The organism is Streptomyces sp. NPDC052496, from assembly GCF_040679095.1.
In the GTDB taxonomy this organism is placed as follows: domain Bacteria; phylum Actinomycetota; class Actinomycetes; order Streptomycetales; family Streptomycetaceae; genus Streptomyces.
In genome coordinates, this window is record NZ_JBFAUH010000003.1 from 115,343 (window position 1) to 171,067 (window position 55,725).

53 protein-coding genes, 1 tRNA gene and 1 pseudogene (2 of these 55 only partly in view) are annotated in these 55,725 nt (G+C 72.1%); 21 read left to right on the plus strand and 34 right to left on the minus strand.

The window, feature by feature from the left end:
* Positions 1-363: the end of an MFS transporter gene (locus tag AB0L45_RS05900; protein WP_365836559.1), read on the plus strand. 1,203 nt of this gene lie to the left of the window's left edge; the window shows 363 of its 1,566 coding nt (coding positions 1,204-1,566); its start codon lies beyond the left edge, outside the window; the stop codon is at positions 361-363.
* 105 nt (positions 364-468) lie between these two features.
* Here AB0L45_RS05900 and AB0L45_RS05905 read toward each other — a convergent pair whose 3' ends face one another.
* The gene (locus AB0L45_RS05905; RefSeq protein ID WP_365836561.1) at positions 469-1,440 is read right to left on the minus strand and encodes an NAD-dependent epimerase/dehydratase family protein; all 972 of its coding nucleotides are present in this window, start codon (positions 1,438-1,440) and stop codon (positions 469-471) included.
* A 211-nt stretch (positions 1,441-1,651) separates the two neighbouring features.
* Here AB0L45_RS05905 and AB0L45_RS05910 point away from each other — a divergent pair, with 211 nt between their 5' ends.
* Positions 1,652-2,380, plus strand: coding sequence for a TetR/AcrR family transcriptional regulator (locus tag AB0L45_RS05910; protein WP_365836563.1), 729 nt, complete (start codon positions 1,652-1,654; stop codon positions 2,378-2,380).
* A gap of 58 nt (positions 2,381-2,438) precedes the next feature.
* Here the strand turns inward: AB0L45_RS05910 and AB0L45_RS05915 are convergent, their stop codons facing one another.
* From AB0L45_RS05915 to AB0L45_RS05930, 4 genes are all read right to left on the minus strand, one after another.
* Positions 2,439-2,735 carry a hypothetical protein gene (locus AB0L45_RS05915; protein WP_365836565.1) on the minus strand — a complete coding sequence of 99 codons (297 nt, stop codon included), beginning with the start codon at positions 2,733-2,735 and terminating at the stop codon, positions 2,439-2,441.
* A 223-nt stretch (positions 2,736-2,958) separates the two neighbouring features.
* Positions 2,959-3,171, minus strand: a complete 213-nt coding sequence (locus tag AB0L45_RS05920; protein ID WP_365837040.1) for a DUF397 domain-containing protein — start codon at positions 3,169-3,171, stop codon at positions 2,959-2,961.
* Between the two features lie 45 nt (positions 3,172-3,216).
* The gene (locus tag AB0L45_RS05925) at positions 3,217-3,408 is read right to left on the minus strand and encodes a DUF397 domain-containing protein (protein ID WP_365836567.1); all 192 of its coding nucleotides are present in this window, start codon (positions 3,406-3,408) and stop codon (positions 3,217-3,219) included.
* 3 nt (positions 3,409-3,411) lie between these two features.
* Positions 3,412-4,293 carry a helix-turn-helix transcriptional regulator gene (locus AB0L45_RS05930; RefSeq protein WP_365836569.1) on the minus strand — a complete coding sequence of 294 codons (882 nt, stop codon included), beginning with the start codon at positions 4,291-4,293 and terminating at the stop codon, positions 3,412-3,414.
* 247 nt (positions 4,294-4,540) lie between these two features.
* On the opposite strand from AB0L45_RS05930, the gene AB0L45_RS05935 reads away from it, so the two are divergent.
* Entirely contained in the window at positions 4,541-4,894 is a 354-nt protein-coding gene (locus AB0L45_RS05935; RefSeq protein ID WP_365837042.1) for an ATP-binding protein, read from the plus strand.
* On the opposite strand, the gene AB0L45_RS05940 is transcribed toward AB0L45_RS05935, so the two are convergent.
* On the minus strand, positions 4,857-5,738 hold the full coding sequence (locus AB0L45_RS05940; RefSeq protein WP_365836571.1) for a GNAT family N-acetyltransferase: 882 nt from the start codon (positions 5,736-5,738) through the stop codon (positions 4,857-4,859). The genes AB0L45_RS05935 and AB0L45_RS05940 overlap by 38 nt on opposite strands.
* A 180-nt stretch (positions 5,739-5,918) precedes the next feature.
* Here AB0L45_RS05940 and AB0L45_RS05945 point away from each other — a divergent pair, with 180 nt between their 5' ends.
* Entirely contained in the window at positions 5,919-6,329 is a 411-nt protein-coding gene (locus tag AB0L45_RS05945) for a GNAT family N-acetyltransferase (protein WP_365836573.1), read from the plus strand.
* Between the two features lie 215 nt (positions 6,330-6,544).
* The gene (locus tag AB0L45_RS05950) at positions 6,545-6,721 is read left to right on the plus strand and encodes a hypothetical protein (RefSeq protein WP_365836575.1); all 177 of its coding nucleotides are present in this window, start codon (positions 6,545-6,547) and stop codon (positions 6,719-6,721) included.
* Between the two features lie 150 nt (positions 6,722-6,871).
* Here the strand turns inward: AB0L45_RS05950 and AB0L45_RS05955 are convergent, their stop codons facing one another.
* The 3 genes from AB0L45_RS05955 to pdhA (AB0L45_RS05965) are packed head-to-tail and all read right to left on the minus strand — an operon-like array spanning position 6,872 to position 10,511.
* Positions 6,872-8,311 (minus strand): dihydrolipoamide acetyltransferase family protein, encoded by a 1,440-nt coding sequence (locus AB0L45_RS05955; protein WP_365836577.1) that lies wholly within the window; start codon positions 8,309-8,311, stop codon positions 6,872-6,874.
* A gap of 21 nt (positions 8,312-8,332) precedes the next feature.
* Positions 8,333-9,316 (minus strand): alpha-ketoacid dehydrogenase subunit beta, encoded by a 984-nt coding sequence (locus AB0L45_RS05960; RefSeq protein WP_365836579.1) that lies wholly within the window; start codon positions 9,314-9,316, stop codon positions 8,333-8,335.
* Position 9,317: 1 nt separating this feature from the next.
* Positions 9,318-10,511 (minus strand): pyruvate dehydrogenase (acetyl-transferring) E1 component subunit alpha, encoded by a 1,194-nt coding sequence (gene pdhA, locus AB0L45_RS05965; protein WP_365836580.1) that lies wholly within the window; start codon positions 10,509-10,511, stop codon positions 9,318-9,320.
* A gap of 351 nt (positions 10,512-10,862) precedes the next feature.
* On the opposite strand from pdhA (AB0L45_RS05965), the gene AB0L45_RS05970 reads away from it, so the two are divergent.
* The 3 genes from AB0L45_RS05970 (at position 10,863) to AB0L45_RS05980 (ending at position 13,397) form a co-directional block, all read left to right on the plus strand.
* On the plus strand, positions 10,863-11,522 hold the full coding sequence (locus AB0L45_RS05970) for a response regulator transcription factor (protein WP_365836582.1): 660 nt from the start codon (positions 10,863-10,865) through the stop codon (positions 11,520-11,522).
* Positions 11,523-11,916: 394 nt separating this feature from the next.
* The gene (locus AB0L45_RS05975) at positions 11,917-12,333 is read left to right on the plus strand and encodes a pyridoxamine 5'-phosphate oxidase family protein (protein WP_365836584.1); all 417 of its coding nucleotides are present in this window, start codon (positions 11,917-11,919) and stop codon (positions 12,331-12,333) included.
* 23 nt (positions 12,334-12,356) lie between these two features.
* Positions 12,357-13,397: a phosphotransferase gene (locus AB0L45_RS05980; protein ID WP_365836585.1), complete on the plus strand. Its 1,041-nt coding sequence runs from the start codon at positions 12,357-12,359 to the stop codon at positions 13,395-13,397.
* Positions 13,398-13,574: 177 nt separating this feature from the next.
* On the opposite strand, the gene AB0L45_RS05985 is transcribed toward AB0L45_RS05980, so the two are convergent.
* Positions 13,575-15,221 (minus strand): protein kinase, encoded by a 1,647-nt coding sequence (locus AB0L45_RS05985; protein WP_365836587.1) that lies wholly within the window; start codon positions 15,219-15,221, stop codon positions 13,575-13,577.
* 493 nt (positions 15,222-15,714) lie between these two features.
* Between AB0L45_RS05985 and AB0L45_RS05990 the strand changes: the two genes are divergently transcribed.
* Positions 15,715-17,445 carry a protein kinase gene (locus AB0L45_RS05990; RefSeq protein ID WP_365836589.1) on the plus strand — a complete coding sequence of 577 codons (1,731 nt, stop codon included), beginning with the start codon at positions 15,715-15,717 and terminating at the stop codon, positions 17,443-17,445.
* A 301-nt stretch (positions 17,446-17,746) separates the two neighbouring features.
* Here the strand turns inward: AB0L45_RS05990 and AB0L45_RS05995 are convergent, their stop codons facing one another.
* The 10 genes from AB0L45_RS05995 to pdhA (AB0L45_RS06040) all read right to left on the minus strand — a co-directional run bounded on the left by AB0L45_RS05995 (position 17,747) and on the right by pdhA (AB0L45_RS06040) (position 29,041).
* Positions 17,747-18,313, minus strand: coding sequence for a bacterial proteasome activator family protein (locus tag AB0L45_RS05995; RefSeq protein WP_365836591.1), 567 nt, complete (start codon positions 18,311-18,313; stop codon positions 17,747-17,749).
* Between the two features lie 118 nt (positions 18,314-18,431).
* Positions 18,432-18,665, minus strand: a complete 234-nt coding sequence (locus AB0L45_RS06000; protein ID WP_365836593.1) for a hypothetical protein — start codon at positions 18,663-18,665, stop codon at positions 18,432-18,434.
* A gap of 536 nt (positions 18,666-19,201) precedes the next feature.
* Positions 19,202-19,357: a hypothetical protein gene (locus AB0L45_RS06005; protein ID WP_365836595.1), complete on the minus strand. Its 156-nt coding sequence runs from the start codon at positions 19,355-19,357 to the stop codon at positions 19,202-19,204.
* Between the two features lie 346 nt (positions 19,358-19,703).
* Positions 19,704-20,681 carry an NAD(P)H-quinone oxidoreductase gene (locus AB0L45_RS06010; RefSeq protein ID WP_365836597.1) on the minus strand — a complete coding sequence of 326 codons (978 nt, stop codon included), beginning with the start codon at positions 20,679-20,681 and terminating at the stop codon, positions 19,704-19,706.
* Positions 20,682-20,716: 35 nt separating this feature from the next.
* Positions 20,717-21,862 (minus strand): potassium channel family protein, encoded by a 1,146-nt coding sequence (locus AB0L45_RS06015; RefSeq protein ID WP_365836599.1) that lies wholly within the window; start codon positions 21,860-21,862, stop codon positions 20,717-20,719.
* The gene (locus tag AB0L45_RS06020) at positions 21,859-24,123 is read right to left on the minus strand and encodes a molybdopterin molybdotransferase MoeA (RefSeq protein ID WP_365836601.1); all 2,265 of its coding nucleotides are present in this window, start codon (positions 24,121-24,123) and stop codon (positions 21,859-21,861) included. Before AB0L45_RS06020 ends, AB0L45_RS06015 begins: the two co-directional genes overlap by 4 nt.
* Positions 24,120-25,001: an NTP transferase domain-containing protein gene (locus AB0L45_RS06025; RefSeq protein ID WP_365837043.1), complete on the minus strand. Its 882-nt coding sequence runs from the start codon at positions 24,999-25,001 to the stop codon at positions 24,120-24,122. Before AB0L45_RS06025 ends, AB0L45_RS06020 begins: the two co-directional genes overlap by 4 nt.
* Positions 25,002-25,314: 313 nt before the next feature.
* The gene (locus tag AB0L45_RS06030; RefSeq protein WP_365836603.1) at positions 25,315-26,799 is read right to left on the minus strand and encodes a dihydrolipoamide acetyltransferase family protein; all 1,485 of its coding nucleotides are present in this window, start codon (positions 26,797-26,799) and stop codon (positions 25,315-25,317) included.
* Complete coding sequence (locus AB0L45_RS06035; RefSeq protein ID WP_365836605.1) at positions 26,799-27,833, minus strand: alpha-ketoacid dehydrogenase subunit beta; 1,035 nt, start codon at positions 27,831-27,833, stop codon at positions 26,799-26,801. The genes AB0L45_RS06030 and AB0L45_RS06035 overlap by 1 nt, the downstream gene beginning before the upstream one ends.
* Positions 27,830-29,041, minus strand: a complete 1,212-nt coding sequence (gene pdhA / locus AB0L45_RS06040; RefSeq protein ID WP_365836607.1) for a pyruvate dehydrogenase (acetyl-transferring) E1 component subunit alpha — start codon at positions 29,039-29,041, stop codon at positions 27,830-27,832. Before pdhA (AB0L45_RS06040) ends, AB0L45_RS06035 begins: the two co-directional genes overlap by 4 nt.
* 224 nt (positions 29,042-29,265) lie before the next feature.
* On the opposite strand from pdhA (AB0L45_RS06040), the gene AB0L45_RS06045 reads away from it, so the two are divergent.
* The gene (locus AB0L45_RS06045; protein WP_365836609.1) at positions 29,266-29,757 is read left to right on the plus strand and encodes an Lrp/AsnC family transcriptional regulator; all 492 of its coding nucleotides are present in this window, start codon (positions 29,266-29,268) and stop codon (positions 29,755-29,757) included.
* A gap of 26 nt (positions 29,758-29,783) precedes the next feature.
* On the opposite strand, the gene AB0L45_RS06050 is transcribed toward AB0L45_RS06045, so the two are convergent.
* Entirely contained in the window at positions 29,784-30,371 is a 588-nt protein-coding gene (locus AB0L45_RS06050) for a TetR/AcrR family transcriptional regulator (RefSeq protein ID WP_365836611.1), read from the minus strand.
* A gap of 2 nt (positions 30,372-30,373) precedes the next feature.
* A complete protein-coding gene (locus AB0L45_RS06055) occupies positions 30,374-31,894 on the minus strand; it encodes a 3-hydroxyacyl-CoA dehydrogenase (protein ID WP_365836613.1) in 1,521 nt (506 codons plus the stop codon).
* A gap of 221 nt (positions 31,895-32,115) precedes the next feature.
* On the opposite strand from AB0L45_RS06055, the gene paaN reads away from it, so the two are divergent.
* Entirely contained in the window at positions 32,116-33,822 is a 1,707-nt protein-coding gene (gene paaN / locus AB0L45_RS06060) for a phenylacetic acid degradation protein PaaN (protein ID WP_365836615.1), read from the plus strand.
* On the opposite strand, the gene AB0L45_RS06065 is transcribed toward paaN, so the two are convergent.
* The 3 genes from AB0L45_RS06065 to AB0L45_RS06075 all read right to left on the minus strand — a co-directional run bounded on the left by AB0L45_RS06065 (position 33,819) and on the right by AB0L45_RS06075 (position 37,027).
* A complete protein-coding gene (locus AB0L45_RS06065) occupies positions 33,819-34,637 on the minus strand; it encodes a TrmH family RNA methyltransferase (RefSeq protein WP_365836617.1) in 819 nt (272 codons plus the stop codon). The two genes, paaN and AB0L45_RS06065, sit on opposite strands and share 4 nt — an antisense overlap.
* Positions 34,638-34,766: 129 nt before the next feature.
* Positions 34,767-36,362 (minus strand): HTTM domain-containing protein, encoded by a 1,596-nt coding sequence (locus AB0L45_RS06070; RefSeq protein ID WP_365836619.1) that lies wholly within the window; start codon positions 36,360-36,362, stop codon positions 34,767-34,769.
* Positions 36,359-37,027: a DUF5819 family protein gene (locus AB0L45_RS06075; protein WP_365836621.1), complete on the minus strand. Its 669-nt coding sequence runs from the start codon at positions 37,025-37,027 to the stop codon at positions 36,359-36,361. The genes AB0L45_RS06070 and AB0L45_RS06075 overlap by 4 nt, the downstream gene beginning before the upstream one ends.
* Before the next feature lie 168 nt (positions 37,028-37,195).
* Between AB0L45_RS06075 and paaA the strand changes: the two genes are divergently transcribed.
* The 6 genes from paaA to AB0L45_RS06105 all read left to right on the plus strand — a co-directional run bounded on the left by paaA (position 37,196) and on the right by AB0L45_RS06105 (position 42,187).
* Entirely contained in the window at positions 37,196-38,155 is a 960-nt protein-coding gene (gene paaA / locus AB0L45_RS06080; protein ID WP_365836623.1) for a 1,2-phenylacetyl-CoA epoxidase subunit PaaA, read from the plus strand.
* A gap of 182 nt (positions 38,156-38,337) precedes the next feature.
* Positions 38,338-38,604: a 1,2-phenylacetyl-CoA epoxidase subunit PaaB gene (gene paaB / locus AB0L45_RS06085; protein ID WP_030017804.1), complete on the plus strand. Its 267-nt coding sequence runs from the start codon at positions 38,338-38,340 to the stop codon at positions 38,602-38,604.
* 62 nt (positions 38,605-38,666) lie between these two features.
* Positions 38,667-39,395, plus strand: coding sequence for a 1,2-phenylacetyl-CoA epoxidase subunit PaaC (gene paaC / locus AB0L45_RS06090; protein WP_365837045.1), 729 nt, complete (start codon positions 38,667-38,669; stop codon positions 39,393-39,395).
* Positions 39,389-39,883: a 1,2-phenylacetyl-CoA epoxidase subunit PaaD gene (gene paaD, locus AB0L45_RS06095; protein ID WP_365836625.1), complete on the plus strand. Its 495-nt coding sequence runs from the start codon at positions 39,389-39,391 to the stop codon at positions 39,881-39,883. Before paaC ends, paaD begins: the two co-directional genes overlap by 7 nt.
* Positions 39,883-40,971, plus strand: coding sequence for a 2Fe-2S iron-sulfur cluster-binding protein (locus tag AB0L45_RS06100; protein WP_365836627.1), 1,089 nt, complete (start codon positions 39,883-39,885; stop codon positions 40,969-40,971). Before paaD ends, AB0L45_RS06100 begins: the two co-directional genes overlap by 1 nt.
* An 82-nt stretch (positions 40,972-41,053) precedes the next feature.
* Positions 41,054-42,187: an acyl-CoA dehydrogenase family protein gene (locus tag AB0L45_RS06105; protein WP_365836629.1), complete on the plus strand. Its 1,134-nt coding sequence runs from the start codon at positions 41,054-41,056 to the stop codon at positions 42,185-42,187.
* A gap of 197 nt (positions 42,188-42,384) precedes the next feature.
* On the opposite strand, the gene AB0L45_RS06110 is transcribed toward AB0L45_RS06105, so the two are convergent.
* From AB0L45_RS06110 to AB0L45_RS06125, 4 genes and pseudogenes are all read right to left on the minus strand, one after another.
* Entirely contained in the window at positions 42,385-42,729 is a 345-nt protein-coding gene (locus AB0L45_RS06110; RefSeq protein ID WP_365836631.1) for a rhodanese-like domain-containing protein, read from the minus strand.
* Positions 42,730-42,739: 10 nt separating this feature from the next.
* Positions 42,740-43,501: pseudogene (locus AB0L45_RS06115) on the minus strand (hypothetical protein); the annotation flags it as partial.
* Positions 43,502-44,036: 535 nt separating this feature from the next.
* Positions 44,037-45,587, minus strand: coding sequence for a DUF2252 domain-containing protein (locus AB0L45_RS06120; protein ID WP_365836633.1), 1,551 nt, complete (start codon positions 45,585-45,587; stop codon positions 44,037-44,039).
* Positions 45,588-45,835: 248 nt separating this feature from the next.
* Positions 45,836-47,068, minus strand: coding sequence for an ABC transporter permease (locus AB0L45_RS06125; RefSeq protein ID WP_365836635.1), 1,233 nt, complete (start codon positions 47,066-47,068; stop codon positions 45,836-45,838).
* A gap of 104 nt (positions 47,069-47,172) precedes the next feature.
* Between AB0L45_RS06125 and AB0L45_RS06130 the strand changes: the two genes are divergently transcribed.
* Positions 47,173-47,607, plus strand: coding sequence for a MarR family winged helix-turn-helix transcriptional regulator (locus AB0L45_RS06130; RefSeq protein WP_365836637.1), 435 nt, complete (start codon positions 47,173-47,175; stop codon positions 47,605-47,607).
* Positions 47,608-47,836: 229 nt separating this feature from the next.
* Here AB0L45_RS06130 and AB0L45_RS06135 read toward each other — a convergent pair whose 3' ends face one another.
* Positions 47,837-48,199, minus strand: a complete 363-nt coding sequence (locus AB0L45_RS06135) for a helix-turn-helix domain-containing protein (RefSeq protein ID WP_365836639.1) — start codon at positions 48,197-48,199, stop codon at positions 47,837-47,839.
* 119 nt (positions 48,200-48,318) lie between these two features.
* On the opposite strand from AB0L45_RS06135, the gene AB0L45_RS06140 reads away from it, so the two are divergent.
* Positions 48,319-48,969: an NAD(P)H-dependent oxidoreductase gene (locus AB0L45_RS06140; protein ID WP_365836641.1), complete on the plus strand. Its 651-nt coding sequence runs from the start codon at positions 48,319-48,321 to the stop codon at positions 48,967-48,969.
* A gap of 191 nt (positions 48,970-49,160) precedes the next feature.
* Here the strand turns inward: AB0L45_RS06140 and AB0L45_RS06145 are convergent, their stop codons facing one another.
* The 3 genes from AB0L45_RS06145 to AB0L45_RS06155 all read right to left on the minus strand — a co-directional run bounded on the left by AB0L45_RS06145 (position 49,161) and on the right by AB0L45_RS06155 (position 53,102).
* The gene (locus AB0L45_RS06145; RefSeq protein ID WP_365836643.1) at positions 49,161-49,844 is read right to left on the minus strand and encodes a response regulator transcription factor; all 684 of its coding nucleotides are present in this window, start codon (positions 49,842-49,844) and stop codon (positions 49,161-49,163) included.
* Positions 49,845-49,929: 85 nt separating this feature from the next.
* Positions 49,930-51,786 (minus strand): histidine kinase, encoded by a 1,857-nt coding sequence (locus tag AB0L45_RS06150; RefSeq protein WP_365836645.1) that lies wholly within the window; start codon positions 51,784-51,786, stop codon positions 49,930-49,932.
* 119 nt (positions 51,787-51,905) lie between these two features.
* Complete coding sequence (locus AB0L45_RS06155; RefSeq protein ID WP_365836647.1) at positions 51,906-53,102, minus strand: MFS transporter; 1,197 nt, start codon at positions 53,100-53,102, stop codon at positions 51,906-51,908.
* 57 nt (positions 53,103-53,159) lie between these two features.
* On the opposite strand from AB0L45_RS06155, the gene AB0L45_RS06160 reads away from it, so the two are divergent.
* Positions 53,160-54,110, plus strand: coding sequence for a LysR family transcriptional regulator (locus tag AB0L45_RS06160; RefSeq protein WP_365836649.1), 951 nt, complete (start codon positions 53,160-53,162; stop codon positions 54,108-54,110).
* A gap of 203 nt (positions 54,111-54,313) precedes the next feature.
* Here AB0L45_RS06160 and AB0L45_RS06165 read toward each other — a convergent pair.
* A tRNA-Leu gene (locus AB0L45_RS06165) sits at positions 54,314-54,397 on the minus strand.
* A 726-nt stretch (positions 54,398-55,123) separates the two neighbouring features.
* On the opposite strand from AB0L45_RS06165, the gene AB0L45_RS06170 reads away from it, so the two are divergent.
* On the plus strand, positions 55,124-55,725 hold the 5' portion of the coding sequence (locus tag AB0L45_RS06170) for a DUF3662 and FHA domain-containing protein (protein ID WP_365836651.1). It continues 280 nt past the right edge of the window; the window shows 602 of its 882 coding nt (coding positions 1-602); its start codon is at positions 55,124-55,126; its stop codon lies off the right edge, out of view.

The following is a 55,725-nucleotide window of genomic DNA, read 5'->3' on the forward strand; positions in this document are numbered from 1 at the left end:
GGAGTGGCCGGCGGCCTCCAGCAGACGGCCATGAACATCGGCCCGACGCTGGGGGTGGCCGCGGCGACGATGCTGATGACGGTGTTCGCCGGACGGGACGGGCGAGCCGAGCGGAACGGGAGGGACGGGCGAGTACCGGGGCACGGGCCCTCTGGGGGCGGGTCGTACGAGAACGGTCCCTACGGAGGCGGTGACGGCCACGCCTTCCTCTCCGCCATGAGCCCCACACTGACCGTCCTCGCGGTCGTGGCGGCCGTCGGCGTGATCCTGGCGCTCCGGCTGCCGGGGCGCCCGGAGGCCGCGACGGCGACAGCGAGCCCACGGGCCCCCGCGCCTCCACCCGTCGTGGACCCCAGCCCCTGACGTCAGCCCGAACCGTCCACCGCAGCGCCCCTCCCGTTCCCCCCTCCCGTCCGCCCTCCCGCCACCGCTCTCAGCACCCTCCTCAGCATTCCGCCACTCACTCCCCTAGGCCCCCTCCACCCCCTGCTGCGCCAGCCAGCCCCGATACCAGTCGACGGTCGCGCCGACCCCGCCCCGCAGCGGCGTGGCCGCCATGCCGAAGCGGCGCTCGAACGCGTCCGAGACCATCACCTGCGCCTCGGTGTGCTGGTAGAACAGCTCGGCGTACTCCGCCATGAAGGCCTCGTCGAACCCTCCCCAGGGGCGCGGCTCCGTCAGCACCTCCGTCGCGAACGGGACTCCGGTGTGTTCGCGGATCAGCTCCAGCACCTCGCGCACGGTGGGGGCCGGGGCCGTCGGCAGGTGCCAGGCCCGTCCGTACGCGTCCGGCTCCTGCCCGAGCCGGGCGAGCCCGCGGGCGACGTCCCAGATGTACGTGAAGCTGTGCGGCAGGTCCAGGCAGCCGAGGGCCATGACCGTGCCGCCGGTCAGGGCCGCCGGGAACGTCGCCGCGCCGAGCGACGAGTTGACGACGCGCGGCCCGTAGAAGTCGGCGGCGCGGGCCAGTACGACCGGCAGCCGGCCCGCGTGGTGGGCCGCCAGGTACACCTCGTCCAACTGCGCCCGCATGCGGCCCTTACGGGAGGTGGCCCGCCACGGGGTGTCCTCGGTCAGCGGCTCGCCGCCGGACGAGCCGTACGGGTAGAGGGTGTCCATCACGACCAGCCGGGCGCCGACCGCCGCCACGGCGTCCACGATCACCTTCTGGAGGGCGGGCATCACCTCCACCTGGAGCTCGTACGCCACGTTGACGCAGTGGTAGACCACCGCGGCCCCGGCCATCGCCTCCCGCGCGGCGGCCGGTGAGCCCAGGTCGGCGGCGACGGCTTCGGCCCCGGGCAGCCCGCCCCGGCCGGAACGGTCGACGGTCCGTACGCGGTAGCCCTGCCGCAGCAGTTCCTCGGCGAGTGTGGTCCCGGCCGGGCCGGTGCCGAGGACGACGTGCAGCGGAGCGGGCGACGACGTGACAGCAGACATGCGAAACCCCTGACTTCGAAGGAACAAGGAACACGGCAGAACGCGGCCACGGCAGCGCCACACCCACCGACGCCGCCCACTCCGCCCTACGCCACTCACTATAGCTACAACCTCTAACCAAATCTACAGCCGACCTCGCACCCGATAGCCTCTCCCTGGAGAACCGAACCGACCTGAGAACCGCCCGTCACTGCCCCGCTGGAGCCGCCCCATGCCGCCGCCCGCCGTCCCCGACACCGCGCGCACGCCCCGCCAGCGTTACCGCGCCCAGGTCCAGCAGGAGATCAAGCAGGCCGCGCTGGCCCAGATCGCGGCCGACGGCATCGAGGCGCTGAGCATCAACGCCATCGCCAAGACCCTCGGCATGTCGGGCCCCGCCCTCTACAAGTACTTCCGCAACCGCGACGACCTGCTCACGGCGCTCATCAGCGACGGGTACGAGGACGTCGCCGAGGCCACCCGCACGGCGGCGCACCGGGCCGCCGACGCGTCCCCCCGCGAGCGGCTGCTGGCCCTGGCCCACGCGTACCGCGACTGGGCCCTCGCCCAGCCGCACCGCTACCTGCTCCTCGCGGGCACGCCCGCCGCCGCGTACGAGGCGCCCGCCCACACCGCGGAGAGCGCCCGCAAGGCGCTCGGCCCGTTCCTGGCCGTACTGGCGGAAGGGAGGCCGTGGCCGGCCGCCGAGCCGCTGTACGACGAGGTACGCGCCTGGGTCGCGGGCACTCCCGAAGTCGCCGACTGGGTGGCCGCGTTCACCCCAGTCGACGACCCGGTCCCCACACTCGCCGCCACCGTCCTCGCCTGGACGCGCACGCACGGCATCGTCAGCCTCGAAGTCCAGGGCCTGTACAACAACATGGGCCACGACCCCGCCACCCTCATCAACCTCGAAATCGGCGCCCTGGCCGACGCGGTGGGGCTGCCCGCCGGCACCTGACACCCCACGAAGAGGGGCCTTGGCGGCATCCGCCACCAAGGCCCCGCAATCGCCGCCGCTACCGCGCGGCGCCCTTCTTGCAGGCCGGCTTCACGTACCTGCCCTTGACGTGCAGGGCCTCCAGCCGCTGCCGGCAGATGTCGAGCGAGTACGCCGACCCCTCACCGTCCTCCGCGATCGAGCACGCCTTGGCGGCTTCGCCGCCGACGGGCACGTTGTAGCCCTTGTGCCGCAGATACTGCTGGCAGTCCCACGACCACGCCTGCGCCGGACCCGCCACCACCAACGGCAACGCCCCCACCACAAAAACCCCACTCGCCGCCACAGCCGCCCGCTGGATCCACTTCTTCCGCATCACACGTTCCTCTCGGCGCTCACTGGTGCCGGGGGCGCATGCCCGAGATCGCGGACGCTATGCCGCCCAATCCTCCGGCGGCCTCCCCCGCCCTGCGCGGCGCCCCAATGTGGGCTCGGCACGAAAGGGGCAGCAGAATGAGCGCCCAGCCCGACAGCCCTTTCTTCCCCGCCCTGCATGTCGCGCCGGTTCAGATCGAACCCGGCCGGGCGGTCGGCATCGGTCAGGGGCTGAGGGCTGCCGACCGTATCTGCCCATCGATCACGGCGGCCCGAAAGGCCAGCCACTCGCGGCCCCCGAAGATCAAGGTACGCCCCGACGGGTTCTTGGAGTCGCGGACGGCGACGACGGCGGGCACGTTGGTCGCCACCTCGACACAATCCTGCCCCGCGTTGCCACCGCTGTAACTGGAGGTGAGAAATCGGAAGACACCCAGTGCCATACCGTCTCCAGGAGTGAGGTCACGGTTCCAGATGCCGGGTCATATCGTCCCGTCGACCACGGCCGACCGGAAGGCCAGCCACTCGCGGCCCCCGAAAAGCAAGGTACGCCCCGACGGGTTCTTGGAGTCGCGGACGGCGACGACGGCGGGAACGTTGGTCGCTACTTCGACACACTCCTGGCCGGCGTTACCACCGCTGTAACTGGACTTCGTGAAAGCGAAATCGGGCACGGGCTACATCTCCTTGCGGATGCTGACGATCAGGTCTGCCGAAGCACGTTGAGCAAGCCCAAGGCGTGTGATGCGGTCAAAGATCGACCGGTGGTGCGTCGCGTCGGCCTGGCTCTCCAGCCAGACCGTAGCTGAGGTCGTGTCCATGTGCACTACGTCCAGAGCCCCAGACAGGTCGAGCGAGACGATGGTGAAAGCGCAGTTCATGCCGGGATTGGCACCAGCTGAGCTCGGCAACACCTGGAGCCGCACATTCGGCCGCTCCGCCTGCTCCAACATGTGACCGAGCTGTGCCCGCATCACCGAGCGGCCACCTACGAGTTGGCGAAGCGCGCTCTCGTGGATCACCGCGCGCAATTGCAACGGCGCCTCACCAGCAAGCCGGGACTGTCGTGCCACCCGTGACTCGACGAACGGTTCCACCTCGGCAGGGTCGTCCCATTTGCCATTACCCATGGCGAGGGCCCGGGCGTAGTCAGCCGTCTGCAAGAGTCCGGGCACGATGGCCTGCTGCCAAGTACGTACGCCACTGGCCACGTCTTCCAGGGCCACGTACTCCACCATGTCCCGGAGCGCGGGGTACCCGTTCCACCACCCCTTCGCCTTCCGCCTCTCGCGGTCGAGCTTTGCCAAGCTGAGCAGCCGCTCCACCGTCGCGGCGTCGTCCGCCCCGTAGAGATGACACAGCGCACGAATGTCCGGATCCCGCATCGGGACCAGTCCGCGTTCCATCTTCGCGACCTTCGGGACCGAGGCGGTCAGCGCCTCGGCCGCGTGGGTCTGGCGCAGCCCGCGCGTCTCGCGCATGCGCAGCAGTTCGCCGCCCAGTCTGCGGCCCAGCACCGTCGAAACCGAACTGCCCCGTTCGGGTCGGTCACCCGCCATCTCCCGCCCCTTCCCGTCGAGTTGACCAAGCTTCTGGCAATAAAAATTTCTGCGCAAGTAACTTGCTCCATTACACAGAGCAACACTACCGTCTGTGTCCACTCGCTCGCACAGCGAGCACGTTGGCACTCCGACGGAGGCGATCAGCCATGCCCGTTCCCTTCCCCCACTTCTCCACGAGGACAAGCTCGACTACACCCCCACCGCGCGCAGCGTCTCCCTCGCTCGGCGGCGGGCGGCGCGGCTGGTGGCGGAGTGGGGGCGGGGGGAGCGGGCCGGGGATGTGGGGTTGATCGTTTCGGAGTTGGCGACCAATGCGTTGGTGCACGGGTCGCTGCGGGGGCGGTTGTTCCGGGTGCGGCTGGTGATGAGTGCGACGGTGGTACGGGTCGAGGTGAGTGATCCGCGGGGGGAGCGCGTGCCGCGCAGGAGGCGGGGGGTGGTCTCCACGTCGGGGCACGGGCTCGTGCTCGTCAGCGGCCTCGCCGACCGGTGGGGGACCGAGCCCCGTACGGTCGGCAAGACGGTGTGGGCGGAGGTGGAGCTGCGGGTGGGCGCCGCCGTTACGCGGCCATCCGCCCCTGGGCGATCAGGCGGTTGACGACCTTCATGTGGGCGGGGGCGCAGCGTTCGCGCGCCTCGTGGCGGTCGAACCAGGCGTACTCGGCGATCTCACGGCCGGGAACGGGCGCGATGTCCTGCGGGCCGCCGGTGAAGCACGTCATGTGCAGGCGGCGGCCGGCGTTGGCGCCATGGGCGGTCGCGTGGACGACGAAGGCCTCGGTGAGGTCGGCGGCCGGGACCGTCAGGCCCAGTTCTTCGGAGAGTTCGCGGGAGAGGGCTTCGGGGGCGGTCTCCCCCGGTTCGTACTTGCCGCCGGGCAGGTAGAACGTGTCGTTGCCGCGTGTACGCACACTGAGCAGGCGGCCGTCCCGTACGTGCAGCCAGCCCACGGAGCGCAGGGGCGCCGGGCGGTCGAGGGCGAGCAGGGTTTCCCCCGTCGCCTCATCCGTACGGCGGGCGCGCTCCGTGAAGCCGAGGTGGGCGTAGAACGCGCGGGCCGCCGTGTTGCGTGCGAAGACTTCGAGGGTGAGGGCTCCGTGGAGCGACGCGGCGTGTTCGAGGAGCTGGGCGCCTATGCCGCGGCCCTGCGCCTCGGGGGCGACGAAGAGGCCGCCGATCTCGGAACCGAGCAGGCCCAGGAGGCCGAGGACCGTGCCGTCGCCGTCGCGACGGCCCTCGCCCCCGCCCTCGCCTTCGTCCTCGGCGACCGCGACCCAGTTGTCCGCCTGGGCCAGGTAGACCTCGCGGACCGTGCGGGCGCGCTCGCCCGTGCCCTCCCCCTCGATGAACGGGTGGGCCCGGCGTACGGCGCGGGACCACAGGTCCATGACGGCCGGCGCGTCCGCCGGGCGGTAGGGGCGGATGATCGTCGGGCTGCTCATCCGGCCGACGGTAGGCAGGAAGAGCGGGGTCGGCAAATCGACAAGGGCTTCGGGTTCCGGTGCTCATCGGGCGATGGTTGATCATGCCGGTACGGCAGGCCACGCTGGCGTCTCCGGCCGGGGGCGGGGGTCATCCGCTCCGATGAGGCCCCGAGGACGTTCCGAAGGAGTCGCACCCGCATGTGGAAGTGTGAGCAGATTGCCGGCACCAGCCTGGATGTCGAGGAGGCCGCGGACCTCTACCGCGCGTCCACCCTCGCCGAGCGCCGCCCGGTGGACGACCGGGAACGGTTCGCCCAGATGCTGGCCGGCGCGAACCTCGTCGTCACGGCCCGTACCGACGGCGGCCGCCTCATCGGCATCGCCCGTTCGATGACCGACGGCGCGTACGCCACGTACCTCAGCGACCTCGCTGTCGACGCCGCGTTCCAGGGGAAGGGAGTCGGGCGCGACCTCGTCCGCGTCACCCGGGAAGCGGCCCCGCGGGCCGAGCTGATCCTGCTCTCGGCGCCGGGCGCGGTGGGTTACTACCCGCACATAGGCTTCGCCCACCACGACTCCGCGTGGACTCTGCCCGGGCCCGGCGCCTGAGGTCCGTATGCCGTACGGATCCGTCGTCCGCGACCCCGGCACGGCTCCGTCCCCGGTACGGCAATCTGCCGAAGGATGTATCCGGGGCTTGATCCGTGTCCGACTTAAGGCGGACGTGAGTCTGTACCTGGCGCGTACGAAATCGGCGATCTCCCATGACCTAATGGAAGGGAGGGGCCGGCAAGGCTCCGAACCGTACGCAAGGGGAGACCACCATGCAGTCCAGGACGAATGCCGGCCGGCGTGCTCGCACCACCGTCATGGTCGCGCTGCTCGTGGCCGCGCTGTGGGGCGGTATCGCGCTGACGCAGGGCGCGGCACAGGCCGGCCACTCGGCGACGGACGGGCCCGTGGGGCACCTCAGCCGCGCCGTTGAGATCATCCGGGGCTGACGGACACGAAGCGCTGCTGACAGACACGAGACGCTGCTGAGGGACACGAGACGCTACGGGGCGGGCCCGGAGGCGACCGAAACGGTTCGCCTCCGGGCCCGCCCCTATGTCCCTATGTGCGGTCGGGGCCGCTGACGGCTCCAGGACCGGTCAGGCCCAGGTGATCAATCGCTTGGGGTGTTCCAGTATCGCGGCGGTGTCCGCGAGGACCTTGGAGCCCAGTTCGCCGTCGACCAGGCGGTGGTCGAAGGAGAGGGCCAGGGTGGTGACCTGGCGGGGCTTGACCTTGCCCTTGTGGACCCAGGGCTGGAGCTTGACCGCGCCGAAGGCCAGGATCGCCGATTCCCCCGGGTTGAGGATGGGGGTGCCGGTGTCGACGCCGAAGACGCCCACGTTGGTGATGGTCACCGTGCCGCCGGCCATGTCGCCGGGGGCGGTCCTGCCCTCGCGGGCGGTGGTGACCAGTTCGCCGAGTGCGGCGGCCAGCTGCGGCAGGGTCTTGGCGTGCGCGTCCTTGATGTTGGGCACGATCAGGCCGCGGGGGGTGGCCGCGGCGATGCCCAGGTTGACGTAGTCCTTGCGGACGATCTCCTGGTTCTCCTCGTCCCAGGCCGCGCTGATCTCAGGGTTGCGCCGGATGGCGACCAGCAGCGCCTTGGCGACCAGCAGCAGCGGGTTGACGCGCAGGCCCGCCATGTCGGGGTCCGCCTTGAGCTCCTGGACCAGCTTCATCGTGCGGGTCACATCGACGGTGACGAACTCCGTGACGTGCGGCGCGGTGAAGGCGCTGGTGACCATCGCCTGGGCGGTGGCCTTGCGGACGCCCTTGATGGGGATGCGGGTCTCGCGGGCGCGGACCGCCTCCGAGCCCACGTCGGCGGGCTGCGGGACCGGGGCCGGCGCCGAAGCCTCGGGGGCGGGGGCCGCGGCGGCGTGCACGTCCTCGCGGGTGATCACACCGTCCGGGCCGGTCGGGGTGATCGTGGCCAGGTCGATGCCCAGGTCCTTGGCCAGCTTCCGGACCGGCGGCTTGGCCAGCGGCCGGCCGGCCGTGGGAACGGCGGCAGGAGCGGACGGAGCCGGGGCGGCAGGAGCGGCCGGGGCCGGAGCCGCTGCCGCCGCGTGGCCGTTCAGTTCCGCCTGGACCGCCGCGGCGGCCGGTTCCTGCGCCGCTGCGCCCGGCTGCGGCTTGCGCGCCCGTCGCTTGGTGGACGAGGGGGCCGCGCCGTACCCGACGAGGACGGCCTGCCGGCCCTGCGGCTCGGCGTCCTCCTCATCAGCGGCCGGAGCGGGCTCGGCGGCGGGGGCCGGGGTGTCGGCCGGTCCGGCGCCGGGGTCGGTGTCCACCGCGATGATCGAGGTGCCCACGTCGACGGTGGTGCCCTCCTCGAAGTGCACCGCGTGCACCACGCCCTCGAAGGGGCAGGGCAGCTCCACGGCCGCCTTGGCGGTCTCCACCTCGCAGATGACCTGCCCGTCGGTGACGGTGTCACCCGGCTTGACGTACCACTTGAGGATCTCGGCCTCGGTCAGTCCCTCGCCCACGTCGGGCATCTTGAACTCACGAAAGCGCTGCTCGGCTGCAGTCATCGTCACTACTCCTCAAGCCCCTCAGTACGCCAGCGCACGGTCGACCGCATCGAGCACCCGGTCCAGCCCCGGCAGGTACTCGTCCTCCAGCCGCGACGGCGGATACGGCGCATGGAACCCGCCCACCCGCAGCACCGGCGCCTCCAGGTGGTAGAAACACCGCTCGGTGATCCGCGCGGCGATCTCCGAGCCCGATCCCAGGAAGACCGGCGCCTCGTGGACGACCACCAGCCGCCGGGTCTTCTCCACCGAGGCCTGGACCGCGTCGAAGTCCATCGGCGAGATGGTGCGCAGGTCCAGGACCTCGACGGACTTGCCCTCCTCGGCGGCGACCTTGGCCGCGTCCAGACACACCTTGACCATCGGCCCGTAGGCCGCCAGCGTCACATCCGTACCGGCCTGCGCGACGCGCGCCGCATGCAGCGGATCGGGGATCGCCTCGGTGTCCAGCCGCCCCTTGTCGTGATAGCGGCGCTTGGGCTCGAAGTAGATGACCGGATCATCGCTCTCGATGGCCTGGCGCATCATCCAGTACGCGTCCGAGGCGTTCGAAGGCGAGACGCACTTGAGGCCCGCGACGTGCGCGAACAGCGCCTCGGGGGACTCGGAGTGGTGCTCGACGGCGCCGATGCCGCCGCCGTAGGGGATCCGGATGACCACCGGCACCTTGACCTTGCCCAGCGCCCGGGCGTGCATCTTGGCCAGCTGCGTGACGATCTGGTCGTAGGCGGGAAAGACGAACCCGTCGAACTGGATCTCCACCACCGGACGGTAGCCGCGCAGCGCCATGCCGATGGCGGTGCCCACGATGCCGGACTCCGCCAGCGGGGTGTCGATGACCCGCTCCTCACCGAAGTCCTTCTGCAGGCCGTCGGTGACCCGGAAGACACCGCCGAGCTTGCCCACGTCCTCACCCATGACCAAGACCTTGGGATCGGCCTCCATCGAGGCCCGCAGCGCCGCGTTGATCGCCTTGGACAGCGTGATCTTCTCGAAGACGGCCATGTCAGTTCTCCTCCGCGTCCGCGAACGACGCCTGGTACGCGGCGAACTGCGCGCGCTCCTCATCGACGAGGGCGTGCCCGTCGGCGTAGATGTTCTCAAAGATCGCCATCAGCTCCGGGTCCGGCATCGCCCGCACCGCCGACCGCACCCGCTTGCCCAGCGCCTCGCTCTCGGCCTCGATCCCGTCCAGGAACGCCTGGTCGGCGATGTTCTCGGCCTCCAGGTAGGTGCGCAGCCGCAGGATCGGGTCCTTGGCCTCCCACGCCTCACGCTCCTCATCCGCCCGGTAACGCGTCGGGTCGTCGGAGGTGGTGTGCGCGCCCATCCGGTAGGTGAACGCCTCCACCAGCGTCGGGCCCTCACCCGCGCGGGCCCGCTCCAGGGCCGCCCGGGTCACCGCCAGACACGCCAGCACGTCATTGCCGTCCACCCGCACCCCGGGGAAGCCGTAACCGCGGGCACGCTGGTAGAGCGGCACGCGCGTCTGCTTCTCGGTCGGCTCGGAAATCGCCCACTGGTTGTTCTGGCAGAAGAACACCACCGGCGCGTTGTAGACCGCGGAGAAGGTGAACGACTCCGCCACGTCACCCTGGCTGGAGGCGCCGTCACCGAAATAGGCGATGACCGCCGAGTCGGCGCCGTCCTTCTGGACGCCCATCGCGTAGCCGGTCGCGTGCAGCGTCTGGGAGCCGATGACGATCGTGTACAGGTGGAAGTTGTTGCTGTTGGGATCCCAGCCGCCGTTGTTCACGCCGCGGAACATGCCCAGCAGGTTCGTCGGGTCGACACCCCGGCACCAGGCGACACCGTGCTCACGGTAGGTCGGGAAGACGTAATCGTCGTCGCGCAGCGCGCGCCCGGAGCCGATCTGCGCCGCCTCCTGGCCCAGCAGCGAGGCCCACAGGCCCAGCTCGCCCTGGCGCTGGAGGGTGGTCGCCTCGGCGTCGAAGCGCCGCGTGAGGACCATGTCCCGGTAGAGCCCGCGCAGTTCCTCGTCCGAGAGGTCGATCGCGTACTCGGGGTGCTCGACGCGCTTGCCTTCGGGGGTCAGCAGCTGTACGAGCTGGTCCTGCTCCGCCTCGGCCGGGGCCGGGGCGGCCGCCGCCTTCGCCTTGGCGGGTGACGCCTTTTTTGCGGTGGTGCGCTTGCCGCCACCGCGGGTGGTCTTCCGCGCGGCAGTGCTCTCCACGGTCACGTGCTGCTCCTCCGTCTGTCCGGCCCCCGGGGTCCGCCGGTGGCCGTATTGCGGCTCACCCGGTATCCGATACGGCGCACGGGGTGTGTGCGGCACGGCGCGGCCCGGGTGGAACAAGGTGCCCCGGCCACGGCCTGCCGGAAGGGGCGTTGTGCCCTACTTCCGGAGCCTAGGCGAAAGGGGCCCTGACCTGCGACTTTGCTTGGGGTTCCAAGTATTTTGCTTGGATTTCCGAGCATTGCGCCGACCAGTCGGCAATCCCCTGTTCACAGCGTTGCAGTCCGCCGGGACAACGGCACGTTATATCGGTGACCTGGAGCACGGGAAGAGTTGGTGTGTGAGACTGATCGGGTGCGCGACGACGGAAAAATCACGGTATTCCTGCTCGACGACCACGAGGTCGTGCGGCGCGGCGTCCACGAAATGCTCTCCGTGGAGGAGGACATCGAGGTGGTCGGCGAGGCCGGCACCGCCGCAGACGCCCTGGTCAGGATCGTTGCGACCCGTCCGGACGTGGCCGTGCTGGACGTCCGGCTGCCGGACGGCAGCGGTGTGGAGGTCTGCCGGGAGATCCGGTCCCAGGACGAGTCGATCAAATGCCTGATGCTCACGTCTTTCGCGGACGACGAGGCCCTCTTCGACGCCATCATGGCCGGTGCGTCCGGGTACGTGCTCAAGGCCATCCGGGGCAATGAGCTGCTGACCGCCGTACGGGACGTGGCGGCCGGCAAGTCGCTGCTGGACCCGGTGGCCACCGCCCGCGTACTGGAGCGGCTGCGGGACGGCAACAGCCCGCGCGGTGACGACCGGCTGGCCAACCTGACCGAGCAGGAGCGCAAGATCCTCGACCTGATCGGCGAGGGGCTGACCAACCGGTCGATCGGCGAGCGGCTGCACCTCGCCGAGAAGACGATCAAGAACTATGTCTCCAGCCTGCTCTCCAAGCTGGGCATGGAGCGCAGGTCGCAGGCGGCCGCGTACGTGGCGCGGATGAAGGCGGAGCGGCAGTAGGGGCGGGGGCCGGGCCGCCTGTGGGCTTCGGGCATCGGGCTTTTACGAGTCGGCTTCGGAGCTTCGGGCTTCGGGCATCGGGCTTTTACGAGTCGGCTTCGGAGCTTCGGGCGTCGGGCATCGGGCTTTCAGCGGCCAGGTGAGGATCTCGCGTGGAAGCTGTGAAGAAGTGCTGTGAGTGAAAGTGTGAGTGAAGGTTCAAGAGAAAGAAAAATCTTGTGACCGGCACCGCTCCGACCTCCCGAAACGCACCCTCCACGCCCCCAAAACGCACCAAAACACCCCCACAACACCCGCGAAGCGGCGAATCCCCGCACGATTCAGGACCAACGTCCCGTTTTCACCAGGGCGGGTGCCCCTACTTTCCCGCACACCGGCACGGCAGGGTGTATCCATGCCCACTGACGACCTCCACGCCATCGAGCTGCTGAACCGCCTCCCTTACGGGCGGGTGTCGGCCAGCCAGCGGGCGCTGCCCTTCACCGCCGTCACGCGGCACGTCGTGTCCGACGGCGGGCTCCTGCTGCGGCTGCACCGCGGTCACGGCTACCACCGCGCCCTGGACGGCAATGTCGTCGCCTACGAGGCCGACAACGTCAACTCCGGCGCCAACGACACCTGGTCCGTCCAGTTCACCGGCACCGCGCGCGCCGTCGTGCCCACCCCGGCCGAGTACGAGCTGTTCGGGCCCACCCCGCGGCTGGCCGACGGAGAGCCCTTCGACCCGGTTTTCCTCCGCATAGAACCGGAGTTTGTCAAGGTCCACTACCTCTGCGATGTCCCTGTGTTCCGTTACGCCCACTCAGCGTGACGCGGTGATCTAACATCTGGCGCGTGCTGCGCTCATCCGATGTCCGGACGGTGACCACGCCCGACGGACACACCCTCGGCTCCCTGCTGCGCCGTTACGGCGCCGGGGAGCCGTTGGCGTGCGAGCCGGTCGCCGAGGGGCTGCTCAACCGCGGCTACCGCCTCGCCACCACCCACGGCCGCTACTTCCTCAAACACCACCTCGACGGCGACCAGGCCGCCATCGCCCGCCAGCACCGCGCCACGCGCCGGCTGGGCGCCCTCGGCCTGCCGGTCGCCCCGCCGCTCGCCGACGCGGACGGCCGCACCGTCACCGTCCTGGGGGGCCGCTGCTACGCGCTGCACCCGTGGGTCGAGGGCCGCCACCGCGACGGCGCCGCCCTCACCCGCCTCCAGTCACGCCGCCTGGGCGCCCTGCTGGGACGGGTGCACACCGCGCTGGAGCAGGTCATAACGCGGGACGCGGCCGGGCCCTGCGCCCCGTACGAGCACCCGGGCGCCGACCCCGCGCGGACCTTCGAGATGATCGACGAACTGCTCGCGCTGGCCCGCCGCTCCCGGCCGCGCAGCAGCTTCGACGAACTGGCCGTGCACCGGCTGCTGGAGCGCCGCACCCTGCTCGAACGGGAGGCCCACCGGCGGCCGGAGGCAGCACAGGTGCCCGCCGCGGGGTGGGTGCACGGTGACTTCCACCCGCTCAACCTGCTCTACCGGGGCGCCGAACCGGCCGCCATCGTCGACTGGGACCGGCTGGGCGTGCAGCCCCGCGCGGAGGAGGCCGTACGGGCCGCCGCGATCTTCTTCGTACAGCCGGCAGGCACCCTGGACCTGCCCAAGGTACGGGCCTACGCGGGCGCCTACCGCCGCGCCTCGGGCGCCGGCGTGGCCGAACTGGCCGCCGCGGTGCACCGGGTGTGGTGGGAGCGCCTCAACGACTTCTGGATGCTCGACTGGCGCTACCGGCTGGGCGACCGGCGGGCCGACCCGCAGTTCCCGGCGGCGGCCGCGCTGGCGGTGTGGTGGACGCGGGAGTACCCGGCGGTACGGGCGGCTTTCACGGAGTGAAGGCGGCGGCCCGCCCACCTCGGAAGGGGACGGGGCGGCGGCCGCTCACCTCGGCAGGGGACGGGGCGGCATGCCCCGTACGAACGCCACGACGGGCGGCCGGTGTCCGGCCGCCCGTCGGTTCAGGCGCTGCGAGGTGCTGAGAGCTGCTGCGGTGCGGTGTCGGCTCGCGTGCGGTCAGTCGCTCACGTCGCCCACGCCGGTACCGGCCGGACCGCTGCCCGCGCTGCTCCCCTGGTTCGTGTTGCCGCTGCTCGTGTTGCCGGTGCTGGTGTGCCCGCCGTTGGAGTCACCGTTGCCGCCGTCGGCACCGGTGCTCGTGTTGCCGTTGGTCGTACCGCCGTTGGACGGCTTGGTGGGCGGCGGCGTCGTCGGGGGCTTGCTGGACGGCGGCGGCGTGCTGGGCGCCTGCGAGGTGCGCGGCGTGCTCGGGTAGCGCGTCGTCGGCGGGTTGTACGTGTTGGAGTTGCCGCCCGTGCCACCCGGCCGGGTGTACGTCTCGGACGGCTCGTCGGACGGCGACTCGGAGGTCTGGTCCGCCGAGCTCTGCGAGGCCGACGGGCTCTTGGTCGGCGCCGGGCTCTTCTTGCCGTCACCGCCCGCGCTCTTCAGCGCGATGGCCACACCGACCGCGATGGCGATCACCGCGAGCGCCGCGATCAGCCAGATCTTGCCGCGGCCGCCCTTGGCGGGGCGGTGCCCGCCCTCGTAGCCGCCGTCCCCGTCCCGCATACCGGGAGGCAGGATCGGCTGTGCCGTGGTCTGCCCGTGGTCCGGGTGCGGCAGGGCGGTGGTGGCGGCGACCGAGCCCATGGCCGGCGTGTGCCCGCCCTCGTGCACGGCGACCGGGCCGGTGTTCCACGTACCGGTGTGGCCGCCCTGCTCGTGCAGCATCTGCAGGGCGTACTGGACCAGCCCGCGCATCTCCTCCGCGGTCTGGAAACGGTCGTCCGGGTCCTTGGCCAGCGAGCGCATCACCAGGCCGTCCAGCTCCGGCGGCACCGACCCGGCGACCTCGGAGGGCGGCACCGGCATGTCCTGGACGTGCTGGTAGACGACCGACAGCGGGGTCTCGCCGGTGAACGGGGGGCGCAGGGCCAGCAGTTCGTACAGCAGGCAGCCGGTCGCGTACAGGTCGGAGCGGGTGTCGACGGTCTTGCCGAGGGCCTGCTCGGGCGACAGGTACTGCGGCGTGCCCATGACCATTCCGGTCTGGGTCATGGTCGACTGCGCGCCGTGCAGCGCGCGGGCGATGCCGAAGTCCATCACCTTGACCGCGCCGCCGTGCGTGATGATGACGTTCGCGGGCTTGATGTCGCGGTGCACGATGCCGTGCTGGTGGCTGTAGGCCAGCGCCTCCAGCACCCCGGAGACGATGATCAGGGCCTGGTCCGGCGGCGGTGCGTCCGCGTTCAGCAGCAGGTCACGGATGGTGCGGCCCTCGACCAGCTCCATGACGATGTACGGCACGGTGTTGCCGCCGACGTAGTCCTCGCCGGAGTCGTACACCGCCACCACCGCGTGGTGGTTCAGCCCCGCGACGGACTGCGCCTCACGGGTGAAGCGGGCCTTGGAGACCGGGTCCTCCGCGAGGTCCGCCCGCAGCAGCTTGACGGCGACGGTGCGGCCGAGGCGCACGTCCTCGGCGGCGAACACCTCCGCCATGCCGCCACGGCCGAGCCGGCGCGTGAGCCGGTAGCGTCCGTCGCCCACCAAACCGCCATTGCCCCACATCTCCGGCGCATCGGAAAGATTCGCGTCAGGAGAGTGGGAGCCGGTGGCATCAGGATCGGACGGGCCCTGGGGGCTCTGCGTCGGTGCCATCGGTCCTCGCCGTCGTATCGATCCGCATCACAGCGGTAAGGTCTCGGTCTTCGCTAGAGCACGCTACAGGCTCCGCGGCACACGCCGGTCCCGTGATGGACCGGTCATCACACCTTCCAAGGCCCCATTGTCGCAAGTTGACCCGGGGTGATCACCCACCGACCGGCGCTCAGGAAACCTCAGGACCGTAATGGGATCTTGCGCATCTGGTCACGGAACGGGCACACGGCTTGACGTGTCCGGGCCCTGGGGCACACTGGGCTGGGATTCGGACACGATCCCGGCACAACCCATACTGATCTCGGCACGTCCGCAGCCGCACGTGCCACGGGCCCAGCACCTGCCGCAGGTGCCGCGGGCCCACGACGTTGAGTAACGTCTGTGCACGTCAACACGGCGCAGGTCGCCACACGGACGGGTGCAGCAGCAGCCACGGGGCGCGGCGCGCCGCAGAACGTGCGCAGGAACAGCGCGCCAAGGGGGAAGCGGAACGATGAGCCAGGACGGCGCTCAGGACCGGTACGAGGGCCGTTCGGTCGGCGGTGGACGCTACCAGCTCCGTGATCTTCTGGGCGCCGGCGGCATGGCGTCCGTGCACCTCGCGTACGACAGCGTGCTGGACCGCGAGGTCGCGATCAAGACCCTGCACACCGAGCTGGGCCGCGAGCAGGCCTTCCGCGAGCGCTTCCGCCGCGAGGCCCAGTCCGTGGCCAAACTCACGCACACCAACATCGTCTCGGTGTTCGACTCCGGCGAGGACGAGCTCGACGGCGGCATGGTGCCGTACATCGTCATGGAGTACGTGGCGGGCCAGCCGCTCCGCTCCGACCTGGACAGCGACATCGCCCGGCACGGCGCGATGCCCACCGAGAAGGCGCTGAAGATCACCGCCGATGTGCTGGCCGCCCTTGAGGTCAGCCACGAGATGGGCCTGGTCCACCGGGACATCAAGCCCGGCAACGTCATGCTGAACAAGCGCGGCGTGGTCAAGGTCATGGACTTCGGCATCGCCCGCGCCATGCAGTCCGGCGTCACCTCGATGACGCAGACCGGCATGGTCGTCGGCACCCCGCAGTACCTCTCGCCCGAGCAGGCGCTGGGCCGCGGCGTGGACGCCCGCTCCGACCTGTACTCGGTCGGCATCATGCTCTTCGAGCTGCTGACCGGGCAGCTGCCCTTCGACGCGGACTCGCCGCTGGCCATCGCGTACGCGCACGTCCAGGAGGAGCCGCCGGTCCCCTCCAGCATCAACCGGTCGCTGCCGCCCGCCGTGGACGCGCTGGTCGCCCGCGCGCTGAAGAAGAACCCCAACGAGCGGTTCCCGACCGCCGAGGCGATGCGCGACGAGTGCCTGCGCGTCGCCGGGTCGGGCCAGTCCGGCGCGACGCCGCTCATCATCAGCGAGGGCCCGCGCGCCCGTACCAGCGGCTCCTCGGTGTCCTCCGCGGTCTTCCCGGCCGCCTCCGCGAACGCCGCGGGGCCGCACACCCCGGCGCCGCCGAGCGTCCAGACGCCGTACCAGCCGACGCAGCACGCGCCCCAGGCCGGGCCGCAGCTGGGCCCCGGCCCGGCGGCGACCGGCGGCCCCGGCTTCGGGCCCAGCGCGCCGTCCACGCCGCCGCCGGTCAACGCCTACCAGCCGCCGGCGCCGATCCCGAACCAGGGCCCGGCCCCGTTCAACAACAGCTTCCAGACCCCGCCGCCGTACGCCGGTCCCTCGACCCCCGCGCCCACGCCCGCGCCGGTCGGCCCCCGGCCCGGCCCCGGCGGCAACCGCTCCGGCGGCCGCGGCAACACCCCGGTGATCGTCGTCTCCGCCATCGTCGGTGTCGTCGTGGTCACCGCGATCGCCATCGGCATCGGCCTGAGCGGCGGCAGCGACAACACCCACACGCGCCGCACCAACCCGTACACCTACTCGCCGTCGCCGAGCTCCTCGGTCAAGAGCGAGGACCCCACGGCCACGATCTCCACCACGCGCTGCACCGACCCGACCAAGAGCTACAGCCAGGAGGGCAAGATCTTCCTGCCGTCCTTCTACGGCAAGAACCTCGACTCGGTGAAGAAGTGCATGGACGCGGCCGGCTGGTCGTACGACATCTCCGAGCGCAACAGCGCCCTCTACGGCAAGAACACCGTCGTCAGCCAGTCCCCGATCTCCCTGTGGGATCCGAAGGGCGGCGAGAAGATTCACCTGACCGTGTCCACGGGGCGGAGTTCTTAGGGGGCGGCGGGGCGTGTCGGACGACGCGGCCCGGACAGTGCGTGTCGCATGACGCGTCCTGAGTGAACGTGCCTGGACCTGAGTGAACGTGCCTGGAATGGACGCGTCCGGAATGAACGTGCCCGGAATGGACGCGCCCCGGCCGGACGGGTTCCGGTCGGGGCGCGTCATTCGGGTCCGGTGGGGAGCGTCGGCGGCTCCGTCGAGGTGCTTGAAGGTGAGGCGCTGAAGAGTGAGGCGCTTGAAGGTGAAGCGCTTGAAGGTGAAGCGCTTAGAGGTGAAGCGCTTAGAGGTGAAGCGCTTAGAGGTACGGACCGGAGCGGGCGCCGCCCTGGCCCGGCTTGGCCTGGTCCAGGTCCTCGGCCGGCATCGCACCGGGCGGCAGCGCGCGGCGCATCTGCTCCAACTGCGCGCGGGCCGCCATCTGCTGGGCGAACAGCGCGGTCTGGATGCCGTGGAACAGCCCTTCCAGCCAGCCGACCAACTGGGCCTGCGCGATCCGCAGTTCCGCGTCCGTCGGCACCGAGTCGTCGGTGAACGGCAGGGACAGCCGCTCCAGCTCCTCGACCAGCTCGGGCGCCAGCCCGTCCTCCAGTTCCTTGACCGAACTGGAGTGGATCTCCTTGAGGCGCACCCGGCTCGCCTCGTCCAGCGGCGCCGCCTTCACCTCTTCGAGAAGCTGCTTGATCATGCTGCCGATGCGCATGACCTTCGCGGGCTGTTCGACCATGTCCGTCACGGGAACCTCGCGGGACTCGTCGTCGCCGTCCCCGCCACCGGAGCCGGCACTGCCGAGAGCCATTCCGTCCGGGCCGACAACCAGGACGTGCGGGCTCTCCTGCGACCGTTCGTTCATCGGCATATCCATGCCGCCATTCTCTCGTACAGCTGACTAGGAACGGTTGTGCCCTGGGAGAAAGGTGATCCAACCTCCGGGTACGGACAAGCTTGCGACGGCGGCCGGTGACGGCGAGGACGCGGCCCAGTCATGAACGCCTCAGACGCAGCGCGATGAAGGCGAGCCCGAGGCCGGTCAGGGCCATGCCCGCGCCCAGCGGGAGGACCCGGTGGACGCCACTGCCCGGTTCCGTCTCGGCATACGGGGCCGGTGAGGCGGCGGAAGCGGCGCCGGGCACCGCACCGGGCGCGTAGCGGGACGGACCGTGCGACCGCGCGGCGGACGCCGTCGGCGCGGGGGCCTGGAGGGGCGGCAGCGGCACGTAGGGGCGATGGGCGAGGCGCCCGATCAGATCGCCCCGGCGGGTGGCCGCGGGGGCGGGAGAGGCCGTTCCAGGGCTCCGGGAGGCGGCTGCGGAGGACGGGGGGCGAGCCGCGTGGCCGTCCGGAGCGCCTGCGCCGGGCGAGGGGGCGTCCGGCGCGGAGGGACGCGCTCCTGGGGGCAGAACGGGGCGGGCCGCATTCGGGCCGGAACCGAGCAGGGGGGCGAGGGGGGTGGGGAGGAGGGGCGTGAGGCGGTTGAGGGGGTTCAGGGGATTGAGGGGGTTGGAGTGGTGGGGCTGAGTGAGGGGGGCTGAGGGGTCGGCGGGGGTGCGGGTGGATGTGGGGGAGGTCGGATCCGGCCCTGGCGCGGGCTCCGTACCGGGGGTCTGGTTACGGCCGGAGGTGTCACTGGTGGCGGATACGGGCTCCGCCGCTACGGATGCTGCTGCCACAGCTGCTGTGGCGGCTGAGGCTGCCCCGGTTGCCGCTGTGGCGGCTGACGCGGTCACGGTTGCTGCTGTGGCGGCTGACGCGGTCACGAGGGGGAACAGCAGCGCACCGGCCAGGAGAAGTCCGGGCACCAGGCGGAGGCGGAACCGGCGAAGCCGAGGGGGCCGGTGAAGCCGAAGGGACCGGCGAAGCCGAGGGGACCGGCGAAGCCGAGGGGACCGGCGAAGCCGAAGGAACCCATGGGCCCCGGGACGGCCGGGCTGAGGGAACCGACGGAACCGGCGGAACCGAAGGAACCGGCGCGGAGGGGGCCGGCGCTGCTCCGGCGTGACGGCCGTCAATTCCGGGTCTACGCGTTCCGGGTTCACGAAGTCCGGGTTCATGAGTTCCGGGTTCACGAGTTCCGGGTTCACGAGTTCCGAAGTCACGCCCATGACCTCCCGGGCCCGCGGAGTCGTCGCCTGATCTCCTCAGCGTCACACGGTAGGTGATCAGCGGCATCTCGGGCGTACCGGGCGTACGGCCGGGGGGTGACGCGGCGGTACCGGGCACCGGCACCACCGCGTCCCGCCTCCGAACGCCCCCGCTCAGACGGTCAGCACGACCTTGCCCACATGGCCGCTCGCGTCCACGACCCGGTGCGCCTCGGCGGCCTCCGCGATCGGCAGCGTACGGTCCACGATCGGCCGGACCTGACCGTTCTCGATCAGCGGCCAGACATGTTCGCGTACCGCCGCGACGATCGCCGCCTTCTCGGCCAGCGGGCGGCCGCGCAGCGAGGTGGCGGTGACGGCGCCGCGCTTGGTGAGCAGCGCACCGAGGTTCAACTCGCCCTTCGCGCCGCCCTGGAGACCGATGATCGCGAGGCGGCCGTTGGTGGCCAGCGCCTTGACGTTCGGGTCGAGGTACTTGGCGCCCATGATGTCCAGGATGACGTCCGCGCCCTTGCCGTCGGTGGCCTTGCGCACCTCTTCGACGAAGTCCTGGTCCCGGTAGTTGATGAGGATGTCGGCGCCCAGTTCGGCGCAGCGGGCCAGCTTCTCGGCGCTGCCCGCGGTGACCGCGACCCGGGCGCCGACGGCCTTGGCGAGCTGGATCGCCATCGTGCCGATGCCGCTGGAACCGCCGTGCACGAGCAGCGTCTCACCGGGCCGCAGATGCGCGATCATGAAGACGTTGGACCAAACGGTGCACGTCACCTCGGGCAGCGCCGCGGCGGCCGCCATGTCGAGGCCCTTGGGTACGGGCATCAGCTGACCCGCCGGGACGACGACCTGCTCCGCGTACCCGCCGCCCGCCAGCAGCGCGCACACCTCGTCGCCGACCGACCAGCCGCTGACCCCCGGGCCGAGGGCCTTGACGCGGCCGGCGCACTCCAGGCCGGGGTACGGGGGCGCGCCGGGCGGCGGATCGTAGAAACCCTGGCGCTGGAGGAGGTCGGCGCGGTTGACGGCCGTGGCCGCCACCTCGACCAGGACCTCCCCTTCGGACGGTTGCGGGTCGGGCACCTCCGCCCATACGAGGGCGTCGGGACCGCCGGGTTCGGGAATGGTGATCGCACGCATGGCCGCGAGGCTACTCCGCCACCTGCCAGGACGCTCTAGTCGTCGCGGCGCACCGGCGCCATCGGGGACACCCCCGCCCCGGGGATCATCGGCTTCACGCCGGGTTTGGTCGGGCCGTCCGGCTGTTCCGCCTGGGCGGCCCGGACGATGGTGATCACCCGGTCGGCGGCCTGCAACGGGCTGGCCGCCGGGTCGTCGTACCCGAGCAGCCGGTGACCGCGCAGTACGGAGACGATCAGGTCGTCGGTCTCCCGTACCGACTTGCCGACCTCGGACTTCACCACCGGGCGCTCGATCAGGTCCAGCCCGCTGCCCTGCTGGATCAGGTCCTCCAGGACCGTGCCGGCACTCGGGCTGTGCACCGACAGCCCCAGGAGGCGGCCGGCGGCGCTGGCCGAGGTGATCACCATGTCCGCGCCGGACTGGCGCAGCAGCGGCGCGTTCTCCTCCTCCCGTACGGCCGCGACGATGTTGGCCTTCTTGTTGAGCTGGCGGGCGGTGAGCGAGACGAGGACGGCCGTGTCGTCGCGCTGGGTGGCGATGACGACCTGGCGGGCACGCTGGATCTCGGCCCGTACGAGGACGTCGCTGCGGGTCGCGTCGCCGACCACGCCCGCGAAGCCCTCGGCCACCGCCGAGTCGATGACCTTGGGGCTCGGGTCGACGATGACGATGCGGTCGCGGGTCAGGCCCGTCGCCCGCAGGGTCTGGGCCGCGGACCGGCCCTTGGTACCGAAGCCGACGATGACGGTGTGGTCGCGCAAGGCGTTTCTCCAGCGGTTCAGTTGCCACTGCTCGCGGGTGCGTTCGGTGAGGACTTCGAGCGTGGTGCCGACCAGGATGATCAGGAAGAGGACCCGGAGGGGCGTGATGAGCAGGATGTTCAGCAGCCGTGCGCCGTCCCCGTACGGGACGATGTCGCCGTAACCCGTGGTGGAGAGCGTGACGGTGGCGTAGTAGACGCAGTCCAGGAAGTCGACGGAGCCGTTGGCGTTGTCGTGGTACTCGTCGCGGTCGACCCAGACGATGGCCACCGTCGCGACCAGCACGAGCAGCGCCATCAGGATCCGGCGCGCGACCTGGCGCAGCGGCGCCACCGGCGTGCGGCGCGGCAGCACGACGCGGTGACTGGACTCCTCGGGAACCTCACGCGCCGCGGCGTCGTGGGTGGGCAGTTTCACGCGGCGCCTCCGCCGGTCGGGTCGGTGGGGGCGGGTGAGCCGGTGGGGGCTGTGGGGGCTGCGGGGGTGGTTGAGGTGGTTGAGGTAGTTCCTGGTGTGGCTGAAGTGGTGGGTGCGTCGGCCGCAGGGGACGCACCGGCCGCAGGGGACGCACCACCCGGCCCGTCGAACGCGTCCGGAGCCCACCCCGACACCGCGTCCGCCGCCCCGTCGGCCGTCCACGGCAGGTCGAGAAGTTCGACCTCGTCACCGCGCACCGCGCCACCGGGCGGTACGACCGCCATCGCGTCGGCCGCCGCGATGCCGCGCAGCATGGCGGGCCCGCTGAAGCGCAGCGGTACGACCGCGCCGCCGTCGGCATCACCGTCCGCCTCGTCCGCCGCGCCGCCGTCCCGGAAGGCGACCGGTACCAGCCGCGTGTCGTGCGGGTGACCGGGTACGTCGGCGGTCAGCGGCGCCCGGTAGGAGGGCAGCCGGCGGCGGGCGGCGAGCGTACGCAGGGCCGGTTCCGCCAGGGTGAGCAGGCCCGAGACGGCGGCCAGCGGGTTGCCGGGCAGCCCGACCAGAAGGCGGGCGGGCGCACCGGCGCGCGGGGCGTCGGAGGGGCGCTCGGCGTTCGGGTCCGTGTGGTGGGGGAGGCGGGCGAGGAGCATGGGGTGCCCGGGGCGTACCGCGACGCCGTCCACCAGGATCTCCGCCCCCAGCCTGCGCAGCGTGGGGTGCACATGGTCGACGGGCCCGGCCGCCGTGCCCCCGGTGGTGATCACCAGATCGGCGTCCGAGGACGCGAGCGCCTCGTACAACACCTCGGCGTCGTCCCCGAGATGGCGGGGCGGCCCGGCGTCCGCGCCCAGCGCCCGCAGCCACGGCGTGATCATCGGTCCGAGCGCGTCCCGGATCCGGCCCTCGGCGGGCAGCCCGGCGCTCAGCAACTCGTCACCCAGCACGAGCACTTCGACGCGCGGCCGGGCGTACGCGGTCAGCGCGTCGTACCCCGCGGCGGCCGCCAGGCCCAGCACGGCCGGCGTCACCAGGGCGCCGGCCGGCAGAAGGTGCTCGCCGCGGCGGCACTCCTGGCCGCGCGGCCGGATGTCCTGTCCGGGCGGCACGGGGGCGGGCGCGTACAACTGCGCGGCCCCGTCGGACCGTCCGCGCACCTCGCCGTGTTCGCTGCGCAGTACGGCCGTGGCGCCGGGCGGGATGCGCGCGCCCGTGGCGATCGGCACGGCGTCCCCGTCGACGACGGCTTCGGACGGCTCGTGACCGGCCAGGATGCCGTGCTCGCGCTCGTCCGGACGGGTCCGGGCGGCGAGGTGCCAGGGGCCGGGTCCGGCGACCGCCCAGCCGTCCATCGCCGAGGTGTCGAAGGACGGCAGGTCGGTGAGCGCGGTCAGCGGCTCGGCGAGGGTACGCCCGAGCGCCGCGCTGCCGAGCGGACACACGACCGGGGGCAGCGGGCCGTACGGGGCACGGGCGGCGAGCCTGCGCGCCGTACGCCAGGGGGTCGGCGCGGGGTGGTCGTGGCGGGTGCGGCGGCCGTGGTGGGCGGGGGCGCCGGGGTGGGCGGGGTTGTCGCGCTGGTCGGGCTTGGTGTCGTGTGGGTTGGTGTCGTGTGGGTTGGGGTCGTCGCCGGGTCCGCCGGGCTTGGCGCTCGGGTCCGCTGTGGCGGGTGTGTCGTCCGAGCGTCGCGCTGAGGGGGGAGTGCGGGGCGCGGGGGGCGGCTCATGCGCCCCCGAGGCCGGGGCGGCCTCCCACGGTGTGTAGGGGCCCCGGCGCGTGTCGTCGTCCAGCCCCGTACCGGCCGTCGCCGCCTTACGGTCCCGACGTCCCCGGTCGGTCTCCCGGGTCGGCTCCTGCTCCTCGAAGATCCACGCGTAACCGTCGTCGAAGACCGGCGCGTAACGGTCGTCGGCCGGGCCGGGCGCCGGGCCGCGACGGGAGGCACACTCCGGGTCGCCTCCCGGTTCCGGCGCCCGCCCGCCACCCCGGTACGTGGACCGCCGCTCCCCGTAGCGCCGCTCCCCGTAGCGCCCCTCCTCGTACCGGCCGTCCGCATACCGGCCGTCCTCGTACCGGCCCCGCTCGCGTCGACCGCCCTCGTACAGGCCGCCCTCGTTCGGACCGTCCTCGTACGGACCGTCCGCATACTGGTCGCCTTCGTAGCGCCCACCCTCGTAGCGCGCGCCCTCGTACCGCCCCGGCATCTCGACCGGCCCTCCGTTGGCCAGCGCCAGCGCGTCGTCGAACTCCCCGTCCGTCATTCCGCCGGCTTCGCTTTCGGCTTGGCCTCGGGCGCGGCCTCCGGCGTGGCGTCGGCGTTCTCGGCGGACTCGGCCGCCCAGCGGTTGGCCAGCGCGGCCACCTTCGCCGCCAGTGCGGAAACGTCCCGGCCCTGCTGAGCGGCGGCGTAACCGACCAGGAACGTCGTCAGCGGCGCCGCCGGCCGGGCCACACCGTGCGCGGCGTCGCGCGCGAGGTCGAGGAGGGCCGCCGTGTCGACATCGAGTTCGATGCCCAGTTCGGCCTTGGCTGCGGTGATCCATTCGTCCAACACGGTTCCATGCTCCCTGATGCGGGCGCGTGCCGCGTCGATGTCCTCCCAGGTGTCGCAGTCGAAGGACGCCGTGGCCGTCGGGTCGGACACCGGACGCAGCGACAGCTGCTCCGACAGCGCCCGCAACGGCCGCCCGGCGAGCGTCCCGTGCCCGGCTCGTACGGCGTCCAGCGCACGCCGCAGCGGGGCCGCCCGGTACGCGGCGACCAGCGGCTGGTCCCGCCCCTCCGCGTCCCGGAGCAACGCGCCGTCGGCTCCGTCGGCCCCGTCCGCAGTGGCCGCCGCCAGCAGCGCCCGTACGGTCACGCCGGTCAGGAACGGCAGGTCGGCGGAGAGCACGAGCACCACCGGGGCCGTGGTGTGCCGCAGCCCGGCGTCCAGCGCGGCGAGCGGCCCGCCTCCGGGCGGGTCCTCGCGGGCGTACACGACCGGCCGCGCGGTGGGCCGCCGCGGCCCCACGACGACGGCGGTCGCGGCGTCCGCGCAGGCGTCGAGCACCCGGTCCAGCAACGGCCGGCCGCCGACGGACACCGCGGGCTTGTCCACCCCGCCGAGCCGCCGGGCAGCACCCCCGGCGGGCACGATGACGTCGTACGGCTGGCTGTCGTACGGCTGGGTGCCGTACGGGTGGGCGCCGTACGGGGACCGGTCGTGCACAAGAGGCTCACGCCCGCCCGGCTCGCGTCCGCCCGGCTCGCGCGCACCCCGCTCGTACTCGGTCTGCCCATGAGCGGTCTGGTCGTCGGTCACCCATCGAGTATCGCCGGGCCCGCCCCGATCACCGACCGGCCCCGCTCACACCGTGCGCGACCACGCCCGACTCACACCGTGCGCGACCACGCCCCGCTCACACCCTGTGCAAACGCCCCACTCACCCCCTGCCGCAACGACGCCCCACTCACACCGTGCGCAACAACACCGCCGGCCGCTCCACGCAGTCCGCGACGAACCGCAGGAACCCTCCGGCCGTCCCCCCGTCGCACACCCGGTGGTCGAAGGTGAGCGACAGCTGCACGACCTGGCGTACGGCCAACTCCCCTTCGTGCACCCACGGCTTCGCCGTTATTCGGCCCACGCCCAGCATCGCCGCTTCGGGGTGGTTGATGATCGGCGTGGAGCCGTCGACGCCGAAGACGCCGTAGTTGTTGAGGGTGAAGGTGCCGTGGGTCAGTTCGGCGAGAGCGAGCTGACCGGTCCGGGCGGCCTCGGTCAGCCGGGCCATCTCGGCGGTCAGCCCTTCGGCCGTACGGCGGTGTGCGTCCCGTACGACCGGGACCACCAGCCCGCGGTCGGTCTGCGCCGCGAAGCCCAGATGGACCGCCGGCAGCCGCACGATCTCGTTCGCCTCCACGTCGACAGTGGCGTTGAGCTGCGGATACCGCGCGAGCGCCGCCGTACAGACACGAGCCAGCAGCGCGAGCAGCGACACCTTGGGCCCGCCGGCGGCGTTCATCTCGCGGCGCGCGGCGAGCAGTTCGGTGGCGTCGGCGTCCACCCAGCACGTCGCGTCGGGGATCTCCTGGCGGCTGCGCCGGAACTTCTCCGCCGCGGCACCCCGCATCCCCCGCAGCGGTATCCGCTCGGCCTCCAGTGGAAGCCCCACGGCCCCCACCAGTCCACCTTCCGCACCGGCCGCACGCCCCGGCACGGTCCCGCTCCCTGGCACACCCACCGGTGCCCCCGCGCCGCCGGCCTCGACGCCGACCCGGGCCCCGGCCTCCGCCTGCACCGCGTCCCGGTCACGTACCGCCCGCTCGACATCCGTACGCAGGATCAGCCCCTTCGGACCCGAACCCCGTATCTCCCGCAGGTCCAGCCCGTGCTCCCGCGCCAGCCGTCGGACCAGCGGCGATATGACCGGTACCGGCCCGCCCGCCGCACCGCTCCGGCTCGCTTCTCCCCGGCCTTGGGCTTCGGCCGCTCCCAGTACCGCGCTCCCGGCCGGCCGGACCCGCCGCCGACGCCCCGTCGCAGCACTCGTCCCGTACCCGACCAGCACATTGCCCGACCCCTCGGCCGAGCCTCCGCCGGACTCGCCCGTCGCCCCCCGATCGCCCGTCTCACTCACCGCACCCGTCGCGCCCGTCCCCGCCCCGGGCGCGCCGTCCGCGGCCGTCTCCTGTCCGGGCGCTGCCACCGGCCCGACCGCCACCGTCAGCAGTGGCGCCCCCACCGGCAGTTCCGCCCCCTCGTCGCCGAAGCGCGCGGTGACCACGCCCCCGTACGGGCACGGCACGTCCACCAGGGCTTTCGCGGTCTCCACCTCGACCACCGGCTGGTCGACGGCGACGACCTCGCCGACCTCGACCAGCCACCGCACCACCGTCGCCTCGGTCAGGCCCTCACCGAGGTCGGGCAGCGTGAACTCACGGACCACGGCCATCAGTCACCGCTCCCCTCGGTCCAGTCCGACTCCCACTGGAGGCGGCCTACGGTGTCCAGGATCCGGTCGACGCCCGGCAGGTGGTGGCGTTCCAACATCGGCGGCGGATACGGGATGTCGAAGCCAGCGACCCGCAGCACCGGCGCCTCCAGGTGGTGGAAACAGCGCTCCGTGACGCGCGCGGCTATCTCTCCGCCGGGGCCGCCGAAGCCGCTGGACTCGTGCACGACGACCGCGCGGCCCGTGCGCCGTACCGAGGCGCAGACCGTCTCGTCGTCGAAGGGCAGCAGCGAGCGCAGGTCGAGGACCTCCAGGTCCCAGCCCTCCGCCGTGGCCGCTTCGGCCGCCTCCAGGCAGACCGGCAGCGACGGCCCGTACGTGATGAGCGTGGCGCTGCGGCCCGGCCTCCGGATCTCCGCGCGGCCCAGTTCGGCCACCGGCTCCGGGGCGTCGGGGGTCCAGTCGGCGCGCGACCAGTACAGCCGCTTGGGTTCCAGGAAGACCACCGGGTCGTCGGAGGCGATGGCCGCCCGCAGCAGCCCGTACGCGTCGGCGACCGTGGCCGGCGTGACGACCTGGAGCCCGGGGGTGGCGAGGTAGTACGCCTCGGAGGAGTCGCTGTGGTGCTCGACACCGCCGATCCCGCCGCCGTACGGGACGCGGATGGTCAGCGGCAGCGGCATCGCGCCCCGGGTGCGGTTGCGCATCCGGGAGACGTGGCTGATCAGCTGCTCGAAGCCGGGGTAGGCGAAGGCGTCGAACTGCATCTCCACGACCGGCCGCAGCCCGTACATGGCCATGCCGACCGCCGTACCGAGGATGCCCGCCTCGGCGAGCGGGGTGTCGCCGCAGCGCTCCTCGCCGAACTCCTTCACCAGGCCGTCGGTGATCCGGAAGACCCCGCCCAGCTCCCCCACGTCCTCGCCCATCACATGGACGGCCGGGTCAGCGGCCATCGCGTCGCGCAGTGCGCGGTTCAGCGCCTGCGCCATGGTGGCCGGTTTGCGTCCGGTTTCCGCCGCTGTCGCCGTCATGGCCGCTTCTCCCCTGCCGCGGCGTCCGCCGCACCACCGGCCGTGCCGTCACCGGCCGCCGTCTCCTGGTCCGCCGCTTCGGCCGCCAGCTCGGCCCGCAGCTGCGCCGCCTGCGCCCGCAACTGGCCGGTCTGTTCGGCGTAGACGTGCGTGAACAGCTCCATCGGGTCCAGGGCCGGGTCCTGGTTCATGCGCTCCCTGAGGTCGGCGGCCAGTTCCTCGGCGCCGTCCCGGGTCCGCCGTACGAAGTCGTCGGTGAGCAGGCCGCGCTCGGTCAGCTCGCGTTCCACCAGGGCTATCGGGTCGTGCTCCCGCCACTCCTCGACCTCGGCGTCGGTGCGGTAGCGGGTGGCGTCGTCGGCGTTGGTGTGCGCCTCCATGCGGTACGTGAGCGCCTCGACGAGCGTCGGTCCCCCGCCCCGGCGCGCCCGCTCCACCGCCTCGCCCAGCACCTCGTGCAGCGCGGGCGCGTCGTTGCCGTCCACCAGGCGGCCCGGCATGCCGTATCCGACCGCCTTGTGGGCGAGGGACGGCGCGGCGGACTGCTTGGCGAGCGGTACGGAGATCGCGAACCCGTTGTTCTGCACCAGGAAGACCACCGGGGCCTGCCACACCGCGGCGAAGTTCAGCGCCTCGTGGAAGTCGCCCTCGCTGGTGCCGCCGTCGCCCACCATGGCGAGCGCCACCACGTCGTCGCCCTTCAGGCGCGCGGCGTGCGCGAGGCCCACCGCGTGCGGGAGTTGGGTGGCGAGTGGTGTGCACAGGGGGGCGATGCGGTGCTCGTGCGGGTCGTATCCCGTGTGCCAGTCGCCCCGCAGGAGGGTGAGGGCCTGTACCGGGTCGAGGCCGCGGGCCACGGCGGCGAGGGTGTCGCGGTAGCTGGGGAAGAGCCAGTCCTGCTCCTTCAGCACCCGCGCGGCGGCGACCTGGCACGCCTCCTGGCCGGTGGAGGACGGGTAGACCGCCAGCCTGCCCTGCCGCGTCAGCGCCGTGGCCTGGGCGTTGTACCGGCGGCCGCGTACCAGCTGCTCGTACAGGTCCGTCAGCAGGCCGGCGTCGATCCGGCCGGCGGCGTCCGTGCCCAGCAGGCGGTACGGCTCCGCGTCGGGCAGGAGGGGCGTGGGGTCCACACGGGGGCGCCACGCGGGCGGCGGCGCGGGCCAGTAGCTCCCGCTCCTCCTGCTGCCGCGCTGCTCAAGAACCGTCATGACGAGCACCTCCTGGTCTTCGGAATGAGTGGCGCGGAGCGCCTGGCCGGGATCGACGGGGGACGACGGGCGGGTAGAAAACGAAGGGGCGGGCGGGTGGCCCGTCCCTACCGATTGTTCGGTCGCCAGCACATTTTGGCTACAGGCGGGCTCAGCCTGTGGACAATCGGTTCTCCACAGCCTGAGATGAGGACAGGGCGTCCATACAGGGGAGGCGAGGCGGTATGCCGGACGAACAGATGGCCAGTAACGGAGGGCACCGCCCCGCGCGCCCCTTGGACACCATCGACCGCGCGATCCTGAACATGCTGCAGAGCGACGGGCGGGCCTCGATACGTTCCGTGGCCGAGCGGGTACACGTCTCGCGCGCCAACGCCTACGCGCGCATCAACCGCTTAATCGACGACGGCGTGATCCGCGGCTTCAGCGCGCGCATCGACCAGGAACGGGCCGGGCAGGGCGCCTCCGCCTACGTCACGCTGAAGATCGTGCAGAACTCCTGGCGCACGGTCCGCGCCCAGCTCACCGCGCTCCCCGGGGCCTCGCACATCGCCCTGGTCAGCGGAGATTTCGATGTCCTGCTGCTGGTGCACACCAAGGACAACCAGGAGCTGCGGGAGCTGGTCCTCACCCGTATCCAGTCCATCCCGGAGGTGCTCAGCACCCGCACCCTGCTCGTCTTCGAAGAGACCGACCTGGGGGCCGAGCAGGGGTAGCGGCGGCTCACCCCCGTCGGCCGCCCTCAGGTCCGCAGCCCCGCGAACGCCGTCCGCACCACGGCGTCGGCGACCTCCTCGCTGCTCGCCGAGCCGCCCCGGCCCGGCCGGTACCACTCCACAATCGAGTTGATCATGCCGAAGAGCAGCCGGGTCGCCAGCCGCACGTCCACGTCCGCACGCAGGTCACCGTCGGCCGCGGCCTGCTTGAGCAGTTCGGTGACCTCACCGTCGAACTCCCGCCGGCGCTCCATGGCCCAGCGCTCCGTGTCCGTGTTGCCGCGCACCCGCAGCAGCAGCGTCACGTACGGCAGCTCCTCCATCAGCACTTCCGTCTCGCGCCTGGTCACGTACTCCAGGCGCTCGATGGCCCGCCCCGTACGCGCCCCGGGCTCCTGGAGGACCCCGAAGAGCCCGTCCAGCGCCCGGCTTATGGCGCGGTGCAGCAGTTCTTCCTTGCTGCGTACGTGGTGGTAGATCGAGGACTTGGAGATACCGGCCGCCCGGGAGAGGTGCTCCATGGAGGTGCCGTCGTACCCGCGCTCGTTGAACACCTCCACGGCGACCGACAGCAGCGAATCGGGCGTGTAGGTGTCGCGCTTGGCCATGGTCATGATTAGAGCATCCGGCCGTTCGGCTTCACACTGCGGCTCAGGGCCCAGGACGGTCCGTAACGCCCGTTCGCGTACTGGTGGTGCAAGGTCTCCAGCAGGTTCCACACCCAGTGCCGGCCGACCTGATCGGCCCACTCCGAGGGCCCGCCGGGGTAGTTCACGCCCAGCCGCATGGCCGTGTCGATGTCCTCGCGGCTCGCGACCCCGCGGGCCTCGGCGTCCGCGGCGAAATCCACGATCATCGCCACCGTACGGGCGACGATCAGGCCCGGAACGTCGTCGATGACGCTGACCTTCTTGCCGAGCGCCTGGAAGAGGCCCACCGCCTCCCGTACGTCCTGGTCGGACGCCTCCGCCCCGGGTGCGAGGGCGACACGGGTAGCGGCCCGGTAGTCCAGCGCCAGGTCGAAGCGGATCGTCGGTCCCGATCCGTCACCCGTGGCGGGATGGCCGTCCGTCAGCGCGAGACGGGCACCGCCCGGCAGCCGGATGCAGCCTTCGTACTCCCCCGGTGCGCGGTCCTCGGTGACCTTGATGCCGGCCTCTTCGATCAGCTCCCGGAGGGCGGCGGCGGGCCCGGCGAGCGGCATGTGGACCGTCACCGCGGCCGGTGCCGGGCACGGCTCCGCGGTGTGCGGCTGCCGGCCGGGAGCGCCGTCTGCGTAGTCGTACCAGCCCCGGCCCGTCTTGCGGCCCAGCAGCCCGGCCTCCACCAGGCGCCGCTGCGCCAGTGAGGGCGTGAACTTCGGGTCGCGGAAGAAGCCCTCCCACACCGAACGGGTGACGGCTTCGTTCACGTCCTGCCCGATGAGGTCCATCAGTTCGAACGGCCCCATACGGAAGCCGCAGGACTCGCGCAGCACGGCATCGATGGTGGCCGGGTCGGCGGCGCGCTCCTCGTACAGGCGCAGGGCCTCCGCGTAGAAGGGGCGGGCGATGCGGTTGACGATGAAGCCGGGGGTGTCGGCGCTGCGTACCGGGGTCTTGCCCCAGGCCGCGGCCGTCTCGTACGCGGTGTCGGCCGCCGAGGTGTCGGTGGCGAAGCCGCTGACGACCTCTACGAGGGGCAGCAGCGGCGCCGGGTTGAAGAAGTGCAGGCCGACGAAGCGGCCCGGCCGGCGGAGCGCGCCCGCGACGGCGGTGACGGACAAGGAGGAGGTGTTGGTGGCCAGCAGGCAGTGCTCGCCGACCACGTCCTCCAGGGCGCTGAACAGCTGCTGCTTCGCGCCGAGTTCTTCCACGACGGCCTCGATGACGAGCGCAGCGTCGGCAAGTTCGGGGAGCGCGGTGGCGGGCAGGAGGCGCGCGCGGGCCGCTGCGCGCTCCGCGGGTGCCAGTCTGCCCTTGTCCACCAGCCGGTCCAGTCGGCGCCCGATCGCCTCGGCGGCCTCGGCGGCCCGGCCCGGCACGGCGTCGTAGAGCCGGACAGGGTGGCCCGCGACCAGCGCGACCTGCGCGATTCCCTGGCCCATGGTGCCCGTGCCGACGACCGCGACGGTGCGTCCCGCTTCGATGGCTGTCATGACGGCTGATCCTCCCCGACGGAGTTGTCCACAGGTTCGCCGGACCCTCTTGCCCCGACCGATCGTTCGGTTACTCTAGCCCCGTCGCCGAAAGGGTGCCCAGCCCGGTCCTCGGACCTGGCGGCGCGGGGGAGTCACTTCCCGGCGCCGCGCCCGTCCCGCGAGGCGGGCGCCCCTGAAGCGGCAGGCCCCAGCCCCGCCCGACGAGGAGTTGGTCTTCGATGGCCGCCGAACTGACCGCAGCGCAGCTGCGCGAAAAGCACCGCCCGACGCTCGACCAGGCGCTGGAGGCGATCCGTACGCGTGCGTACTGGTCCCCGCACCCCGAGCACCCCAAGGCCTACGGGGAGAACGCCGCGGCGGACGGCCAGGCCGCCTTCGACGCCCTGCGCGGCAAGCGCTTCGAGCTGGAACAGCCCGGCACGGACGACTGGACGGGCGCCGAGGTCTCCCCGTACGGCATCGGGCTGAACATCAGCTATCCGCACCCGGACGCGGACGTGCTGCTGCCCGCGATGCGCGCGGCGATGCCCGCCTGGCGCGACGCCGGCCCGCAGACCAGGGCCCTGGTGTGCCTGGAGATCCTGGCGCGGATCAGCGCGCGTACCCATGAGTTCGCGCAGGCCGTGATGCACACCAGCGGCCAGGCGTTCATGATGGCGTTCCAGGCGGGCGGGCCGCACGCCCAGGACCGCGGCCTGGAGGCGGTCGCGTACGCCTACGCGGAGCAGGTCCGCACCCCGGACGAGGCCGCGTGGTCCAAGCCGCAGGGCAAGCGGGATCCGCTGGAGCTGACCAAGACCTTCAAGGCCGTCCCCCGCGGTGTCGCCCTCCTGGTCGGCTGCAACACCTTCCCGACGTGGAACGGCTACCCGGGCCTGTTCGCCTCCCTGGCCACCGGCAACGCGGTCCTGGTCAAGCCGCACCCGCGGGCCGTGCTGCCGCTCGCGCTCACCGTCCGGGTGGCGCGCGAGGTGCTGGCCGAGGCCGGGTTCTCCCCCGACCTGGTCGCCCTGGCCGTCGACCGGCCCGGTGAGGGCCTGGCCAAGACCCTCGCCGTGCGCCCCGAGGTGCGCATCATCGACTACACCGGCTCCACGGAGTTCGGCGACTGGCTGGAGGCCAACGCGCCCCAGGCGCGTGTCTACACGGAGAAGGCCGGCGTCAACACGGTCGTCATCGACTCGACGGACGACTACAAGGGCATGCTCGGCAACCTCGCCTTCTCCCTGTCCCTGTACAGCGGCCAGATGTGCACCACCCCGCAGAACCTCCTCATCCCCCGCGACGGCATCACCACGGACGTCGGCCCCAAGTCGTACGACGAGGTGGTCGGCGATCTCGCGACCGCCGTCGACAAGCTGCTGGGCGACGACGCACGGGCCAACGCCCTGCTGGGCGCGATCGTCAACCCACAGGTCAAGGAGCGCGTCGAGGCCGCCTCCGGGCTGGGTGAGGTGGCTCTGGCCTCCCGGGAGGTGGCCAACCCCGACTTCCCCGACGCCACGGTCCGTACGCCGGTGATGGTCAAGATGGACGGCGCGCGCAAGCTCTGGGAGGGCGCGGGCGCCGACGCCGCGTACCTCTCGGAGTGCTTCGGTCCCGTCTCCTTCGCGGTGGCCGTGGACTCCGCGGCGGACGCGGTGGACCTGCTGCGGCGCACGACCCGTGACAAGGGCGCCATGACCGTCGGCGCCTACACCACCTCCGAGGAGGTGGAGAAGCTGGTGGAGGAGGCGTGCCTGGAGGAGTGCGCGCAGCTCTCCCTCAACCTGACCGGCGGGGTGTACGTCAACCAGACCGCCGCCTTCTCCGACTTCCACGGCTCGGGCGGCAACCCGGCGGCGAACGCGGCGCTGTGCGACGGCGCTTTCGTGGCCGACCGCTTCCGGACGGTGGAGGTGCGCAGGCCCGTACAGGCGAGTTAGAAGACGTCAGGTCCGGCCGCTCCGGTCACCCCGGCCGCGGCGGCCGGGGCCGGGGTGCCGCGGGACATCCAGTGGAAGAGGCCCATGGCCACACTGGTGGCCAGGTTGAAGCTGGAGACCCGTGCCTGCATCGGCACCGCGACCAGCGCCGACGCCCGGTCCCGCAGTTCGTCCGAGATGCCCTGCCGCTCGGATCCGAAGGCCAGGATCGCGTGGTCGGGAAAGGTCACGGACCGGATGTCCGTGCCCTCCGGGTCGAGGGCATAGACCGGGCCCGGCGGCAGGTCCGGCAGCGTCACGCGCTCCACCGCGCTGGCGAAGTGCAGGCCGGCACTGCCCCGTACGGCGTTGGGGTGCCAGGGGTCGAGCGTGCCGGTGGTGACCACCCCGGTCGCGCCGAAACCGGCCGCCAGGCGGATGACGGCGCCGATGTTGCCCAGGTTGCGAGGGTTCTCCAGCAGGACGACGGGGGAGGGCCGCGGGGTCTCGCGGAGCCTGGCCAGGTTCGCCGCGGCGTCGGGGCGCGCCGCGAGGGCCGCGACACCTGTGGGGTGCACCTTCGGCAGGAGCGTGCGCAGCGCCGCCGCGGGCACCTGCTCCGCCAGGGCTTCGAGGTCGTCGGTCAGATCGTCGGCGAGTTCCTCGGCGAGCGCCAGCAGGGCGGCCTTGTCGCTGGTCAGTACGTGCCGTACGTCCCCGCCGAAGCGCAAGGCGTGCTTCAGCGCGTGGAAGCCGTCCAGGAGGACCGAGGCCGGGTCGCCGGCGCTCGCGCGCCAGCGCCGTACCGGATCGTCCGAGGTCCCGTTCTCGATCATTTCCCCACTATCTCAACTGCCCGACGGGCCGACATCCGCCGCACCCGTCCACGGCGGCACTCGCATGCGTCCCCGGGTGGCCGGACTCGGGCCCTCGGACCCGCCTCCCGGGTGCGCGGCGGCTTGGGCTCAGGACGTGCCGACAACCGCCCGGCGGTCCTGCTTCCCGTCTTCCGTACGCCGTGGGAGCACCCGGTCGCGTACGGAGGTGACCCGGGCGCCCAGCCACACCAGGAAGACCGTCGGCAGGAACACCGCGTCCGCCGTGATCATCGCGAGCGAGAAGAACGGCAGGCCGAGCAGGAACGCGATCGACAGGTGCTCGCAGATCATCGCGACCAGCAGCACGTTCTTCAGGCGGCGGTTGAAGAGGGTGAAGGGGAAGGCGACCTGGACGATCACCGTGCCGTAGGTGATCAGCATGATCATCAGGCCGTTGTCGGCGAGCACCCGGGACAGCTCCGGCCAGGGCGAGAAGTAGTCCAGGTGCATCGGGTAGTACACCGCGGTGCCGTCCTGCCAGCGCGTTCCCTGGATCTTGTACCAGCCGGCGGTGGCGTAGATCAGGCAGACCTCGACGACGATCACCAGCAGGGCGCCGTTGTGCACCAGCTTGCCGATCATGTCGAGGACGGTCCGCGGCTCCCCGGGCGCGTACCGCCGCGCCGCCCACCAGGCGCCGTGGGAGAGCCACAGCACCCAGAAGGTCAGGCCCCAGCCCACGTTCGGGAAGGGACCGGGACCGAACCAGGAGAGGCCGGCCAGGCCCAGGGCCTGCGTGACGGCGAGGGACAGCCCCAGGACCGCCCACAGGACGACGCCGGTGACGTCACGCTCCGGGCGGCCCTCGGAGAGCCGCGCCTGCCGCGCGGCGCGGCGGGCGTCCAGCGACCACACCTGCCCGCATCGGGTCAGCACCAGGTACATCGCCATCAGGTGGACGACGTTGTCGCCGCCGTCCCCGATGAAGATGCTGCGGTTCTGGAGCGAGAGCACGCCCACCATGAACAGCACCGACATGGTGCGGGTGCGCCAGCCGACCAGCAGCAGGGCGCTGACGACGATGGCGAGCCCGTAGACGAGCTCGAACCAGCCGCGGCTGTCGGTCCAGGTCAGGATGGAGAAGGCCTCGTTGCCGCCGAGGAGCCGGCGCGCCATGTCGCCGCTCCAGGGACCGTGCGGCCCGTACAGCTCCTGCCGGTTCGGCCACTCCCGCAGCAGGAAGAAGAGCCAGGTGGCCGCGAAGCCGATGCGGATGACGGCGGACTGGTACGGGGCGAAGGCGGTGCCCGTGACGCGCCGGAAGGCCTGCCCGAAGGCGCGCTCGATGCGCGTCTCACCGCTGCCGGGGGGCGGCGGGGCGGCCGGACCCGGTTGCGCGTGCGGGGTGACGGCGGGCCAGGTGGTGCGGGTGGAGGAGTCGGCTCGTTCCGCTTCCGCCGAGCACTGGGCGGGGACGGTCGGTGCGGGGGAGGCGATGCCGGTTCCGGTGGTCGTCTCCTGGGGGGCGGCTTCGGCCCCGGTGGTCGTCTGCCGAGAGGCGGCGTCGGCCTGGCCGGTCACTTTCTTTGTGGCCGTGGCTGCCTGGCCGGTCGCTTCCTGCGCGGTCGTGGCTGCCTGGCCGGTCGCTTCCTGCGCGGTCGTGGCTGCCTGGCCGGCCGCCTCCGGGGCACCGGTGCCCGCCGCGTCCCCTGCCGCCTGCGAAGGCGTCCTGTGCGCTGTCACTGGATCCTCGCTCCTTCAGGCAGGTCGGCTGCGGTGACCGGCCACCACGGCAGCTCGCGGTACCTGGGCTTGTCACTGATCTTCTCCGAGCTCCACGACGGCGGGCTGACGGCCGTCGTCATCGAGCGCACCTGCACCTGCTCGACCGCGCCGCGCGCCGTCCACTGCGCGCTCATGCGCTGCATCACGATCCGCCGTACGTACTGCTCGGCCAGCTCGCCCCGCATCCCGGAGGCGCGGTTCTGCGCGTCGTGGGTGTTCTGGAAGTACTCCCAGGCGCGGCGGAGTTCGTTCTGCTGGGTGTGGCTCGGTACGGGGTTGTGCAGCAGGGCCCGGCCGTCGACGGCGGACAGGTCGGTCCAGCCGGTGGTCAGGCGGTCACCGCCCGCGGTGCGCACCTGGGCCCGTACCTGCACCGCGATGTTCTGCTGCAGCGGGTTGGGCGCGAAGAGCTTCCAGTTCTGCTCGTACTCCGGGAACACGTAATCGTTGATCAGCTCGCCGTGCTGCTTGCTCAGCGTGTTCGGCGGCGCCACGTGCAGGAACATCATCGCCAGATGAATGGCGACGGCCAGTGTCACAGCGCCGGCCACGACGCTCACCACGACGCGTGACGGTAGCGAGAGCGCGGCTGGTGGCCGCGATTCGTCCCCGTATTGCTGCATTCCTGCCCCGTTCCCAGATCCCGAGCGGCTTTTCACCGCCCCGGAACCGTACCTAGGCGGCCCCACGCGGCACACCCTCCCCCGAGTTATCCACAGGCTTGACACCCCGCGCGTTCGAGCCACACCATTGAACCGAACGATCGGTCGGTCGGGAGGCAGGGGGATCACATGACGACGATCGCGCCGGGCGAGGAATCCCTCGCGGCCCTGGAGGCAGGATTCGACGCGGCCGTGGCCGCGGACGAGCGCATCGAGCCGCGCGACTGGATGCCGGAGGCCTACCGCTCGTCACTGGTGCGCCAGATGGCGCAGCACGCGCACTCCGAGATCATCGGAATGCAGCCGGAGGCGAACTGGATCACCCGAGCCCCCTCGTTGCGCCGCAAGGCGATCCTGATGGCGAAGGTCCAGGACGAGGCGGGCCACGGCCTGTATCTCTACAGCGCCGCCGAAACCCTCGGCGCGAGCCGCGACGAGCTGCTCGACAAACTGCACTCCGGCCGCCAGAAGTATTCGTCCATCTTCAACTACCCCACCCTGACCTGGGCCGACGTCGGCGCCATCGGCTGGCTCGTGGACGGCGCCGCGATCACGAACCAGGTCCCGCTGTGCCGCTGCTCCTACGGTCCGTACGCCCGCGCGATGGTCCGCGTCTGCAAGGAGGAGTCCTTCCACCAGCGCCAGGGATACGAGCTCCTGCTGGCCCTGAGCCGCGGCACCGAAGCCCAGCACGCCATGGCGCAGGACGCGGTGGACCGGTGGTGGTGGCCGTCGCTGATGATGTTCGGCCCGCCCGACGACGAATCGGCGCACTCGGCCCGGTCCATGGCCTGGAAGATCAAACGGCACTCCAACGACGAGCTGCGCCAACGCTTCGTGGACATCTGCGTCCCGCAGGCCGAATCGCTCGGGCTCACCCTCCCGGACCCCGACCTGAAGTGGAACGAGCAGCGCGGCCACTGGGACTTCGGCCCCATCGACTGGGACGAGTTCCGCGAAGTGCTCAAGGGCAACGGGCCCTGCAACGAACAACGGATCAGCCAGCGGCGCCGCGCCCACGAGGAGGGCGCCTGGGTGCGCGACGCCGCGGCGGCGTACGCGGCCAAGCACGGGGAGGGGACGCGATGACCACGACCGGTACGGGAGACGGCGACAGCCCGGAGAGCCGGGCGGTGCCGGACGGATCCGGGCGTCCGGTGTCCGGGACCGGACCCGGGGACGGGTCGTACGGGACGGGAGCGGCCGGAGCAGGAGCGGCCGGAGCGGGGACCGCTGCGGCGGCCGGCTCCGCCAAGCCCGCCGAATGGCCGCTGTGGGAGGTCTTCGTGCGCAGCCGCCGCGGTCTGTCCCACACCCACGCGGGCAGCCTGCACGCCCCGGACGCCGAGATGGCCCTGCGTAACGCCCGGGACCTCTACACCCGCCGATCCGAAGGCATCTCGATCTGGGTGGTCCCGTCCGCCGCGATCTCCGCCTCCTCCCCGGACGAGAAGGACTCCTTCTTCGAGCCGGCCGCCGACAAGCCCTACCGCCACCCGACCTTCTACGAGATCCCGGACGGGGTGCAGCACCTGTGAAGCCCGTACCGACAGCACAGGACCCGGCCACCGATGCCGGCACCACCGCGGCCGCCGCCCCCGTGGGTTCCCCCGCCCGGGACGCCACCGCCGCCCCGGCTCTGGCCCTCGGTGACGACGCCCTCGTCCTGTCCCACCGGCTGGGGGAGTGGGCCGGGCACGCCCCCGTCCTGGAGGAAGAGGTGGCCCTCGCGAACATCGCGCTGGACCTCCTCGGCCAGGCCCGCGTCCTGCTCTCCCTCGCCGGGGACGAGGACGAACTGGCCTACCTCCGCGAAGAACGCGCCTTCCGCAACTGCCAGCTCGTCGAGCAGCCCAACGGCGACTTCGCCCACACCATCGCCCGCCAGCTGTACTTCTCCACCTACCAGGAGCTGCTGTACGGGCAACTGGCCACCGGTGACGGCCCGCTGGCCCCCCTCGCGGCCAAGGCGGTCAAGGAGGTCGCCTATCACCGTGACCACGCCGAGCAGTGGACCCTGCGCCTCGGGGACGGCACCGCGGAGAGCCACGCGCGTATGCAGCGCGGCTTGGAGGCCCTGTGGCGCTTCACCGGTGAGCTCTTCGAGCCCGTACCAGGCCTGGACCTGGACCTGCCCGCGCTGCACGACGCCTGGGCCACCCGCGTCGAAAGCGTCCTGACGCGTGCCACCCTCACCGTCCCCGAAGGGCCGAGCCGCGGCGCCTGGACCGCGGGCGCCGGACGCCAGGGGCTGCACACCGAGCCGTTCGGCCGGATGCTCGCCGAGATGCAGCATCTGCACCGCAGCCACCCGGGGGCGACATGGTGACCACCACACTCGAAGAGCGACTGCTCGACCTGGCCGGCTCCGTACCCGACCCGGAGATTCCGGTCATCACCCTGGCCGAGCTGGGCGTCCTGCGCGGACTGCGGCTGACGGGCCCCGGCCAGGTGGAGGTCGAGCTGACCCCGACGTACACGGGCTGCCCCGCCGTCGAGGCCATGTCCGCCGACATAGAGCGCGTCCTCCACGACAACGGCATCCCCCAGGTCGAGGTGCGCACGGTCCTCGACCCGCCCTGGACGACCGACGCGATCACGGCCGAGGGCCGCCGGAAACTGACCGAGTTCGGCATAGCCCCGCCACGCCCCACCGGCCCGGCCGGCGGACCGGTGCCGGTGTCCCTGGCGATCCGCTGCCCGCACTGCGGCTCGACCGACACCACCCTGCTCAGCCGCTTCTCCTCCACCGCCTGCAAGGCGCTGCGCCGCTGCGATTCCTGCCGCGAACCGTTCGACCACTTCAAGGAGTTGTGATGTTCCACCCGCTCCGGGTCGCGGAGATCGAGCGGCTCACGGACGACGCCGTCGCCGTCACCTTCCAGGTACCGGCCGAGCTGCGCGAGACCTTCCGGCACGTCCCCGGGCAGCACATCGCGCTGCGCCGCACGGTGGACGGCCGGGAGATCCGCCGTACGTACTCGATCTGCACCCCGGCGTCGGACGAGCCCGCCCTGCGGGTGGGGATCCGGCTGGTCGAGGACGGCGAGTTCTCCACGTACGCGCTCAAGGAACTGGCCGTCGGCGACACGGTCGACGTCATGGCGCCGTCCGGGCGCTTCGTGCTGGCCCCGCGCCCCGGGCACTTCGTGGGCATCGTCGGCGGCAGCGGCATCACACCGGTGCTGTCCATCGTCGCGACCCTCCTGACCCGCCGCCCGGACGCCCGCTTCTGCCTGATCCGCAGCGACCGTACGGCAGCGTCCACGATGTTCCTGGAGGAGGTCGCCGACCTCAAGGACCGCTTCCCGGACCGCTTCCAGCTCGTCTCCGTGCTCTCCCGCGAGGACCAGCAGTCGGGCCTGCCCTCCGGCCGGCTGGACGAGGAACGGCTGCGGGAGATGCTGCCCGCCCTGCTGCCCGTGGCGTCCGTGGACGGCTGGTATCTGTGCGGCCCGTACGGCCTCGTCCAGGCTGCGGAGCGAGCCCTGCGCACCCTCCAAGTGCCCCGGAACCGCATCCACGAAGAGATCTTCCACATATCCGAGCCCACCCCTGCGGAGCTCGCCGCAGCTACGGGAAGCTCACCCTCCCTCCCGGGTGCTGCCGCCCCGCTCCGCGCCTCCGCGCGCAGCACCGTGACCGCGACGCTGGACGGCCGGGCCGGCAGCTGGCCGGTGCTGGACGGTGAACCGCTGTTGGAGACCGTGCTGCGCAACCGCGCCGACGCTCCGTACGCCTGCAAGGGCGGTGTCTGCGGGACCTGCCGCGCGTTCCTGGTGCGGGGCGAGGTTCGCATGGACCGCAACTACGCACTGGAGGACGAGGAAGTCACGTCGGGGTACGTGCTGGCCTGTCAGTCGCATCCCGTGACGGAGGAGGTCGAGCTGGACTTTGACCGCTGACCCCATTCACAAATACTGCAACCTGTTCTAACTTGACGCCTCGTCAGGTAGCCGCCGTGCGGGCACGCGGGAGGACAGGCCAGTGGACTTCACCTTCACCGAGGAGCAGCAGGCGGCCGTCGAGGCGGCCGAGGCCGTCTTCGCGGACGTCGTGCCCGACAGCGTGCCGAGCCCCGCGCTCACCGCCGGAGCCGTGGCCGACGACTTCGACCGCCCGCTGTGGCGCAAGCTGGCCGACACCGACCTGCTGAGCCTGCTGATCGCTCCGGAGTACGGCGGAGCGGGACTGGACCCGATCGCGCTCTGCCTGGTGCTGCGCGAGTCCGCCAGGGTGCTCGCCCGCGTACCGCTGCTGGAGAACAGCGCCGCGGCCTTCGCGGTCCAGACGTACGCCACCGACACCTTGTGCGCCGACGTACTGCCCCGGGCCGGGCGCGGCGAACTGGTCATCACCGTCGCCGCCGAGGGGCGTACCGGCCATGACCCCGCCGAACTCGCCGTCACCGCTCACCGCGACGGCCCCGAGTGGATCCTCGACGGCCTGCAGACCGCCGTTCCCTGGGCGCAGAGCGCCGACCGCGTCCTCGTCCCCGCCCACACCGGCGACGGAACCGCCGTACTCGCCCTCATACCCCGCCTCCGGGACGGCGTCCGCCTCCACGACCAGGTCTCCACCAACGGCGAACGCCACGCGGAAGTCCACCTGGACTCCGTACGGGCCCGCACCGACGAGGTGATCACCGACCCCCGCGCCTGGGAGTGGCTGCGCAACGTCCTCACCACCGGCACGTGCGCGCTGGCCCTCGGGCTCGGCCAAGCCGTACTGGCCATGACCAGCGCCTACACGGCGAAGCGCGAACAGTTCGGCTTCCCCGTCGCCACCTTCCAGGCCGTCGCCGTCCAGGCCGCCGACCGCTACATCGACCTGCGGGCCATGGAAGCCACCCTCTGGCAAGCCGCATGGCGCATCAGCACCGACGCGAACGGTGCGCTGCCACCGGCGGGAGATGTGGCAGTGGCCAAGATCTGGGCCTCGGAGGGCGTACGCCGCGTCGTCCAGACCGCTCAGCACCTGCACGGCGGCTTCGGCGCGGACACGGACTACTCACTGCACCGCTACCACGCCTGGGCGAAACAGCTCGAACTCTCCCTCGGCCCGGCCGCCGCACACGAAGAGACCCTGGGCGACCTGCTGGCCGCCCATCCCCTCGGCTGAACTCCGGGGGCAGGAGGGGCGCTGCGGGTCGGACCGTTCCTACAGGCCGGATCATTACAGCGCAGGCCGGACCAGTGCTACGGCCGGACCGCTGCGGCGCGGGCCGGGCCACTGTTGCAGGCCGGACCGCTGCGGCGCGGGCCGGACCACTGTTACAGACCGGACCACTGCGGCGCGGGCCGGACGAAAGGCGCGGGTCAGACGACCGCGCCCGGCTCGCCCTTGCTGTTCCTCACCGGGCGGCCGGCGGCCTCCCAGGCCTGCATGCCGCCGTCGACGTTCACCGCGTCGATGCCCTGCTGGATCAGGTACTGGGCGACCTGAGCGGACCGGCCGCCGACCCGGCACAGCACATAGACCTTGCCGCCGTCGGGCGCCCGCTCCGTCAACTCGCCGTACCGCCCGACGAACTCGCTCATCGGGATGTGCAGCGCGCCCTCGGCGTGCCCCGCCTCCCACTCGTCGTGCTCCCGCACGTCGAGGAGGAAGTCCTCGGACGTCAGAGCGTCGACACCGACCGTGGGCAGAGAACCAAAGTGCATGGTCCCGACGCTACCCGACCAGCTGCGCCAGGTACGCCTCGCGTTCGGAGACGTCCGCGAGCAGCTTCTCGGCGATCTCCTCCAACAGCGCGTCCGGGTCCTCGGGCGCCATCTTGATCATCGCGCCGATCGCGCTCTCCTCCAGCTCCGCGGCGACCGCCGCGAGCATCTCCTTACGCGCCGCCAGCCACTCCAGCCGCGCGTACAGCTCCTCGCTCTCGCTCGGCCGCTGCTCCCGCGGCACCGGCCCGGCCTCCCACTCACGGGCCAGCTCACGCAGCGCACCCTCGTCCCCGGCTCCGTACGCCGCGTTGACCCGCGCGATGAACGCGTCCCTGCGACCCCGTTCCGCCTCGTCGCGCGCCAGGTCGGGATGCGCCTTGCGCACCAGGTCGCGGTAGACCCGACGGGCCTCCTCGCTCGGCCGCACCTTCTGCGGCGGCCGGACCGACTGCTCGTTGAGCATCGCCTCGGCCTCCGGGTACAGGCCCTCGGACCCCATCCACCCGTGGAAGAGCTCCTCGACATCAGGCATCGGCAGCACCGACGCCCGCGCCTCCCGCGCCTTGCGGACGTCCTCGGCGTCACCCGTACGAGCTGCGATCGCCTCGGCGATCTGGGCATCCAGCTCGTCCAGCCGCGCGTACATGGGTCCGAGACGCTGGTGGTGGAGCCGGGAGAAGTTCTCCACCTCCACCCGGAAGGTCTCCACCGCGATCTCGAACTCGATCAACGCCTGCTCAGCAGCCTCCACCGCCCGCGCCAACCGCTCCGTGGCCGCCCCGCCCGATCCGTCGCCACCCTGGGGGGGCTCCGGGGTGCCCTGAGGCCTGGCCGGGTCACCCTGAACGTCGGCCGGACGACCGTGTGCGTGGGGCGAACCACCGTGTGCGTGGTCCGGGCCACCGTACGTGTGGGCCGGGTCGCCGGGAGCGTGGTCCGGGGCACCGTACGTGTGGTCCGGGTCGCCGGGAGCGTGGTCCGGGCCACCCTGAGCAGGGTCCGAGCCATCGGGAGCATGGTCCGAGCCACCGTACGTGTGGGCCGGGTCGCCCTGGGGCGGGTACAGGTCCTCGTCCGGGCTCGCATGGCCTCCCTGACCCGCGAGGCCCGCCGGCCCGGCTTGGGCCTCCTGACCCACCGGGGCCGCCGGGGCCGCTTGGGCCGCCTGAGTCGGGTACTCCCCCTGAGACGCGTGGGCCGCATGGCCCGCGCCTCCAGAGGCCGCATGTGCGTCCTGGCCGTCCTGCGCGTTCTCCGCCTGCGAGTTCGTCACCCGGCCACCCTACGGCCCGGTGCGCCCCCGTTCAGACTCCCGTCTCCGCGGCTATCCGCCCCCTCTTGATCGCCGCGACCAACTCCGCGTGATCCGCCTCCGTACGGTCCGCGTAGGCCACCGCGAAATCGGCCAGCGCCTCGTCCAACGCAGCGCCCTTACCGCAGTACCCGGCCACCACACGCGGATCGGCACTGTGCGCATGGGCCCGGGCCAACAACGCGCCCGTCATCCGCGCGTAATCGTCGATCTGATCGCCGGCGAGAGCGGCCGGGTCGACGCTGCCCTTGCGGTTCCGGAACTGCCGCACCTGGTAGGGCCTCCCCGCCCCCTCCCCACCCCCACCCCGCCCCGATTCATCCCTGCCCCGGCCCAGCTCGCCCCTCCCCCGACCCGGTTCATCCCTGCCCCGACCCAGCTCGTCCTCCCCCCGCCGCTCCTGCTCACGCACAGTGCTCCCGCTGCCGCTCCGCCCCGGCCACGGCTCGTACACCGTTGTCCAGCCCAGCAGGCTGTCGCTCACCACCTGCATGTGCCGCTGCCCGCGCACGATGCGCCGGCCCTCGTGCGCCACAGCCGGTGCCGGGAAGCCGGCCTTCTCCGCGTACGGCGACAGTGCCGAGCTCCTTGCCTCCTTCACCTGGAGCACCAGTGGCTCACCGCGATGGTCCAGCAGCAGCACCACGTACGAGCGCAGGCCCACGCTCCCCGTGCCCACCACCCGGAACGCCACGTCCTGCACCTCATACCTGGCCAGCAGCGGGAGCCGGTCCTCCGGCAGCGTGTGCAGGTAATCGGCGAGGGAGGCGACGACCGCGGCGGCCTCCGCGTCCGGTATGCGCCGCAGTACGGGCGGGGCGTCCACGAACCTCCGTCCGCCGCCGGCTATCTCCTCCGTCGACTTCGCCGCGAACCGCGCGCTGGTGTTCTTCCGGGCCTTGGCCACCACCCTTTCCAGCGTGCCCAGCAGGTCACGGGCGTCCGCGTGCGAGACCAGTTCCTCGTCGGCTATCGCGTTCCAGGCGTCGGCGGCCGGCATGCCCGCCAGCAGGCGCATCGTGCGACGGTACGCGCCCGCCGCGTCCCGGGCCGCCTCCCGGCACTGCACCTCACTCGCCCCGGCCTCCCGCCCGGCCAGCACCAGTGAGGCCGCGAGCCGCTTCAGGTCCCACTCCCAGGGCCCGTACAAGGTCTCGTCGAAGTCGTTGAGATCCATCACCAGCTTGCCGCGGGCGTCGCCGTAGAGGCCGAAGTTGGCCGCGTGCGCGTCGCCGCATATCTGCGCGCCGATGCCGGTCACCGGGGTGGCCATCAGGTCGTACGCCATCAGGCCGGCGGAGCCGCGGAGGAAGGCGAACGGGCCGGCGGCCATCCGTCCGACCCGTATGGGGATCAGCTCCGGGAGACGGCCGGCGTTGGACTCCTCGACCGACGCCACCGCGTCCGGCCGACCGGCCTCCGGCGTGAACCGGCCGTGCGCCGAGCGTGGTGCCCGCTCCCGGAGCGCCTTGCCGACCGCCTTCGGCGCGGAACCCCGCGCGTCCCGCTTCGCGAACCCCGTTACGTACGGCAATCGCGTCATCGCCGCCCCCTCCCCCTTCGTGCCCGTGCCCCGCCCCGGACCCCGTCGTCCGGCCGCGTCGGAACAACCTCGGAAACCGGTGGCGTACCGGTGATGTGCCAGTGGCCTACCGCCGGTCGCCGGGCCGCTGTCCCCGCCGCGTGGTCACGACGGTACAGACAAGCCCCGCCTCGCGGCAGGGCCTGTGGATAACTCTGCGTGACAGAGTCGGAGTGAGGCGTGTGGCACCCGGGGCGGGTGCCTCCTGCTCAGACTCCGACCGCCTCTTCCATCTCCTCCTCGGCCTCCTCCGCCGTCGTCCCGGCCCGCTCCGCGCTCTTGCTGTCGCCGGTCGTCGCCGCGTGGGCAGGGCGGCGCTCCGGCACCGTGGCGGCCACCGCGGCCGCGGCCACGGCCGTCGCGTTCTGCGCCGCGGCCGCCGCCGCGCGCCGCCTGCGCGTCTCGGCCAGGGACGCCACCCCGACCATCACGAAGCCCACGACCAGCCACAGGACCAGCGTCCAGACGTGGCCGGCCAGCCCGTTGCCGTCGAAGTAGACGTGGCTGCGGGTGCCCTCGACGAAGCCGGCGCCGTTCCAGAAAGCGTGGAGGGAGGCGAAGAAACCGTTCTGCAGCTCGGGGCGGAAGACACCGCCCGCTGAGGTGAAGTTGAGCATCACGAACAGCGCCATGACGCCCAGCGTGGTCCAGCGCTTGAGGAACGTGTGCAGCCCGGTACCGATCAGCAAAATCCCCGCCGAGTACAGCCAGGCCATGCTCCACAGCCCCCACAGCCCGTGATCGACCAGGTGGAAGACCGGCCCGGCGAAGAGCGTGCCGAGAATGCTGACCACGAAGGAGGTACCGACCGCCAGCGCCGCGCGCAGCCGGATCGGCAGTACGCCGCCCGCGCCGCCGATCACCGCGACCGAGGCGTACGAGCCGATGCTGATCGCGACCATCAGGAAGAAGAGTCCCTGGCCCGTCGGATCGTCCTCGGCCGGCGGAGCGACATCGGTGACCTTCAGCGGCGCGCCCTGCTGGGCCGCGACGGGCGTGAAGACCTTCTGCACCACGGACGCCGTGGTGTCGGAACCGGCCGTCGCGACCAGCAGCTCGGGCGCCGCCTTGGCGCTGCCGCCCTTGGCCGCCGTGGCGCCCGCCGGAGCGCCGCCGCCGGAAGCGTGCGTGTCCGCCACGTACGCGCCGAAGATCTCCTGGTGCTTCAGCTGGTCCTCGGCCTCGGCCCGGCTGCCGACCGTGCGTACGTCCAGGCCGCCGTGCGCCTTGTCGCTGATCGTCTGGGCGAGCACCTGCGTCTGGGAGCCGGAACCGACCACGGCGACGGGCAGGTGGTGCGGCTCGGGGTGCGCGAAGGCTCCCAAGTAGGCGAGGCCCATGCCGACGCACATCAGCAGCGGGGTGATCAGGTGGGTCAGGACGTGCCGTAGATCGGCTCGGTGATCAGGGCGGTGGTGGTCGGGGCGTCGGACCGAACTCATGCGTCGTGCCTTCTCAAGCTAGTCGCTCAGCTTCGAGTAGTTGGCTTATACAACTCTCATTCCACGTTGTACTATACAACTACTTCAACGAAAGGCAAGCACCCGTGGCCCGCAGAGACGAATCCGTCGAGACCATCCAGCAGGAGATGACCGCGTTCGCCCGCCGGGCACGCGCCACCGCCGCCCGTATGCACCCCGAGCTCTCGCTCGTCTCCTACACGCTGCTGGCCCACCTCGACGACCAGAAGGGATGCCGCGCGACGGACCTGGCCGCGCACTACCTCCTGGACAAGTCCACGGTCAGCCGGCAGATCTCCGCCCTGGAGAAGCTCGGATTCGTGGAGCGCCGCGTCGATCCGGACGACCACCGCGTCCAGGTGCTGCACCCCACCACCAAGGGCGCGCAGATGCTGGCCAATGTCACCGCCAGCCGCCGCCAGGCGTTCCACGCACGGCTCGCCGACTGGGACGAGGAAGACCTGGAACGCTTCGCGACCTACCTGCTGCGCTACAACGCCGCACAGGAACGACACGGCTGAGCCACGACACGACTGCCCCACGAACAGGCACGACACGCGCCCGAGCCACGACGCCCCGAAGGCCCCGGACTCCGCGAACCCCGCGAACCCCGCGAACCGCGCGCCTCAGCCCCGATACCCCGGACGCCCCCGACACCCCGGACGCCCCGGCCCCCGGGCACCCCGGACTCCGCGAACCCCGCGCCTCAGCCCCGACACCCCGGAAGGCCGCCCCCCGCGCCCCGTCCCCTCACTTCCGGAAGCGTTCCGGACACTGCCCGCCGTCGGCGAGGTACGTCTCGGCCCACCGGGCCAGCTCCTTGAGCGCGGGGTCGAGGGCCCGCCCCGCCTCGGTCAGGCGGTACGAGACGCGCAGCGGCGGTCCACCGTCGACCTCCCGCACGACGAGGCCGACCGCGGACAGTTCGGTCAGCCGGTCCGAGAGCATCCGCTCGCTGATTCCGGGGACCGCCCGCCGCAGCTCGGCGAAGTGCACCGGCCCGCCGAGAAGGACGGACACGATCAAGCCGGTCCACCGCTTGCCGAACAGCGCGAAGACCAGCGCCATCCCGGTGTCCACCTGCCTGCACGTCGCATCCCCACGTTCCACCATGCGTCCAGAGTACTGCCTTACCGTTTGGTACTGCGGAAAAGTAAGCTACTGTGCTAAACATAGGAACGTACGGAGCATCTCCTCGGGCCGCGCACCGGCCACTACCGAAGGACCGCATCATGGCCACGCTTCTGCACCTCGACTCCTCCCTCTTCCCGACCGAGGGTTCCGCCTCCCGCACGGTGACCGCCGCCTTCCGCAAGGCCTGGGAGGAGCAGCACCCGGACGGCACCGTCGTCCACCGCGACCTCGCCACCACCCCGCTGCCGCACCTGGACGCCTCGGGCCACACCGCCGCCTTCAGCGCCCCGGACACCCTCACCGCCGAGCAGCAGACCGCTTTCGCGCGCCGCCTCGAACTGGTCGAAGAGCTGGAGAAGGCGGACGCGGTCGTCATCGGCGCCCCCATGTACAACTTCTCGATCCCCTCCACGCTCAAGGTGTGGCTGGACCACGTGACCATCGTGGGCCGGGTCACCGGGGAGGAGTCCTCGCTCAAGGGCAAGCCGGTGACCATCGTCGCCAGCCGCGGCGGCGCGTACGGCCCGGGCACGCCCCGCGAGGGCTTCGACTACGTGCAGAACTACCTTCAGGCCGTGCTCGGCACCATGTTCGGCATGGAGGTCGACTTCATCGTTCCCGAGCTGACCGCGGCCCCCAGCAACCCCGCGATGGCGGAACTCATACCGCAGTACGAGGCCTCCCGCGACAAGGCCCTCCAGGAGGCCGCCGACAAGGCCAAGGCCCTTGCCGTCCGCCTCACCGCCTGACGCGTCGCACAGCACCAGCCGGCACCGCACCGCACCGCACCGCACCGGCAAGCTTCACTCGACCCCCCAGGCCGGCCCCGCGCACACGCCGCAACAGTCCGCCGGGCCGGCCCCGCGCGCACTCGGGCATCACTCAGCCCGCCGGGGCGGTGCCGGCCCGGAGGCAGGGCCCCCACACCGCTCGCCCGTCGCTACGCCCCCAACCCCGCATCCCGTGCGAGCAGCGCCGCCTGGACCCGGTTCTCGCAGCCCAGCTTGGACAGGATGCGGCTGACGTACGTCTTCACCGTCGCCTCGCTCATGTGGATCCGCTCGCCCGCGTCGGCGTTGGAGAGCCCCTCGCCGAGCAGGGACAGCACCTCCATCTCCCGTTTCGTCAGGACGGACAGCCGCCGGGCGGCCTCCTCCGCGCGCCGCGCCGTACGGGTGGCACCGGCCTCCCCGCCAGGACCCCCGTGCGCCACCAGCGAATCGGCCACGTGGCGGGTGGCCACCGGCGACAGATAGGCGTGGCCGTCGGCCGCCGCACGCACCGCCCGGATCAGCTCGTCCGGCGCGGAGTCCTTCAGCAGAAAGCCCGCGCTTCCCTCACCCATCGCCCGCAGGACGTTCTCCCGCTCCCCGAACGTGGTCAGGATCAGGGCCCGTACGGACGGTGCCGCCCGGCGCAGTTCGGCCAGCGCCGTCAGGCCGTCCATGACCGGCATCTGAATGTCCAGCAGCACCACGTCCGCGCCATGGCCACGCGCGGCCTCGATCGCCTCCTTGCCGTTGCCGGCCTCCGCCACGACCGCGATGTCCCGGGCGGAGGTGAGGATCATCCGGATACCGGCTCTGATGAGCGGCTCGTCATCAGCGACGATCACCTTGATCACTCGTACTCCCGCACCGGCTCGGTCGGCTGCTCCCATGGACAGCGTCATCTTCCCCCCGTTCACACGCCGGTCCGTCCGGCCGCCCTCAGGCCTTCCCCAGGAAAGTCCGCTTCTCCACCAGCTTCCCGTCCTTGAAACAGAACCGGAACGCAGGCTCCTCCTCCCAGTTCGCGGACGGCTCCGTGGACGGGAAGGACTGGCAGCGCGCGCCCTCCGGCTTCGCCGGCCCCTGTTCGTTCAGCTCGCTGTACAGGAACGACTCGGTCGGCAGCTGTTCGCGTACCTCGTCCTCCGGCGAGCCGACCTTCAGCTGCTCGTACGTGCTCGGCGACACCGAACTCTCCTCCATCGCCTTGAAGAGCTCGACCATCCCCCAGGCGGTCAGCACCCCCAGGACCACGATCACGCCCGCCGCCAGGCCGCACCCGACGGCGAACCCGCTGCGCCTCGCCTCCCCGCGGAACATCGCCCTGTCCGGCGCCGCATAGACCCGCGCCCAGTCGATGACCGGCTGACCGTCCTTGCCGGTGCGCACCACCGGGTGCCCACGACCGGCGTCCACCGATCCACCACCCGGACCTGTCGGATCGCCAGAACCGCCCAGCCCAACACCCACCGGCAGCATCGGCTCCGCAGCCATACCCGCAGCCGCCTCCGCGGCCGTCTCCGACACCGCCGCCGTCATCGTCACCGGCCCGTACGGCAGCACCCCGGCCAGCCTGAACCCGCCGCCCGGCACCGGGCCGGTGTGCACCATGCCGCCGACCAGCCGCGCCCGCTCCCGCAGCCCCGTCAGCCCCTGGCCGCCGCTGACCTCGGGACCGCCGGCAGCACCCGGCGGCACCGGCCCGTTGACCACCTCCACCAGCAGCGAATCCGGCTCGTAGCGCAGCGCCACCGTCACCGGCGCGCCCGACGCGTGCTTGTGCGCGTTGGTCAGCCCCTCCTGCACGATGCGGTACGCGGCCCGGTCGACGGCCGGTGCCAGCGCGCGCGGCTCCCCCGACCGGGCGACGGATATTCGCGCCCCCGCACCGCGCGACGCCTCCACCAACGCGTCCACCTGGGCGACCCCGCGTTGCCCCGCGTTCGGAGCCGGGCCCGCGCCGATCGCCGTGTGCGGCGCGGCCGCGTCCTCGTGTTCGTCGCGCAGCAGCCCCACGACCTCGCGCAGTTCGCGCATCGCCGCCACCGAGGCTCCGCGCAGCACGCCGACGGCCTCCCGCTGCCGCTCGTTCAGCTCGGAGTCGACCTCCAGCGCGCCCGTGTGCACGGCGATCAGCGTGAGCTGGTGGCCCAGGCTGTCGTGCATGTCCTGCGCGATGCGCTGCCGCTCGCGCAGCCGCGTCTGGCGGGCGATCATCGCGTTCTCCCGCAGCAGCTGGGTGCGCTGGGCGTGCAGGGTCTCCACCAAGGTGCGGTGCTGGGACCAGTAGCGGCTCGAAATACCGGGCATGGCCACTATCGCCAGGAACGACACCGCCAGGATCATCAGCTTCTCCGGCGACACCGCGGGAAAGTCCTGGATCACGGGCACCGCCATGCTCAGCAGCAGCGCCACCGCGAACACCACCAGCGCCCGCGCGCTCCCCGCGATCCGGCGCCCGGCCGACCAGCCCGCCACGATCAGCAGCGCCGATATCCCCACGAACAGCCAGCTCAGCGACGCCGCGAAGACCAGGACCGTGCCGGGCAGGGCGCGGCGCAGCGGCGCGAGGACCATCACCGCCGCCGTCACCAGCCAGGTGGAAACGCCGTCGGCGTCGCTGATCTTCTCCATGCCGAGCGCGATCAGTCCCAGCATCAGCGCCAGCAGCGATTCACCGACGACGCGGTACGGCGGCCACTGCTCCGGCCGGGTCAGGCACCGCCACACCCGCCCGGCCGCGGCCCGGGCCGCCGTCGCCCGGGCCGCCACCTGTGCACTCCCCGTGATGTTCACGCCTTGAGCGTAGGAAATGCCCGCCTGCCCACACAGTCACCGTTCGTCGTTCCCTGCCTCGACGAAAGTCGCTGCTTCCACGGTGGGGCACCGACAGGGACGACGGCACGGGCGCACATTCAACCCCCCGGCCCCCGTCCCGCCCCCACCGCGACGGCCGCCCCCACAGCCAGCGCACCCCCGACCCACAGCACCGCGGTGACCCCCCAGCCGTCCACCACCCGCCCCCCGCCGAACGCGCCCAGCGCGATCGCCGCGTTGAACACCGCCACGAACAGCGCGGACGCCGCCTCGCGCGCCTCCGGGGCCACCGCCATCAGCCACGTCTGCGTACTGACCGACACCCCTCCGTAAGCCAGCCCCCACACCGCCAGCAGGGCCACCGCACCCGGCACGCCCACCCCCAGGACGGGCACCAGCAGCACCGCCCCGGCCAGCACCGCGCTGATCACCACCAACGTGCCGCGCGGCGACCGCCCCGCCCCGGCGCCGCCCAGGAAGTTGCCCGCGACGCCCGCGCCCCCGTACACCAGCAGCAGCGTGCTGATCACCCCGGGACCGACGCCGGAGACCTCCTCCAGGACCGGCCGCACATACGTGTACGCGGCGAAGTGCCCGCCCACCAGCAGCGCCACCACGACCAGCCCGGTACGCACCCGCGCGTCACGGAACAGCCGCAGCACCCCGCCCAGCCGTACGGCCCCCTCGGCCGGCAACGGCGGCAGCAGTACGGCCAGTGCCACGGCGACCAGCGCCGCCGCCCCGCCCACCACGACGAACGCCGCGCGCCACCCGCCCACTTGCCCGGTCAGCGTGCCCGCCGGCACCCCGAGCACCGACGCCGCGGCCACCCCACTGAAGATCAACGACGTCGCGGCGGCCACCGACCGCGCCGCAACCAGCCGCACCGCGAGCCCCGCCGCCAGCGCCCACACGCCGCCCATGCCCAGCCCGACCAGCACCCGCGCCGCCAGCATCACCCCGAAACCGGGCGACCACGCGGCCAGCAGATTCGCCGCCGCGATCATCCCCATCAGCCCGCACAGCACCGTCCGCCGGTCCGCCCGGCCCACCGCCAGGGTCAGCGCCGGCGCCCCCAGCGCCGCGACCACACCGGTCACCGTGATCGTCAGCCCCGCCGTACCGTCCGTCACCCCCAACGCGCCCCCGATGGGCGTCAGCAGCCCCACGGGCAGCATCTCCGACGTCACCACCGTGAACGTGGCCGCCGCCAGCGCCCCCACCGCGGGCCACCCCGCGCCCCCGCCCGGCCGCAACGCGCCGTCCCGGCCCGCCGTTTCCTCGATCGTCGTCATGCACCCCAGCCAACGCGCGGCCGCCCGCGGGAACAACGGCGAACCCCTCACGCTTCCATGAGCGTGACTCATCGATCAGCAAGCCTCCCGGCCCGGCACCAGGCCCCTGCGCCCGGCACCGCCGGCGGCCTGGAGATCCGTGAACTGGAGTGCTTCCTGGTCCTGGCCGAAGAGCTGCACTTCGGCCGCACCGGCGCGCGCCTGTACGTCTCACAGAGCCGCGTCAGCCAGCTCGTCCGCGCGCTGGAACGCCGTGTCGGCGCCCGCCTCGTCGAACGCACCAGTCGCCGCGTACGGCTCACCCCCCTCGGTACGGACTTCCTCGCCGCCCTCCGCCCCGCCTACGACGCCCTGCGCGGCACGGTCGAGGCCACCGTCGCCGCCGCCCGCGGCATTGGGGGCCGGCTGCGCATCGGCTTCCAGGGGGCCGCCGACGCCTGCCTCATGAAGGCCGTCGACACCTTCCACACCCGCCACCCCGATTGCGCCGCGCAGCTCGTCGAGATACCGCTCCAGGACCCGTTCGGCCCGGTGCACCGCGGGGAGGTGGACGCCGCCGTCGTCCTGCTGCCCGTCGAGGAGCCCGGCCTCGTACTGGGGCCGGTCTTCTCCGAACAGCAGCAGACACTCGCCGTCTCCGTGCGTCACCCCTTCGCGTCCCGCGCGTCCGTCGACGCCGAGGAGCTGGCCGACGGGCCCCTCATCGCCGTCGAAGGCCCCGCTCCCGAGTACTGGCGCCACGCGCAGGCCCCCACCAGCACGCCCGGTGGCCGCACCGTCCCGCCCGGTCCCGGGGTCCGCACCCTCCAGGAGGGCCTGACATCCGCCGCCGCCGGACGCGGCGCGATGCTGCTGTGCCGCCCCACGGCGGACTATCACGGGCGCCGGGACGTCGCTTTCGTACCGGTCACCGGCCTGCCGGACTCCGCACTCGGCCTCGTCTGGCACCAGGACCGCGAGACCGCGCGCACCCGCGCCTTCAGCGCGGCCGTCACCGATGTGACGTAGCCCTCACCGCTTCTTTCGGACGACGGGCCGGCAACTGTCCGGGCGACGGGCGAGAAGCATCCGGAGCGGACCGGGCCTCGGCCAAAGGGCCGACCAGGCAGCTACCGGGCGGCGGCCCGGCAATCGCCGGAGCCCGCCCGGCAGAGCCGTCGGCACAACGCAAGACCCCCGGTCCGGGAATCCCGGACCGGGGGTCTCATCTGTGCGCGAGGGGGGAGTTGAACCCCCACGCCCTTTCGGGCACTGGAACCTGAATCCAGCGCGTCTGCCTATTCCGCCACCCGCGCATTGGGTGTGTCGTTCGATTCTCTCACGCGTTCCGGGCTGTTCCGTCCGGGTCTTGTGCGAGCGCCTTGCGACATGCAGAACATTAGCACGCTGTCCGGGGTGCCTTCACATCCGTTCTTCGGAGCCCGCCCCTGGCCGCCTCCGGGAGCCCTCCCGCCGCCCGGCATCCGCCACCCGGCCCCGGCGCCGCCCCGCCCGACGGCTCCCGCTGCCACCCCTTCGCCGCCCCACCCGACGGACCTCTCCTGAATCACCCCCGGGCCACCCGCGACCGGATCCCGCCGCCCCCCGACCGGATCCCGCCACCTCCCCACAACCCCACCGGCACCCGTCCCCCACCCACGTCCACCCCACTGCTCCACTCCACCGCCCACCCGGTCGGCGAACCCGGCGGTTGCGGGACACTGTGAGTGGGGCACATCTACGATCGCAGTGCCATCGCAACGCCGGCGCGGTCTCATCGCGAAGCCATCGCGGTGCCAGGGCCCGTCCCGGTGGCCGATGACACGGCAGTTTCGCCACGGCGGCACCGCGGACCCATCGCGGTGACGCCGGAGTGACGCACCAGCAAGCAGCAGTGAGCAACCTTGTGAGGGGCGACACTCGTCCTCACGGCGGGAAAGGGGAACCAGCCGATTTCCCGGCGCGTGGATACGATCAGTAAGCAGTATCAGGACGACCCTGTCGAAGACCGACCTGACGAAGACTGAGGAAGGAGGTGCCCCGTGGGAGTACTGAAGCGCTTCGAGCAGCGTCTCGAAGGTCTCGTCAACGGCACCTTCGCCAAGGTGTTCAAGTCCGAGGTGCAGCCCGTTGAGATCGCCGGCGCGCTCCAGCGCGAGTGCGACAACAACGCCACCATCTGGAACCGCGACCGCACGGTCGTCCCCAACGACTTCATCGTCGAACTGAGCACCCCCGACTACGAGCGGCTCAGCCCGTACAGCGGCCAGCTCGGAGACGAGCTCTCCGGCATGGTCCGCGACTACGCCAAGCAGCAGCGCTACACCTTCATGGGCCCGATCAAGGTGCACCTGGAGAAGGCCGACGACCTCGACACCGGCCTGTACCGCGTCCGCAGCCGCACCCTCGCGTCCAGCACGTCCCAGGAGCACCCGGGAGCCGCCGCCGCGGCCCAGCGCCCCACCGCGCCCCGGAGCAGCCCGTCCGGCCCCGGCGGTCATGTGGGCCCGCCCCCCATGCCCAGCTCGCCGCCCGGCGCCGCCCAGCCCGCGTCCCGGCCGGGGTCACCCGGTGCGGGCCCGCAGCCGGGTGCGGCTCCCGACAGCTGGTACCAGAGCCGGGGCGGAGCGGACCGGAGCGCGCA

Coding starts and splice junctions, on each gene's coding strand:
- AB0L45_RS05975 (WP_365836584.1), top strand. CDS start 11,917: ATGCCCACTGACGACCTCCACGCCATCGAGCTGCTGAACCGCCTCCCT.
- AB0L45_RS05915 (WP_365836565.1), bottom strand. CDS start 2,735: ATGCGGAAGAAGTGGATCCAGCGGGCGGCTGTGGCGGCGAGTGGGGTT.
- AB0L45_RS06075 (WP_365836621.1), bottom strand. CDS start 37,027: ATGCAGCAATACGGGGACGAATCGCGGCCACCAGCCGCGCTCTCGCTA.
- AB0L45_RS05955 (WP_365836577.1), bottom strand. CDS start 8,311: ATGACTGCAGCCGAGCAGCGCTTTCGTGAGTTCAAGATGCCCGACGTG.
- AB0L45_RS06100 (WP_365836627.1), top strand. CDS start 39,883: ATGTTCCACCCGCTCCGGGTCGCGGAGATCGAGCGGCTCACGGACGAC.
- AB0L45_RS05905 (WP_365836561.1), bottom strand. CDS start 1,440: ATGTCTGCTGTCACGTCGTCGCCCGCTCCGCTGCACGTCGTCCTCGGC.
- AB0L45_RS06155 (WP_365836647.1), bottom strand. CDS start 53,102: ATGACGACGATCGAGGAAACGGCGGGCCGGGACGGCGCGTTGCGGCCG.
- AB0L45_RS06160 (WP_365836649.1), top strand. CDS start 53,160: ATGAGCGTGACTCATCGATCAGCAAGCCTCCCGGCCCGGCACCAGGCC.
- paaD (WP_365836625.1), top strand. CDS start 39,389: ATGGTGACCACCACACTCGAAGAGCGACTGCTCGACCTGGCCGGCTCC.
- AB0L45_RS05985 (WP_365836587.1), bottom strand. CDS start 15,221: ATGGCACCGACGCAGAGCCCCCAGGGCCCGTCCGATCCTGATGCCACC.
- AB0L45_RS06055 (WP_365836613.1), bottom strand. CDS start 31,894: ATGACAGCCATCGAAGCGGGACGCACCGTCGCGGTCGTCGGCACGGGC.
- AB0L45_RS05995 (WP_365836591.1), bottom strand. CDS start 18,313: ATGGATATGCCGATGAACGAACGGTCGCAGGAGAGCCCGCACGTCCTG.
- AB0L45_RS06005 (WP_365836595.1), bottom strand. CDS start 19,357: ATGGGTTCCTTCGGCTTCGCCGGTCCCCTCGGCTTCGCCGGTCCCCTC.
- AB0L45_RS06125 (WP_365836635.1), bottom strand. CDS start 47,068: ATGAGTTCGGTCCGACGCCCCGACCACCACCGCCCTGATCACCGAGCC.
- AB0L45_RS06045 (WP_365836609.1), top strand. CDS start 29,266: ATGCCGGACGAACAGATGGCCAGTAACGGAGGGCACCGCCCCGCGCGC.
- AB0L45_RS06010 (WP_365836597.1), bottom strand. CDS start 20,681: ATGCGTGCGATCACCATTCCCGAACCCGGCGGTCCCGACGCCCTCGTA.
- AB0L45_RS05910 (WP_365836563.1), top strand. CDS start 1,652: ATGCCGCCGCCCGCCGTCCCCGACACCGCGCGCACGCCCCGCCAGCGT.
- AB0L45_RS06135 (WP_365836639.1), bottom strand. CDS start 48,199: ATGGTGGAACGTGGGGATGCGACGTGCAGGCAGGTGGACACCGGGATG.
- AB0L45_RS06140 (WP_365836641.1), top strand. CDS start 48,319: ATGGCCACGCTTCTGCACCTCGACTCCTCCCTCTTCCCGACCGAGGGT.
- AB0L45_RS06020 (WP_365836601.1), bottom strand. CDS start 24,123: ATGACGGACGGGGAGTTCGACGACGCGCTGGCGCTGGCCAACGGAGGG.
- AB0L45_RS06065 (WP_365836617.1), bottom strand. CDS start 34,637: ATGATCGAGAACGGGACCTCGGACGATCCGGTACGGCGCTGGCGCGCG.
- paaN (WP_365836615.1), top strand. CDS start 32,116: ATGGCCGCCGAACTGACCGCAGCGCAGCTGCGCGAAAAGCACCGCCCG.
- AB0L45_RS06050 (WP_365836611.1), bottom strand. CDS start 30,371: ATGACCATGGCCAAGCGCGACACCTACACGCCCGATTCGCTGCTGTCG.
- AB0L45_RS05960 (WP_365836579.1), bottom strand. CDS start 9,316: ATGGCCGTCTTCGAGAAGATCACGCTGTCCAAGGCGATCAACGCGGCG.
- AB0L45_RS06110 (WP_365836631.1), bottom strand. CDS start 42,729: ATGCACTTTGGTTCTCTGCCCACGGTCGGTGTCGACGCTCTGACGTCC.
- AB0L45_RS05990 (WP_365836589.1), top strand. CDS start 15,715: ATGAGCCAGGACGGCGCTCAGGACCGGTACGAGGGCCGTTCGGTCGGC.
- AB0L45_RS05945 (WP_365836573.1), top strand. CDS start 5,919: ATGTGGAAGTGTGAGCAGATTGCCGGCACCAGCCTGGATGTCGAGGAG.
- paaA (WP_365836623.1), top strand. CDS start 37,196: ATGACGACGATCGCGCCGGGCGAGGAATCCCTCGCGGCCCTGGAGGCA.
- AB0L45_RS06035 (WP_365836605.1), bottom strand. CDS start 27,833: ATGACGGCGACAGCGGCGGAAACCGGACGCAAACCGGCCACCATGGCG.
- AB0L45_RS05950 (WP_365836575.1), top strand. CDS start 6,545: ATGCAGTCCAGGACGAATGCCGGCCGGCGTGCTCGCACCACCGTCATG.
- AB0L45_RS06030 (WP_365836603.1), bottom strand. CDS start 26,799: ATGGCCGTGGTCCGTGAGTTCACGCTGCCCGACCTCGGTGAGGGCCTG.
- AB0L45_RS06120 (WP_365836633.1), bottom strand. CDS start 45,587: ATGACGCGATTGCCGTACGTAACGGGGTTCGCGAAGCGGGACGCGCGG.
- AB0L45_RS05940 (WP_365836571.1), bottom strand. CDS start 5,738: ATGAGCAGCCCGACGATCATCCGCCCCTACCGCCCGGCGGACGCGCCG.
- AB0L45_RS05930 (WP_365836569.1), bottom strand. CDS start 4,293: ATGGCGGGTGACCGACCCGAACGGGGCAGTTCGGTTTCGACGGTGCTG.
- pdhA (WP_365836607.1), bottom strand. CDS start 29,041: ATGACGGTTCTTGAGCAGCGCGGCAGCAGGAGGAGCGGGAGCTACTGG.